51 protein-coding genes are annotated in these 57258 nt (G+C 68.1%); 35 read left to right on the forward strand and 16 right to left on the reverse strand.

What is annotated here, in order from left to right; translation table 11 throughout:
* Window positions 1-165: 165 nt before the first annotated feature.
* Complete coding sequence (locus E3T61_RS01225; RefSeq protein ID WP_134639116.1) at window positions 166-1902, reverse strand: glycoside hydrolase family 3 protein; 1737 nt, start codon at window positions 1900-1902, stop codon at window positions 166-168.
* A gap of 192 nt (window positions 1903-2094) precedes the next feature.
* On the opposite strand from E3T61_RS01225, the gene E3T61_RS01230 reads away from it, so the two are divergent.
* From E3T61_RS01230 to E3T61_RS21795, 13 genes are all read left to right on the forward strand, one after another.
* Window positions 2095-2946: a sugar phosphate isomerase/epimerase family protein gene (locus E3T61_RS01230; protein WP_420898457.1), complete on the forward strand. Its 852-nt coding sequence runs from the start codon at window positions 2095-2097 to the stop codon at window positions 2944-2946.
* A 17-nt stretch (window positions 2947-2963) separates the two neighbouring features.
* The gene (locus tag E3T61_RS01235) at window positions 2964-4022 is read left to right on the forward strand and encodes a Gfo/Idh/MocA family protein (RefSeq protein ID WP_338145493.1); all 1059 of its coding nucleotides are present in this window, start codon (window positions 2964-2966) and stop codon (window positions 4020-4022) included.
* Window positions 4019-5230: a Gfo/Idh/MocA family protein gene (locus E3T61_RS01240; protein ID WP_241992329.1), complete on the forward strand. Its 1212-nt coding sequence runs from the start codon at window positions 4019-4021 to the stop codon at window positions 5228-5230. Before E3T61_RS01235 ends, E3T61_RS01240 begins: the two co-directional genes overlap by 4 nt.
* A gap of 254 nt (window positions 5231-5484) precedes the next feature.
* Window positions 5485-7026, forward strand: a complete 1542-nt coding sequence (locus tag E3T61_RS01245; RefSeq protein WP_134639119.1) for an ABC transporter substrate-binding protein — start codon at window positions 5485-5487, stop codon at window positions 7024-7026.
* Between the two features lie 83 nt (window positions 7027-7109).
* Window positions 7110-8051 carry an ABC transporter permease gene (locus E3T61_RS01250; RefSeq protein ID WP_134639120.1) on the forward strand — a complete coding sequence of 314 codons (942 nt, stop codon included), beginning with the start codon at window positions 7110-7112 and terminating at the stop codon, window positions 8049-8051.
* Window positions 8048-9871 (forward strand): dipeptide/oligopeptide/nickel ABC transporter permease/ATP-binding protein, encoded by a 1824-nt coding sequence (locus tag E3T61_RS01255; RefSeq protein WP_134639121.1) that lies wholly within the window; start codon window positions 8048-8050, stop codon window positions 9869-9871. Before E3T61_RS01250 ends, E3T61_RS01255 begins: the two co-directional genes overlap by 4 nt.
* On the forward strand, window positions 9868-10743 hold the full coding sequence (locus E3T61_RS01260) for an ATP-binding cassette domain-containing protein (protein WP_134639122.1): 876 nt from the start codon (window positions 9868-9870) through the stop codon (window positions 10741-10743). The genes E3T61_RS01255 and E3T61_RS01260 overlap by 4 nt, the downstream gene beginning before the upstream one ends.
* A gap of 96 nt (window positions 10744-10839) precedes the next feature.
* The gene (locus E3T61_RS01265; protein WP_241992330.1) at window positions 10840-11910 is read left to right on the forward strand and encodes a LacI family DNA-binding transcriptional regulator; all 1071 of its coding nucleotides are present in this window, start codon (window positions 10840-10842) and stop codon (window positions 11908-11910) included.
* A 100-nt stretch (window positions 11911-12010) separates the two neighbouring features.
* Complete coding sequence (gene uxaC / locus E3T61_RS01270; protein ID WP_134639123.1) at window positions 12011-13423, forward strand: glucuronate isomerase; 1413 nt, start codon at window positions 12011-12013, stop codon at window positions 13421-13423.
* On the forward strand, window positions 13420-14871 hold the full coding sequence (locus E3T61_RS01275) for a mannitol dehydrogenase family protein (protein ID WP_241992331.1): 1452 nt from the start codon (window positions 13420-13422) through the stop codon (window positions 14869-14871). Before uxaC (E3T61_RS01270) ends, E3T61_RS01275 begins: the two co-directional genes overlap by 4 nt.
* A gap of 259 nt (window positions 14872-15130) precedes the next feature.
* Window positions 15131-16606 (forward strand): glucuronide transporter, encoded by a 1476-nt coding sequence (gene uidB / locus E3T61_RS01280; RefSeq protein WP_134639124.1) that lies wholly within the window; start codon window positions 15131-15133, stop codon window positions 16604-16606.
* A gap of 51 nt (window positions 16607-16657) precedes the next feature.
* Window positions 16658-17896 (forward strand): D-mannonate dehydratase ManD, encoded by a 1239-nt coding sequence (gene manD / locus E3T61_RS01285; protein ID WP_134639125.1) that lies wholly within the window; start codon window positions 16658-16660, stop codon window positions 17894-17896.
* Window positions 17893-19320, forward strand: a complete 1428-nt coding sequence (locus E3T61_RS21795; RefSeq protein ID WP_166793112.1) for a gluconokinase, GntK/IdnK-type — start codon at window positions 17893-17895, stop codon at window positions 19318-19320. Before manD ends, E3T61_RS21795 begins: the two co-directional genes overlap by 4 nt.
* An 11-nt stretch (window positions 19321-19331) precedes the next feature.
* Here E3T61_RS21795 and E3T61_RS21800 read toward each other — a convergent pair whose 3' ends face one another.
* From E3T61_RS21800 to E3T61_RS01315, 5 genes are all read right to left on the reverse strand, one after another.
* Entirely contained in the window at window positions 19332-19541 is a 210-nt protein-coding gene (locus E3T61_RS21800; protein WP_166793113.1) for an RNA polymerase sigma factor, read from the reverse strand.
* Window positions 19542-19826: 285 nt separating this feature from the next.
* Window positions 19827-20870, reverse strand: coding sequence for an NAD(P)-dependent alcohol dehydrogenase (locus E3T61_RS01300; RefSeq protein ID WP_134639127.1), 1044 nt, complete (start codon window positions 20868-20870; stop codon window positions 19827-19829).
* 162 nt (window positions 20871-21032) lie between these two features.
* Window positions 21033-21344: an AzlD domain-containing protein gene (locus E3T61_RS01305; protein WP_134639128.1), complete on the reverse strand. Its 312-nt coding sequence runs from the start codon at window positions 21342-21344 to the stop codon at window positions 21033-21035.
* On the reverse strand, window positions 21341-22084 hold the full coding sequence (locus tag E3T61_RS01310; protein ID WP_134639129.1) for an AzlC family ABC transporter permease: 744 nt from the start codon (window positions 22082-22084) through the stop codon (window positions 21341-21343). Before E3T61_RS01310 ends, E3T61_RS01305 begins: the two co-directional genes overlap by 4 nt.
* A gap of 22 nt (window positions 22085-22106) precedes the next feature.
* Window positions 22107-22547: an Lrp/AsnC family transcriptional regulator gene (locus tag E3T61_RS01315; RefSeq protein WP_134639130.1), complete on the reverse strand. Its 441-nt coding sequence runs from the start codon at window positions 22545-22547 to the stop codon at window positions 22107-22109.
* 68 nt (window positions 22548-22615) lie between these two features.
* On the opposite strand from E3T61_RS01315, the gene E3T61_RS01320 reads away from it, so the two are divergent.
* Window positions 22616-23254 carry a LysE family transporter gene (locus E3T61_RS01320; RefSeq protein WP_134639131.1) on the forward strand — a complete coding sequence of 213 codons (639 nt, stop codon included), beginning with the start codon at window positions 22616-22618 and terminating at the stop codon, window positions 23252-23254.
* Here the strand turns inward: E3T61_RS01320 and E3T61_RS01325 are convergent.
* The 3 genes from E3T61_RS01325 to E3T61_RS01335 form a co-directional block, all read right to left on the reverse strand.
* Window positions 23251-24036, reverse strand: coding sequence for a glucosamine-6-phosphate deaminase (locus tag E3T61_RS01325; protein ID WP_134639132.1), 786 nt, complete (start codon window positions 24034-24036; stop codon window positions 23251-23253). The genes E3T61_RS01320 and E3T61_RS01325 overlap by 4 nt on opposite strands.
* 115 nt (window positions 24037-24151) lie before the next feature.
* The gene (locus E3T61_RS01330; protein WP_134639133.1) at window positions 24152-25396 is read right to left on the reverse strand and encodes a PTS transporter subunit EIIC; all 1245 of its coding nucleotides are present in this window, start codon (window positions 25394-25396) and stop codon (window positions 24152-24154) included.
* A gap of 143 nt (window positions 25397-25539) precedes the next feature.
* Window positions 25540-26283 carry a GntR family transcriptional regulator gene (locus tag E3T61_RS01335; RefSeq protein ID WP_241992332.1) on the reverse strand — a complete coding sequence of 248 codons (744 nt, stop codon included), beginning with the start codon at window positions 26281-26283 and terminating at the stop codon, window positions 25540-25542.
* A 235-nt stretch (window positions 26284-26518) separates the two neighbouring features.
* On the opposite strand from E3T61_RS01335, the gene E3T61_RS01340 reads away from it, so the two are divergent.
* The 4 genes from E3T61_RS01340 to E3T61_RS01355 all read left to right on the forward strand — a co-directional run bounded on the left by E3T61_RS01340 (window position 26519) and on the right by E3T61_RS01355 (window position 29112).
* Window positions 26519-26752, forward strand: a complete 234-nt coding sequence (locus E3T61_RS01340; protein ID WP_134454153.1) for a PTS sugar transporter subunit IIB — start codon at window positions 26519-26521, stop codon at window positions 26750-26752.
* Window positions 26749-27222, forward strand: coding sequence for a PTS sugar transporter subunit IIA (locus E3T61_RS01345; protein WP_134639135.1), 474 nt, complete (start codon window positions 26749-26751; stop codon window positions 27220-27222). The genes E3T61_RS01340 and E3T61_RS01345 overlap by 4 nt, the downstream gene beginning before the upstream one ends.
* 33 nt (window positions 27223-27255) lie before the next feature.
* A complete protein-coding gene (nagA, locus tag E3T61_RS01350) occupies window positions 27256-28458 on the forward strand; it encodes an N-acetylglucosamine-6-phosphate deacetylase (protein ID WP_134639136.1) in 1203 nt (400 codons plus the stop codon).
* A 99-nt stretch (window positions 28459-28557) separates the two neighbouring features.
* Window positions 28558-29112, forward strand: a complete 555-nt coding sequence (locus E3T61_RS01355; protein ID WP_134639137.1) for a pyridoxine/pyridoxamine 5'-phosphate oxidase — start codon at window positions 28558-28560, stop codon at window positions 29110-29112.
* Window positions 29113-29216: 104 nt separating this feature from the next.
* Here E3T61_RS01355 and E3T61_RS01360 read toward each other — a convergent pair whose 3' ends face one another.
* The gene (locus E3T61_RS01360) at window positions 29217-29840 is read right to left on the reverse strand and encodes a superoxide dismutase (protein ID WP_134639138.1); all 624 of its coding nucleotides are present in this window, start codon (window positions 29838-29840) and stop codon (window positions 29217-29219) included.
* A 61-nt stretch (window positions 29841-29901) separates the two neighbouring features.
* Between E3T61_RS01360 and soxR the strand changes: the two genes are divergently transcribed.
* Window positions 29902-30366 carry a redox-sensitive transcriptional activator SoxR gene (soxR, locus tag E3T61_RS01365; RefSeq protein ID WP_134639139.1) on the forward strand — a complete coding sequence of 155 codons (465 nt, stop codon included), beginning with the start codon at window positions 29902-29904 and terminating at the stop codon, window positions 30364-30366.
* A gap of 48 nt (window positions 30367-30414) precedes the next feature.
* Window positions 30415-30537 carry a ribosomal protein bL36 gene (locus tag E3T61_RS01370; RefSeq protein ID WP_088457279.1) on the forward strand — a complete coding sequence of 41 codons (123 nt, stop codon included), beginning with the start codon at window positions 30415-30417 and terminating at the stop codon, window positions 30535-30537.
* A gap of 163 nt (window positions 30538-30700) precedes the next feature.
* Here E3T61_RS01370 and E3T61_RS01375 read toward each other — a convergent pair whose 3' ends face one another.
* Entirely contained in the window at window positions 30701-31507 is an 807-nt protein-coding gene (locus tag E3T61_RS01375; protein ID WP_134639140.1) for an IclR family transcriptional regulator, read from the reverse strand.
* Window positions 31508-31796: 289 nt separating this feature from the next.
* Between E3T61_RS01375 and E3T61_RS01380 the strand changes: the two genes are divergently transcribed.
* The 7 genes from E3T61_RS01380 (at window position 31797) to E3T61_RS01410 (ending at window position 42231) form a co-directional block, all read left to right on the forward strand.
* Entirely contained in the window at window positions 31797-34202 is a 2406-nt protein-coding gene (locus E3T61_RS01380; RefSeq protein ID WP_134639141.1) for a tagaturonate reductase, read from the forward strand.
* Between the two features lie 39 nt (window positions 34203-34241).
* The gene (gene uxaC, locus E3T61_RS01385; protein ID WP_134639142.1) at window positions 34242-35678 is read left to right on the forward strand and encodes a glucuronate isomerase; all 1437 of its coding nucleotides are present in this window, start codon (window positions 34242-34244) and stop codon (window positions 35676-35678) included.
* The gene (locus E3T61_RS01390) at window positions 35665-37209 is read left to right on the forward strand and encodes a UxaA family hydrolase (protein WP_134639143.1); all 1545 of its coding nucleotides are present in this window, start codon (window positions 35665-35667) and stop codon (window positions 37207-37209) included. The genes uxaC (E3T61_RS01385) and E3T61_RS01390 overlap by 14 nt, the downstream gene beginning before the upstream one ends.
* The gene (locus E3T61_RS01395) at window positions 37185-38219 is read left to right on the forward strand and encodes a sugar kinase (protein ID WP_241992333.1); all 1035 of its coding nucleotides are present in this window, start codon (window positions 37185-37187) and stop codon (window positions 38217-38219) included. The genes E3T61_RS01390 and E3T61_RS01395 overlap by 25 nt, the downstream gene beginning before the upstream one ends.
* A complete protein-coding gene (locus E3T61_RS01400; RefSeq protein ID WP_134639144.1) occupies window positions 38216-38863 on the forward strand; it encodes a bifunctional 4-hydroxy-2-oxoglutarate aldolase/2-dehydro-3-deoxy-phosphogluconate aldolase in 648 nt (215 codons plus the stop codon). Before E3T61_RS01395 ends, E3T61_RS01400 begins: the two co-directional genes overlap by 4 nt.
* 116 nt (window positions 38864-38979) lie before the next feature.
* Window positions 38980-41268 (forward strand): putative bifunctional diguanylate cyclase/phosphodiesterase, encoded by a 2289-nt coding sequence (locus E3T61_RS01405; protein WP_134639145.1) that lies wholly within the window; start codon window positions 38980-38982, stop codon window positions 41266-41268.
* An 84-nt stretch (window positions 41269-41352) separates the two neighbouring features.
* Window positions 41353-42231, forward strand: coding sequence for an SDR family oxidoreductase (locus tag E3T61_RS01410; protein WP_134639146.1), 879 nt, complete (start codon window positions 41353-41355; stop codon window positions 42229-42231).
* A 17-nt stretch (window positions 42232-42248) separates the two neighbouring features.
* On the opposite strand, the gene E3T61_RS01415 is transcribed toward E3T61_RS01410, so the two are convergent.
* Window positions 42249-42854: a TetR/AcrR family transcriptional regulator gene (locus tag E3T61_RS01415; RefSeq protein ID WP_134639147.1), complete on the reverse strand. Its 606-nt coding sequence runs from the start codon at window positions 42852-42854 to the stop codon at window positions 42249-42251.
* A gap of 94 nt (window positions 42855-42948) precedes the next feature.
* On the opposite strand from E3T61_RS01415, the gene E3T61_RS01420 reads away from it, so the two are divergent.
* The gene (locus tag E3T61_RS01420; protein ID WP_241992334.1) at window positions 42949-44163 is read left to right on the forward strand and encodes an MFS transporter; all 1215 of its coding nucleotides are present in this window, start codon (window positions 42949-42951) and stop codon (window positions 44161-44163) included.
* A 73-nt stretch (window positions 44164-44236) separates the two neighbouring features.
* Here E3T61_RS01420 and E3T61_RS01425 read toward each other — a convergent pair whose 3' ends face one another.
* Entirely contained in the window at window positions 44237-44650 is a 414-nt protein-coding gene (locus tag E3T61_RS01425; protein WP_134639148.1) for a PLD nuclease N-terminal domain-containing protein, read from the reverse strand.
* Between the two features lie 257 nt (window positions 44651-44907).
* On the opposite strand from E3T61_RS01425, the gene E3T61_RS01430 reads away from it, so the two are divergent.
* Window positions 44908-46458, forward strand: coding sequence for a GGDEF domain-containing protein (locus E3T61_RS01430; RefSeq protein ID WP_134639149.1), 1551 nt, complete (start codon window positions 44908-44910; stop codon window positions 46456-46458).
* Between the two features lie 92 nt (window positions 46459-46550).
* Here the strand turns inward: E3T61_RS01430 and araA are convergent, their stop codons facing one another.
* Together araA and E3T61_RS01440 are read right to left on the reverse strand one after the other, a co-directional pair.
* Entirely contained in the window at window positions 46551-48080 is a 1530-nt protein-coding gene (gene araA, locus E3T61_RS01435) for an L-arabinose isomerase (protein WP_134639150.1), read from the reverse strand.
* A complete protein-coding gene (locus E3T61_RS01440; RefSeq protein ID WP_134639151.1) occupies window positions 48080-48790 on the reverse strand; it encodes an L-ribulose-5-phosphate 4-epimerase in 711 nt (236 codons plus the stop codon). Before E3T61_RS01440 ends, araA begins: the two co-directional genes overlap by 1 nt.
* Window positions 48791-49030: 240 nt before the next feature.
* On the opposite strand from E3T61_RS01440, the gene E3T61_RS01445 reads away from it, so the two are divergent.
* The 3 genes from E3T61_RS01445 (at window position 49031) to E3T61_RS01455 (ending at window position 51978) form a co-directional block, all read left to right on the forward strand.
* Window positions 49031-50086, forward strand: a complete 1056-nt coding sequence (locus E3T61_RS01445) for a LacI family DNA-binding transcriptional regulator (protein WP_241992335.1) — start codon at window positions 49031-49033, stop codon at window positions 50084-50086.
* Between the two features lie 114 nt (window positions 50087-50200).
* On the forward strand, window positions 50201-51133 hold the full coding sequence (locus E3T61_RS01450) for an ABC transporter ATP-binding protein (protein ID WP_134639188.1): 933 nt from the start codon (window positions 50201-50203) through the stop codon (window positions 51131-51133).
* Window positions 51130-51978: an ABC transporter permease subunit gene (locus tag E3T61_RS01455; protein ID WP_134639152.1), complete on the forward strand. Its 849-nt coding sequence runs from the start codon at window positions 51130-51132 to the stop codon at window positions 51976-51978. The genes E3T61_RS01450 and E3T61_RS01455 overlap by 4 nt, the downstream gene beginning before the upstream one ends.
* Window positions 51979-51986: 8 nt before the next feature.
* On the opposite strand, the gene E3T61_RS01460 is transcribed toward E3T61_RS01455, so the two are convergent.
* On the reverse strand, window positions 51987-52484 hold the full coding sequence (locus E3T61_RS01460; protein WP_134639153.1) for a glutathione peroxidase: 498 nt from the start codon (window positions 52482-52484) through the stop codon (window positions 51987-51989).
* Window positions 52485-52598: 114 nt separating this feature from the next.
* Here E3T61_RS01460 and E3T61_RS01465 point away from each other — a divergent pair, with 114 nt between their 5' ends.
* The 3 genes from E3T61_RS01465 (at window position 52599) to E3T61_RS01475 (ending at window position 57216) form a co-directional block, all read left to right on the forward strand.
* Window positions 52599-54353, forward strand: a complete 1755-nt coding sequence (locus E3T61_RS01465; protein WP_134639154.1) for a pyruvate dehydrogenase — start codon at window positions 52599-52601, stop codon at window positions 54351-54353.
* Window positions 54354-54517: 164 nt separating this feature from the next.
* Window positions 54518-55684, forward strand: a complete 1167-nt coding sequence (locus E3T61_RS01470) for an AI-2E family transporter (RefSeq protein WP_241992336.1) — start codon at window positions 54518-54520, stop codon at window positions 55682-55684.
* A gap of 80 nt (window positions 55685-55764) precedes the next feature.
* Window positions 55765-57216: a dihydrolipoyl dehydrogenase family protein gene (locus tag E3T61_RS01475; RefSeq protein WP_134639156.1), complete on the forward strand. Its 1452-nt coding sequence runs from the start codon at window positions 55765-55767 to the stop codon at window positions 57214-57216.
* The last annotated feature ends 42 nt before the right edge of the window (window positions 57217-57258 follow it).

Consider the following 57258-nt stretch of genomic DNA (forward strand, 5'->3'; position numbering starts at 1 on the left):
AGAGGCGCTGCGGGAACTCTGAAATGTCCATGCGGACGTCCTTTTCCCCGCCCTGAGCCGGCCCATGATGAAACGATGATCTGTCTCACCACAGGCTGACACTCAGGGCGCACCGGCCGCACTTGTCCGCACCGGGAACAGTTGCGGGGCTGAGGCGGCGGGCGGCTAGAGGCGGGTGCCCCAGGTGTCGCACCAGACATTCTGATTGAAGGTGCCCTGGAACTCGGAGGCCCCGATGATCTTCTGCACGGCGGCGTGGATCGCCTCGCGGCTGGGGTTGTGGGCGTGCACCACGGTCTTCACCATAGGCACGTCGATGAGGTGGTTGGGCTGGTTCAGCGACACGAACACGGTGGGCACCTCGGTGACGTACCAGGGGATCTCGGCGGCCATCGGCGTCGACCACCTGATGCGCACGCTGGCCTCCTGGGCGAAGCCGGCCACGTTGGCGAACACGATCGCCGCGTCGTACTTGTCGGTGTAGCTGCCATTGGCCTCTTCCGACATCACGGTGTGGAAGTAGACGTGCTCCTCGCCCTCGGCCTTGCGCTGCGCTGCATCCTTGAACACGTGCACCTCGAAGCCAGCCTGCTCGAGTTCGTCACGAGCGATCTGCAGGTAGGAGTTCGGGTCGGTGCCGGTGAAGTCGGCCGCCCCCGACACGCCATACAGGCGGATGCGCCGGTGCGTCTCCGGACGCAGCGGCAGATTGCCCTGGGTGTCCTTGATCAGCGTCACGGTCTTGTCGGCGATGGCCGCGGCCACCGCGTGGTGTTCCGGCGACCCGATGACGTCCAGCGCCTCCGGTCCGGGCACGAGTTGGTCGCGGGGGGTGGTGTGCAGTCCGAGCGAGGCCTTGAGGCCCAGGATGCGCTCGAGCGCCTCCTGCAGGCGCTCGGCGGTGATCACCCCGGTGCGGATGCCTTCCCGCAGGTACTCGGTGTCTTCGGCGGGATCGCGGAAGAACAGGAACATGTCGCAGCCGGCGGCGACCGCGGCGGGCACCGCGTCGCGGCGGGGCATCGCCTGGGTCATGCCGACCATCATCGACGCATCCGTGAGGATCAGCCCGTTGAAGCCCAGCTCGCCGCGGAGCAGGTCCTGCAGCAGCTCGGGGGCGAGGGTGGCCGGCAGGATCTCGGCATCCGTGATGCCGGGCCGGAACTTGCGGGAGAGCTCGGGAGCGCCGATGTGGCCGATCATGATGGACTGCACGCCGTGGTCGATCAGCTCGCGGTAGACCCGCCCGTAGCCGGCCTCCCACTCGTCGACGCCGAGGGTGTTGTAGCTGGTGACCACGTGCTGGTCGCGCTCGTCGATGCCGTCGCCCGGGAAGTGCTTCATCGCGGCGGCCATGTTCGACTCGCTCAGGCCGTCGAAGTACTCCTTGGCCCGCTCGATCACGATCTCGGGCGTGTTGCCGAAGGCCCGGGTGCTGATCACGGTGTTGCGCCAGTTGTAGTGGATGTCCACGATCGGGGCGAACGCCCAGTTGCAGCCGAGCGCCGCGGTCTCGACCCCGCCGACCCGGCCCATCTCGCGGGCGATGGACTTGTCGGGGTGCGAGCCGGCCTGCAGGTGGGTGGAGACCAGGGTGCCGTCGTCGATGCTGCCGAAGCCGCCCATCTCGGGGTTGGACGCGATGAGCAGCGGTACCTTGGACCGGGACTGCGCGTACCGGATGTGCTCCTGCACGGTCCGGGAGTCCGAGCCCATGTAGCGCATGCCGCCCACGTGGTAGGTGTCCAGGACTCCGTCGAGGTACTCGGGGGCGAAGTTCGTGTTGAGGTTGATGAAGAGCTGCCCGATCTTCTCGTCGGGGCTCAGGGACAAGATGGTGGCATGTACCCATTCGATTGCGGCCGAACCAAGATTGAACGGCTTCGCGCTGAGGTCGACCATGCCACATCCTTGTGTGTGAGAAACGAGCAGTAGAGCGGGCACGGGAAAGTGCCTCATAGGCTATGTCACACCATGTCGCCTAGTTCTGTCAACCGGTTGCCAAAATCGAGCGGCTCAACGTAGAGTGTGCATACCTCGCGACGAATCTGTCGCGGCGTTCCCAATGAAGCGAACTACGACGGAGGTCGTCACATCGTGTCAGAATTGCAATCGGTTGCCTGGACCCTCTCCGGCTTCGGCGACGAGATCGACCCGGACCCGGCCGTTCAGGTCGCCGTCCTCAAGGCGCTCGGCGCCAGTCACATCGAGGTCCGCAGCGCGTGGGACACCAACGTGGTCGACCTCGACGACGACCAGCTGACTGCCCTCGCCGACCAGCTCGCCCGCGCCGGCATGGCGGTTTCGGCCGTCGCGTCGCCGATCGGAAAGGTCGACGTCGCCCTCGACGCGGATCTCGAGGTCGCTCGGCTGCGGCGCATCATCCACGTCGCCCAGGTGCTGCAGACACCCAACATCCGGGTCTTCTCGTTCTACCGCGCACCCGGCATAGCCGTGGAGAGCATCCGCGACGACGTGCTCACCCGCATGCGCCTGCTCGCCGATCTCGCGGAGAAGGAGGGCGGGGTCCTCCTGCACGAGAACGAGAAGGACATCTACGGGGACACCCCCGAGCGCGTGCTCGACCTCGTGGAGAGTGTCGGCTCGCCCGCCCTCCGCCTGGCCTGGGACAACGCGAACTTCGTGCAGGTCGGGGTCAAGCCGTTCACCGACGGCTACGCCCAGCTGCGCCCCTACCTCGACTACCTGCAGGTGAAGGATGCCGTGGCGGCCACCGGCGTCGTGGTGCCGGCCGGCGAGGGCGACGGCGAGCTCGTCGAAACCCTGACGGCACTCCGCGACGACGGCTACGTCGGTTTCGCCTCCCTCGAGCCGCACCTGGCCATCCAGCACGAGCTCGGCGGCTTCTCCGGCCCGGCCACCTTCGGCGAGGCGGCGCGCGCCTTCGCGGGTCTTCTCGCCGGCCTCGGCGTGCGCACCACATGAGCGCCGCCACTCCTGCCGTGATCCCGAGGCGCGTGGCCGTCATCGGCTGCGGCGACATCTCGAGCCTGCATTTCGACGCCATCGCTATCGTGTCCGACGCCGAATTGGTGGCCGTGTGCGACGTGCACCCCGAGCGCCTGGCGAGCGCTGTCGCCGCGCACGGCGTGCCCGGGTTCGACAGCCACACGGAGATGTTCGACACCGTGCACCCGGACGTCATCCATATCTGCACCCCACACCACCTGCACGCGTCCATCGCCATCGACGCGCTGGAGCGCGGCATCCACGTGGTGATGGAGAAGCCCCTGGCGCACACCCGGGCAGAGGGCGACCGCATTGTCGCCGCCGCCGAAGCGGGCACGGCCAAGATCGCGGTCTGCTTCCAGAACCGCTACAACGCCCCGGTGCAGGCCGCGGCGGCGCTGCTGGCCTCCGGCGAGCTCGGCAGGGTCGCCGGGGCGGCGGCCACGGTGATGTGGTTCCGCGGGCCCGAGTACTACCTCGACCGGCCATGGCGGGGTCGCTGGGCCACCGGCGGTGGCGGCCTGCTGATGAACCAGGCGATCCACACCCTCGACCTGCTGCAGTGGCTGGTCGGAGAGGTCAGCGAGGTGAGCGGCAACGCCAGTACCCGCGCTCTGGGCGACACCATCGAGGTGGAGGACACCGCCGAGATGGTCCTCGAGCACACCAACGGCGCGCGAAGCATCTTCTACGCCACCTTGGCCAACGCGGTCAACGCGCCGGTCACCATCGACATCGTCACCGAGAAGGCGACCCTCAACCTGCGTGGCAACCTCACGATCAGCTACCCGGATGGCCGGGTCGAGGTCGTCGAGGAGCGCGCGGTCGCCGAAGGCGCACGTTCCTACTGGGGCGTGTCCCACCGGCTCCTGATCGAGGATTTCTACGCGCGCCTGGACGAGCCGGAGGCCTTCTGGATCAGCCCGGTCGAGGCCCAGCGCACGCTGAACATCATCCAGGACGTCTACGACCAGACCTACCCCGAGCGCGCGCAGAGCAGCGCAGCGTGGCAGCACACAGAAGAGAATGACCGAAAGGCAGCAACACTATGACGAACACTGTGACGGCCAGCGACGTGCAGGCCAGCGACGTGATGACCAAGACCGTGCGGTTGGGCATCATCGGGCTCGGCGCCCAGGGCTCGATGTACGCGAAGTTCATCAAGGGCGGCCTGGTGCCGAACATGGTGGTCACCGCGATCGCCGACATCGACCCGGCCAAGGCCGATATCGCCGCGGCGGAATATCCGGGGGCGCGGTTTTTCACGGACCACCTGGACCTGCTCGACAGCGGCGAGGTCGACGCCGTCGTCACCTGCGTGCCGCACTACCTGCACCCGCAAATGGGCATCGACGCGCTGTCCCGCGACGTCCACGCCCTGGTGGAGAAGCCGGCCGGCGTCTACACCAAGCAGGTCGACGAACTGAATGCCTTCGCCGCGTCGAAGCCGCACCTGAGCTTCGGCATCATGTTCAACCAGCGCAACAACCCCCTCTACGTGCGGCTCAAGGAAATCGTCGACAACGGCGAGATCGGCAACATCCTGCGTTCGAACTGGATCATCACGAACTGGTGGCGGCCGCAGGGCTATTACGACCAGAGTGCCTGGCGGGCCACCTGGGGTGGTGAGGGCGGAGGGGTCCTGGTCAACCAGGCCCCGCACCAGCTGGATCTCTGGCAGTGGATCTGCGGTGTGCCCCAGTCGGTGTACTCGAAGGTGGCCTACGGCTTCCGTCGCAATATCGTCGTGGAAGACGAGGTGACGGCCCTCGCCGACTTCGGCAACGGCGTCACGGGCGTCTTCGTCACCGCCACCCACGACCTCATCGGCACCGACCGCTTCGAGATCCTCGGCGACCAGGGCAAGATCGTCGTCGAGAACTCCAAGACGGCCACGGTGTCCCGGCTGCGGAAGCCGGAGCGCGAGCTCAGCGAGAGCATGGACATGGGCGACGTCCTGAAGCTGTTCACGGGCCAGCTGAAAACCGATGAGTTCTACACCCAGGAGACCATCGAGTTCGATTCCGCGTGGGGTGGCCAGCATGCCGGCGTGCTCGAGAACTTCGCGGCCAACATCCTTGACGGCACCCCGCTTCTCGCACCAGGCTCCGATGGCATCAAGGGCGTGCGCCTCGCCAACGCCATCCACCTCTCCAGCTGGACCGGCCGGGAGGTCTCCCTGGACTTCGACCAGGACGAATTCCTCGCCGCGCTCAACGAGCGCATCCGCGCGGAGGGCACCTTCTCCGAGCGCGACTGACCACGCGCCCGGTCGCCGGCCTTCCCACCCTCGTCTCGAGTGGTGGGGAGGCCATTCCTCGTGTCCGCGAGCTGATGCGGAAAGACCTGAAAACACTTCAATAACAAGAGCGACAATCGGTTGCCAAAAGCCAGGCATCTGATATAGCGTTACCAATCAATCGATCCGGCTCACGTTTGACTAGAGTTGGCAACCGGTTGCACTCGGTGTCGAGAACTCAGTGTCGAGACCTCCCCCCAACCCAGGAGACAACAATGAAGTTTCACTCCATGGCGACAGCTGTCGCCATTCTCACCGTGACAGCCCTCGGGCTGTCGGGCTGTGCCGCGGGCGGCAGCAGCGATCCAGGCGCGTCATCCGGCGCCGGCGCCACCGGCGGGACCCTCACCCTGGGATCCCTGGCCGACATCAAGTCCTTCGACCCGGCCCAGGCTCACCTCGGCCACCAGATGCCGATCTACCAGGCCGCCTACGACACTCTCATCAAGCGCGACGCCGACGGCACCCTCAGCCCCATGCTGGCCACCGAATGGTCGTACAACGACGACAACACCGTACTCACGCTGACGCTCCGCGACGATGTCACCTTCTCCGACGGCACGACCTTCGATGCCGCCGCCGCCAAGGCCAACCTGGACCACTTCCTGGCCGACAACGGCCCGGATGCGCAGCAGATCGCCCTGGTCTCCGCGGTCGACGTGGTCGACGACAGCACGATCAGCATCACGCTGAGCGAGCCCGACCCTGCGTTGGAGTACTACCTCACCCAGGCGCCCGGCCTGATCGGCAGCCCGGCCGCGCTGGCCACCGCCGAGATCGACACGGCCCCGGTCGGCAGCGGCCCGTACGTCATGGACGCCGCGAACTCCGTGTCGGGGTCACAGTTCACCTTCACCGCCAACCCCGACTACTGGGACAAGGACGCGCAGAAGTACGACAAGGTCGTCTTCAAGGTGCTGACCGACATCACGGCGCGGACCAACGCCCTCGTGTCCGGCCAGATCGACGCCACCCTGCTCGACCCCAAGACCGGCGTGCAGGCGGAGGGTGCCGGTCTCACGCTCACCGAGTACAGCACCGACTGGATGGGCCTGTTCCTCTTCGACCGCGACGGGGCCATCACCCCTGAGCTCGCCGACGTGCGCGTGCGCCAGGCCATCAACCACGCCATCGACCGGGACACGATCCTCGAACAGCTGGCGCTCGGGCACGGTGAAGTCACCACCCAGATCTTCAACAAGGACACCGCCGCCTATGAGGCGGACCTCGACGACGCCTACCCGTACGACCCGAAGAAGGCCAAGTCGCTTCTCGCTGCGGCCGGCTACGAGGACGGCTTCACCCTCAAGCTGCCGCTGCTGCCCGGCACCGAAGCGATCCTCGCCGTGGTCACGCAGCAGCTGGCCGACATCGGCATCACCGTCGAGCAGGAAGCGGTTCCGCAAGCCAACTACGTCGCCGACATCTCCGGCGCCAAGTACTCCGCCGCCTGGTTCAGCGTCTTCCAGGGCGAGCCGTGGGTGGTCATCAAGCAGCAGATCGCGACCACCGCCGGCTACAACCCGTTCGACTCGACGTCCCCCGAGCTGGCGGCGGCGCTCCTGGCTGCCCAGACCGGCGGCGATCAGAGCGCCGAGCAGGCGGCAGCCGTCAACGAGTACGTCGTCGAGAACGCCTGGTTCGCGCCCTTCTTCCGCCCGAGCCAGATGTACTACAGCAACAGCAAGGTCGTCGAGGTCGTACCGCAGACCCAGCAGGCCGTGCCCAGCCTGTACAACTACTCGCCCGTCAACTAACCCAGCGGCCGGTCAGGGGTGCGGGCGTCACCGCCCGCACCCCGGACCCACCACCTGAGCAGAATGCGCAATGGAGCGATATCGTGCTTACTTTTCTCATGAAGCGGCTGGTAGCGGGTGTGGTCGTGCTTTTCGCGATCGCCTGCCTGACCTACGCCCTCCTCTACTTCTCCAGCGCGAACATCGCGCGGAACATCCTGGGCGAATACGCCACCCAGGAGCAACTCGACGCCAAGTCGGCCGAGCTCGGCCTCGACCAGCCCCTCATCGTCCGATTCCTCGGCTGGCTGGGTCAGGCCCTGACCGGTGACCTCGGCAGCTCCTGGTTCACCGGCCAGTCGGTGGCCGGCGCACTGGTCACCCGGCTCCCGGTGACCCTGGCTCTGATCGTCACCGCGATCATCGTCATCGCCATCGTCGCCACCCTGCTCGGCATGGCCGCAGCGGTCAAGCGCGGCTGGATCGACCGGGTCGTGCAGACGGCCGCGGTCGTCGGCGACGCCATCCCCGGCTTCGTCCTGGCCATCGTGCTGGTCACCTTCCTGGCCATCCAGCTCAGGTTGTTCCCCGCCACCTCCTCGATCTCACCGGACTCGCCCTCATCGGCCTGGACAGCGTCGCTGACCCTGCCCGTGATCGCCCTCGTCATCAACGGCGTCACCGGTGCCGCCCAGCAGGTGCGCAGCGCCGTCATCAAGCAGCTCGAAAAGGACTACGTGCGCACCCTGCGCAGCCGGGGGATCAGCGAACGGGTCATCCTGTTCAAACACGTGCTCCGCAGCGCCGCCCCCGCCGGCTTGACCGTGCTCAGCCTGCAATTCATCGGCATGCTCGGTGGCGTCGTCATCATCGAGCAGATCTTCGCGCTTCCCGGCATGGGCGCCCTCGCGGTCAGCTCCACAACCCTCGGTGACATCCCGCTGGTCATGGGCGTCGTGCTCTACACCGTCGTCATCGTCATCATCGTCAACCTGCTCGTGGACCTCGCCAACGGGTGGCTCAACCCCAAGGTGCGTGTCTCATGACCCTCCCCATTGCCTCCATCGCCCCTACCGGCCAGAGCGGCGTTGTCGTGCGGGCCAACACCGTCAAGCGCATTCTGACCAACCCGATGGGCATCATCGCGGTCGTCATCCTGACGATCATGGCGGTGGTCGCGATCTTCGCCGACGCGATCGCGCCTTTCGGGGAGAACTTCGCCAACATCGCCAAGACCCTGGCCGCGCCGGACGCGGTCAACCTCCTGGGCACCGACAGTGCCGGCCGTGACACCTTCAGCCGGCTCGTCTTCGGCACCCGGATCACGCTGCTCTCCGCGATCCTCTGTGCCGCGGTGGCCATCGCCATCGGGCTGCCGGCCGGCCTGATCGGCGGCTACTACGCGGGCAAGTTCGATTCGGTGGCCAACTGGGTCACCAACGTGCTCATGGCACTGCCCGGCATCATCGTGCTCCTCACCATCCGGGCCGCATTCGGTCCGTCGGTCTGGGTGTCCATGATCGCGTTCGGAATCCTGATCAGCCCCGGCTATTTCAGGCTCACCCGAACCGCGGTGCGCTCGGTGCGCAATGAACTGTACGTGGATGCCGCCAGGGTGTCCGGCCTGAGCGACAGCCGGATCATCGCCAGGCACATCTTCTCGGTGGTGCGAGCGCCGATCATCATCCAGACCGCCATGGTCTGCGGTGTGGCGATCAGCATCCAGTCCGGACTGGAGTTCCTCGGCCTGGGCGATCCCACCACGGCCACCTGGGGAGTGATGCTCAGCGAGGGGTTCAAGAACGTCTACCTGACCCCCACCCTGCTGCTCTGGCCCGGCCTGGCCATCGGTCTGGCCATCGGCGCGCTCGTGCTGCTCGGCAACGCCGTGCGGGACGCGCTGGAGGACGCCGAGACCATCAAGCCGGTCAAGAAGAATGTCGAAGCGGATGCGCCGGCGCGGGAGTCCAGGGAGAGCCGCAAGACCCCGGCCGCCGTTGCCGCCGGCACCGAACACCACCTGCTGCGCGTGAACCATCTCGGGGTCGGCTACCCGCAGGCGGACGGCAGCATCAAGAAGGTCGTCGACGACGTGTCCTTCCACGTCGACCGCGGTGAGGTCCTCGGCATCGTGGGGGAGTCCGGCTCGGGCAAGTCCCAGACCGCCTTCTCGATCCTCGGGCTGTTGCCCGACAACGCCCGTATCGTGGCCGGCAGCATCCAGTTCGACGGCAAATACACCGTGGCACCGGGCGACGACACCGTCGTCCAGAGCCGCCTCACCCCGCTTCGCGGCGCCCGGATCTCCTACATCCCGCAGGAACCGATGAGCAACCTCGACCCGGCCTTCACCATCGGATCCCAGCTCGTGGCGCCCATGGTCAAGGTGCTGGGCATCTCCAAGAAGGAGGCCACGGCTCGGGCGCTCAAGCTGCTCGCCGACGTGGGCATCGTCACCCCGACCCGCACCTTCGCGGCCTACCCCCACGAGGTGTCCGGCGGCATGGCCCAGCGGGTGCTCATCGCCGGCGCGATCAGCTGCGAGCCCGACCTCATCATCGCCGACGAGCCGACAACGGCCCTCGACGTCACGGTGCAGGCCGAGGTGCTCGACCTGCTGCGCGATCTGCAACAACGCCTCGGCGTGGGCGTCATCCTCGTCACCCACAACTTCGGCGTTGTCGCGGACCTCTGCGACCGGGTCGTCGTCATGAAGAACGGCCGGCTGGTCGAGGAAGGGCCGGTCCGCGAGATCCTGCGTACGCCGCGGGACCCGTACACGATCACCCTGTTGTCGTCGATGCTCGAAGACAAGGAACCGATGACGATGCTCGTTTCAAGCGCCAAGGGAAGTGCCTCAGCATGATCGATTCAGCCGCCCCCACCCTGCTCTCCGTGAACGACCTCATCGTCGAGTACCCGGGCAAGGGCTTCCGCGCCAAGCCGTTCCGCGCCCTGACCGACATCAACATCAGCATTGCCGCCGGGGAGACTCTCGGCCTGGTGGGCGAGTCGGGATCGGGCAAGACCACCCTGGGGCGGGCGGTCCTGGGCCTGGCCCCGGTGACGAAGGGCACCATCACCTTCGAGGGTGATGACATCTCCCACGCCAGCCGCCGGGAGCGCCAGCGGCTCAGCCGCCACCTGCAGGTCGTCTTCCAGGACCCCTACACCTCGCTCAACCCGGCCATGCAGGTCGGCGACATCCTGGCGGAGCCGCTCGGCATCCAGGGGATCGGGCAGAAGGCATCCCGGGTGCGGGTGAAGGAACTGCTCGACCAGGTCGGCCTGCCCGGGGATGCCATCGGCCGGCTGCCCCGGGAGTTCAGCGGCGGACAGCGGCAACGGGTGGCGATCGCCCGGGCACTGGCGCTGTCGCCCAAGCTCATCGTCTGCGACGAGCCGGTGAGCGCCCTGGACCTGACCACGCAGGCGCGGGTGCTCGACCTGTTCCTTCAGATCCAGCGCGACACCGGCGTCTCCTACCTCTTCGTCTCGCACGACCTCGACGTCGTACGCCACATCAGCCACCGCGTGGCCGTGATGTACCGGGGCGAGATCGTGGAGCAAGGACCGGCCGCCGTGGTGACGAGCGAGCCGGAACACCCGTACACCCAACGACTGCTGCTGGCCTCCCCGGTGCCGGACCCGGACCGCCAGGAGGTGCGCCGGGCCAACCGGCTGCGCCTGGTCGAAACTCAGAGGGAACAGGATGTCCAGGCCGGCGTCGCGGTGTGAGCGGGCACGCACGCGTTGCGGCTGGACCTGTGGCACCATGAACTCGGAGCGACGCGCGGCATCCACGCAACCGGTTGCTCCAGGGATGAGTAGATCGTGATTGAAGCCGACTCCACACCGGACGCGGAGTCCACCCTGCCGGTGTCGACCCGTGGTGCCCGCCGGGGACGACCGGCGGCGACGATCTACGACATTGCCAAGCTCGCCGGCGTGAACCCGTCCACGGTGTCGCGCGCTCTGAGCAAGCCCGGTCGGATCAACGTCAAGACCGAGGAGCGCATCCATGCTGCGGCCAAGGAGCTCAACTACCGCCTGAACCCGATGGCCAGGGCGCTGCCGACCGGTCGCACCAACTCGCTCGGCCTGCTGCTGGCCGACATCACGAACCCGATGTTCTTCAACGTGGTCCGTGGCGCGGAGTCCGCAGCCTCGAAGCGCGGGTACACCCTGTTGCTCGCGGAGTCGCAGGAGTCGTCCGAGCGGGAGGCCGCGGCGGCGGAGCGGTTGTCACCCTCCGTCGACGGCCTGGTGCTGGTGACGTCGCGGTTGTCCGACGAGGAGATCGTTGAGCTCGCCGACCAGCGCCCGCTCGTGGTGATCAACCGCAAGGTGCACGGTATCCCGGGCATCGTGCCCGAGATCGGACCCGGCATCGAGCAGGCCCTGGCGCACCTCGGTGCTCTGGGGCACACCGCGATCGGCTTCGTGTCCGGGCCGGTGAACTCCTGGATGAACCGGGCCCGCTGGGCGGAACTTCTCGAGCGAGCTCCGGCCCTCGGCATGACCATCGTCGAGATCGGGCCGGGCAAACCCACCCTCGACGGTGGCGCCGCCACCCTGGCACGCGTCGTGGCCTCCGGTGTGACCGCAGTGCTGGCCTACAACGACCTCATGGCCATCGGCCTGATGCGGGCCGCGCAGGAGAGCGGCATCGACGTGCCGGGGAAGTTGAGCATCATCGGCTTCGACGACATCTTCGGCTCCGACTTCACCTCGCCGCAGCTGAGCACTGTGCGCACCCCGCTGGGCGCGATCGGCGACCGCGCCGTGCGGCTGATGATGCAGCTCCTCGACGAGGACGCCGGCGCACCGCCGCACCGCGACGCAGAGGTGGCCCTGGTCACCGAACTCGTGGTGCGCGGCTCGACCGGTCCTGCCGCCCACTAGGTCCGAGTCGTTCCCGGCCCATCCGGGTTCAGACTGTTCACACCGGTTTTGGCAACCGGTTGACAAAATCAGCATCTCCGTGTTCCATGAAGGAGTGACCATGAAACTTGACCTCGATCCAGACCGACTGTTCCCCGTCGATCCTGCGACGCGCGAGGTGGCCAGAGCGCTCTACACAGAAGTGGCCGCGCTCCCCATCCTCTCGCCGCACGGACATGTCGATCCCGCCATCCTGCTCGGCAACGTCCCGTTCCCCGACCCTGCAGAGCTGCTCATCCGGTACGACCACTACGTCACCCGCCTGATGCACGCCGCCGGGGTGCGGCTTTGCGACCTGGGCATCCCCGACCGGGTCTCGGGCACGCCGGTGGCCCCGCCCCGCGAGGTGTGGCGCACCTTCTGCGCGCACTGGCACCTCTACGCGGGCACGGCATCCGGCTACTGGCTGCAGCACGAGTTCAGCGAACTCTTCGGCATCGACCAGCATCCGGATGCGCAGAACGCGGATGCGCTCTTCGACACGATTCAGGCCGCCCTGGCCACGGATTCCTTCCGGCCGCGTGCGCTGTTCGACCAGTTCGGCATCGAGGTCCTCGCCACCACCGATGATCCGATGGACGACCTCGCCGTGCACCGGGCGCTGGCCGACGACCCCACCTTCTCGGGCCGGGTGCTGCCCACCTTCCGCCCCGACGCCTACCTGAACCCCGCCGCGGCCGGTTTCGCCGGGAACGTGGACCGCCTGGCCGACTGGAACGGTACGGAGCCGTCCAGCTACCAGGGCTACATCGACGCGCTCGCCGGGCGCCGGCGCTACTTCGCGGACCACGGAGCCGTGTCCGCAGATCACGGCGTCCTCCAGCCGCTCGCGGTCGACCTGTCCACCTCTGAAGCAGCGAGCCTCTTCGAAGGCGCTCGGGCCGGCACGCTGTCGGCCGCAGAGTCGCGGGCCTTCGGCGGGCACATGCTGCTCGAGATGGCGCGCATGAGCGTGGCCGACGGCCTCGTCATGACCGTGCACCCCGGCGTCTTCCGCAACCACAACACCGACACCTTCACCCGGTTCGGAGCCGACACGGGCCACGACATCCCGGTCACGACGACCTACGTCGACCCGCTCCGCCCCCTGCTGGAGAAGTACGGCAACCTGCCCGACTTCCACCTCGTGCTCTTCGCCGTCGACGAGACGGCTTACTCGAGGGAAATCGCCCCGCTCGCCGGCTTCTACCCGAGCGTCTACATCGGCGCGCCGTGGTGGTTCCTGGATGCCCCGGACGCCGTGTTGCGGTTCCGGGCGTCAGTGACCGAGACCGCGGGATTCTACCGAGGTTCCGGGTTCATCGACGACACCCGCGCCTTCCTTTCTATCCCGGCGCGGCACGAAATGGCCCGGCGCCTGGATGCGGCCTTCCTGGCCCGTCTCGTGCGGGAGGGGCGCACCGACATCCGCTCGGCCGAACGCATCATCGTCGACCTCGTCGACACCATCCCGCGAAAGGTCTTCAAACTGTGAGTACCGCCACCACCGACGCCGCCGAGGTCGACACCATGCACGCGCTGGGCCGCGCCGCCTACGCGGCACGCACCCGACAGCCGCAGAAGACCGCCCCGGTGCGCATCGTGCACCTCGGCCTGGGCGCGTTCCACCGGGCGCACCAGGCCTGGTTCACCGCCCAGGTCGATGAGGACGCCGAATGGGGCATCGCCGCCTTCACCGGCCGCAATTCCCAGGCCGCCCGGGAGCTCGCGCCGCAGGACGGCCTCTTCACTCTCATCGAGCGCTCGGAGGCCGGGGACTCGGCGACCATCGTGACCAGCATCGTGGAGGCCGTTGACGGAGCCGACCTCACCCGGCTGCGCGAGCTTCTCGCAGCGCCCGCCACGAGCATCGTGACCCTGACGATCACCGAGGCCGGTTACCGGCTGACGTCCGACGGCCGGCTCAACCTGGCCGACCCCGCCGTGGCGGCCGACGTGGCCTGGCTGCGCGAAGCACTGGCTGCGGATGCCGTGCCGGAGACGGTGCGGGACGGCCCGACCACCACCCTGGGGCGGTTGCTGCTCGGGCTCGATGCCAGACGCCGCTCCGACTCCGGCCCACTGGCGATCGTGTCCTGCGACAACATCCCCGACAACGGGGACTTCCTCGCCGGCGGGCTCGGTGACCTGGCCCGCCTGACCAGCCCCGCCCTGGCCGACTGGATCGACACCGAGCTGTCGTTCGTCTCGACGTCGGTGGACCGGATCACCCCGCGCACGACCCCGGCCGACCTTGCCGCTGCCGCCACCCTCACGGGCTGGCACGACGCTGCGGCCGTGGTCACCGAGCCCTTCCGGGACTGGGTGCTCAGCGGATCCTTCCCGGCCGGACGCCCGGCCTGGGAACGAGCCGGTGCCCGGTTCGTCGACCACATCGAGCCATTCGAGCAGCGCAAACTGTGGCTGCTCAACGGCGCCCACAGCCTGCTGGCCTACGCCGGCCTGGTGCGCGGTCACGAGACTGTGGCCCAGGCCATGGCCGACCCGGACTGCCGCCGCTGGGTGAACGACTGGTGGGACAGTGTCGTTCGGCACCTGGCCGCCGAGGGCCTCGAGCTCGACGCCTACCGGGCCGCCCTGCTCACGCGCTTCGACAACGCCCGCATCGAGCATCGGCTCGGCCAGATTTCCGGCGAAGCCGTGACCAAGCTGCGCGTGCGAATCGTGCCGACGGTGCTCGCCGAGCGTGCCGCCGGCCGGCAGTCGAGTGCCGGCATCCGGGCCATCGGCTCCTGGGTGGCGCTGGTCCGGTCGGGGTATCCGCTCGTGGACCAGGACTCCGCGGCCGTGGCCGCTGCCGTGGCGGCGGGGGAGGACGGCCTCATCGAGAGACTCGTCACCCTGGTCGACCCGCGCCTGGCGACGGATGCAACAGTGCTCGCCGCCATCCGCGCCGTCGCCACGGAGCCCCACGCCGGCTGAAACCGGCCCAAGCTCTGGCGAAACAGAAGACCCCCGTGGCGCTGCCGCGGGGGTCTTCTGTTGCCGTTTCGGACAACTGCGTCCGGCGCACCGGGCCCAGATGCCCGCGGCGGCAACAGTGAGGTCGCGAGGGTCCGAAGCCGGATATTGGCAACCGCTTGCCAATAAGAGTCGAGCGTGTTCTACTGAATGCACGGCACCGAGGTGCCAACGGTCTCGCACAGTCGCGAATGGGCCGTACAACGGGTAAAGGAGCCCCATGTCAACCTCAGTCATCGTGAACGCGGACACCCCCGCACGCACGACCGCCCCCGCCACGTTGAGCAGGCTCAGCATCGTCGGCTACGGCGCCGGCGACGCCGCGAACAATCTGGCCTTCACCACAGCGACCATGTTCCTGTTGGTCTACTACACGGATGTCGCGGGAATCTCCGCCGCCGCGGCCGGCACCCTCCTCCTCGTGGTGCGCATCTTCGACGCCTTCGCCGATGTGTTCGCCGGCCGCATCGTGGACCGGGCCTATAGCAAGCGGTTCGGCAAGTTCCGCCCGTTCATCATGTTCGGGTCCATCCCGCTGCTTCTGCTCTCCGCGGCCACCTTCTCGGTGCCCCAGATCGGCGAGAGCGGAATGCTCATCTACGCCTACTGCACCTACGCCGCGCTCGGGCTGGCCTACAGCCTGGTGAACATCCCGTTCGGCTCGATGGCCGGCGCGATGACCCAGAGCCCCACCGGCCGGGCGAAACTGGCCAGCGCGCGCACCATCGGTGGCATGGTCGTCGGTGCCGGACTCGGCATCTTCGTGGCGCCGCTTATCGTTCCCGGCGCCGACCTGCAGGCCACGTTCACCATCATGACGCTGAGCTTCGTGGTCATCGGAACGGCGCTGTACATGTTCACGGTTTTCACCGCCAAGGAACAGGTCGTTCGCACCGTCAACCAGCTGTCCCTGAAGCAGAGCCTGTCCACCCTCAAGGGCAACAAGCCCCTGTTCATGCTCTGCATCAGCTCGTTCGTCTTCCTCACCGGCTACCTCGCGCTCACCACTGTGCAGCTCTATTACCTGCGCGACGTGCTGAACGCCCTGCCCCTCTACGCCGCACTCTCTATTTTCCAGATCGTGGCCACCTTCGGCCTGGCCGTCTTCATTCCGGCCATCGTGCGCAAGTTCGGCAAGCGCGCGGCCTACATGGCCGGCTGCGGAATCATGGCCGCCGGCGGTCTCGTCGTCTTCTTCGCCCCCGCAACCATGGCCTGGTTGGGCTTCTCCGGACTCGCCGTCTGCATGGTCGGCATCATCCTCGTGAACATGCTGGTGTGGGCGCTGGAAGCCGACACCGTGGAATACGGCGAGTGGAAGACCGGGATCCGTGCCGAAGGCATGACCTACGCGCTGTTCTCCTTCACCCGCAAGACCGGACAGGCTGTGGGTGGCGCCCTGGCGGCGTTCTCCCTCGCCTGGGGTGGCTACGCCGCCGGCGAAACCGTGCAGTCGGCCTCTGCAGAACTCGGCATCCGCGCCGGCGCCGGATTGGTCCCGCTCGTGGCGTCACTGATCGCCGTCGCCGTGATGATCTTCTACCCGCTGACCGACAAACGTCACGCGATCATCGTCGCCGAGATCGCCGCACGCCGCGCCGGCACCGAAGACGGTGAACCGCCCATCGACCCGTCGCTCTCGACGGCGTCCTTCCGGGCGTACCGGCCGGGAAGTACCCCGCCATCGGTCGACTGACCTCCCCCCAACTAACCCATCACCCCGTAGTTCCAACAGAAGGAAGCACTCGTGAAGATCGACAAGGCTGAAGTAATCGTCACCAGCCCCGACCGCAACTTCGTCACCCTCAAGCTCACCACCGACGACGGCCTCACCGGCCTCGGCGATGCCACCCTCAACGGTCGCGAGCTGTCCGTGGTGGCCTATCTCACCGAGCACATCGTGCCGCTGCTGCTCGGCCGCGACGCGCACAACATCGAGGACACCTGGCAGTTCCTCTACCGCAGCGCCTACTGGCGCCGGGGCCCTGTCACCATGGCCGCGATCTCTGCAGTGGACGTGGCGCTGTGGGACATCAAGGCCAAGGCCGCCGGGATGCCGCTCTACCAGCTGCTCGGCGGCGCCTCGCGCACCGGCCTGCTCGCCTACGGTCACGCCTCGGGCAAATCTCTCAACGAGGTTTTCGACAGCGTCAACTCCCACCTGGAGCAGGGCTTCAAGGCCATCCGGGTGCAGACCGGGGTTCCCGGACTCGAATCGATTTACGGCATCGCCTCGAACAAGGGCCTGCCCGGCAACGAGGGCGTGCGTTACGACCATGAGCCCGCCCAGCGCGGGGCCCTGCCCGCCGAGGAGGACTGGGACACCCGTTCGTACCTCCGCCACGTGCCCACCGTGTTCGAGGCCGTGCGCAACGAGTTCGGCCCTGAGCTGCCGCTTCTGCACGACGGCCACCACCGGATGACGCCAATCCAGGCCGCCAAGCTCGGCAAGTCGCTCGAGCCGTACGACCTGTTCTGGCTCGAGGACTGCACGCCGGCCGAGAACCAGGAGGCACTGCGCCTGGTGCGTCAGCACACCACGACGCCGCTGGCGATCGGTGAGATCTTCAACTCGATCTGGGACTACCAGCAGATCATCCGCGAGCAGCTCATCGACTACGTGCGCAGCGCTGTGACCCACACCGGTGGCATCACGCACCTCAAGAAGATCCTCGAGTTCGCGGCGCAGTACCAGATCAAGTCGGGCATGCACGGACCGACCGACATCTCGCCCGTGGGCATGGCCGCGGCGATGCACCTCGGCCTGGCCATCCACAACTTCGGCATCCAGGAATACATGAAGCACGGCGACAAGACCAACGCGGTCTTCGAGCAGTCCTACAGCTGGAACAACGGCATGCTGCACCCCGGCAACAAGCCCGGACTCGGGGTGGAGCTGAACGTCGACGAGGCGGGCAAGTACCCGTACGCGACCGCCTACCTGCCCTACAACCGGCTGGCCGACGGAACGGTCCACGACTGGTGAGCGCGACGCTGCAGCGCCCCGCTGCCGACCAGAGGGGGACCAGGACCGGGGCGACGGTCCCGCTCCAGGTCGTCGTCATGGGGGTGTCCGGGTCGGGCAAGAGCACCATCGGCGCGCTCCTGGCGCACTCCCTGGGGGTCCCGTTCACCGACGCCGACGGGCTGCACCCGCAGGCGAACATCGTCAAGATGGCCGGTGGGGTGCCGCTGACGGATGACGACAGGTGGCCGTGGCTGGCGCTGGTGGGGGAGGCCCTCGCCGAGGCTGGGGCTGCCGGGACGGGGCTGGTCATCGCCTGTTCAGCACTCAAACGGGTCTACCGCGACGCGATCCTCAGCGCCGCACCCCACGTGCGGTTCGTGCACCTGGACGGCTCGCTCGAGGTGCTCGGCACCCGGCTCGAGGGCCGCAGCGAGCACTTCATGCCGCCGGCTCTCCTCCGGTCGCAACTGGCGACCCTGGAGGAACTGCACGACGATGAGCCGGGCTTCGCCGTCGACATCGACCAGCCGGTGCTCAACGTTGTCGCGGAATCCGTGGCGCGTCTGGCCGCACCGGCGCTGCCCGCATCCGTGACGATCGGAATCGGCCAGGGTGGCCTGCCCGTCGTCAGGGTCGACGGTGCCGCCGGCACGGCCGAGGTGTACCTGCACGGTGCGCACGTGACCAGCTGGGCACCGACGGGTCGACCGCCGGTGCTGTGGATGAGCGCACTCAGCGAGTTCGCACCCGACCGGCCGATCCGCGGCGGGGTGCCGCTCTGCTTCCCCTGGTTCGGGGCGCTGCCGGCCGATCCGACCGCGCCGGCGCACGGCTTCGCCCGGCTGGCCGAGTGGCAGCTGGTTGAGGCGGGGGAGGCGGGCGGAAACACCGTGCTGGTCTTCCGTCTCAGCGACACCGACGGCAGCCGGAATTCCGCGTGGCCGCATCGTTTCGAGGCGCTCTACACGGTGTCGGTCGGCGCCCAGCTGGGTCTGTCCCTGCAGGTGCGCAACCTCGACGTGACCCCGGTCAGATTCGCGGAAGCGTTCCACACCTATCTGAGCGTCCCCGACATCCGTGCCGTTGCGATCTCGGGATTCGAAGATCAGGAGTTTCTCGACCGTCTCGGCGACCCGCAGGCGCGAAGCAGTGAGGCTCGGCCGGTGCGGTTCAGCGGCGAAACCGACCGTATCTACCAGAGGACCACTGTCGCGGTGCGAGTCGCCGACGGCACCGGGCGCACGGTGGGGATCAGCACAGAGGGCTCACAGAGCCGGGTGATCTGGAATCCCTGGCACGCCAAGGCCGCGGCGATGGCCGACTTCGGCAACGACGAGTGGACCGGCATGGTGTGTGTCGAGGCAGCCAACGTCCTGGACGACGAGATCACCCTGGCGCCGGGTGCGGCGCACACGATGAGCGCGGTCATCGCCGCGATCTAAGGGGGCGGCGCTCAGGCGGCGACGCGGAGGGCTTCGCGCAGGTGCGTGAGGCCCTCGCTGAGGCGGCTGTCGGCGACGGCGGGGGTGACGCCGAGGAGATCGGCGACCTGGTCGTTGTTGAAGCCCGCGTAGTAGGCGAGGTGGATCGCCTGGCGGTGTTCGGGAGCCAGGGTCTCGATGGCTTCCGTGGCGTTGTCGAGGTTGATGGTGGGAGTGAACATGTAAATCGTACTTTTCGTATGGACGTGTGAAGGCGGCGCGCAGCATCGCGTGCGCCGGAATTCGAACAGCGTAGATGATCGACCGAAAGTCCCGGTCGAGTGTGTCCGGCCGGGTAGTGACCCGGTCGAGCGGTGTGCGGCTCCGGCCATGGATTGGGGCAGCGGAGGGGTCGGATCGTGATAAAGATCGACGCGCAACTATCCACACTAACACATCACGTCCCACGGCGTCGGGGCACCCGCGACTCCGAGGAGTCAGGGGTGCCCCGCGGGGGAATGAGACCCTCAGGCCATGGTGGCCACGTCGATCACGAAGCGGTACCGCACATCCGATGCCAGCACCCGCTCGTAGGCCTGGTTGATGTAGTCAGCGGCAACCAGCTCGGTCTCGGGGGCGATGCCATGCTCGGCGCAGAATTCGAGCATCTCCTGGGTCTCGCGGATGCTGCCGATACCGGAACCGGCGAACGACCGGCGGTTGCCGAACAGGCTGAACACCTGCACCGGCAGCGGCTCGGCGGGAGCGCCGACGCTCACCAGGGTGCCGTCCAGGCGCAGCAGCGACAGGTAGGCGTTGATGTCGATGAGTGCGCTGACGGAGTTGATGATGAGGTCGAAGGTGTTCGCGAGCGTCTCGAAGGTGGCCGGGTCGCTCGTGGCGTAGTAATGGTCGGCGCCCAGGCGCAGGCCGTCTTCCTGCTTGCTCAGGCTCTGCGAGAGCACCGTGACCTCGGCGCCCATGGCGTGGGCGATCTTCACGGCCATGTGGCCGAGGCCGCCCATACCGACCACGGCGACCTTCTTGCCTGGGCCGGCGTTCCAGTGTGAGAGCGGCGAGTACGTGGTGATGCCGGCGCACAGCAGGGGAGCGGCGGCCTCGAAGGGGATGCTCTCGGGCACCTTGAGCACGAAGTCCTCCACCACGACGATGTGGGTCGCGTAGCCGCCCTGCGTGATGGTGCCGTCCAGGTCGACGGCGGCGTAGGTGCCGGTGTTGCCCTTCAGGCAGTACTGCTCCTCGCCGGCGAGGCAGTTCTCGCACTCGCGGCAGGAGTTGACCATGCATCCCACACCGACGCGGTCGCCCACGTGGTGCAGGCTGACCTCTGAGCCGACCTCGGCGACGATGCCGACGATCTCATGACCGACAACCTGCGGGTACTGGATCGGTCCCCATTCGCCACGCACGGTGTGGATGTCGGAGTGGCAGATGCCGGAGTACCTGATCTCGATCAGGACATCGGCCGGGCCGAGGTCCCGTCGCTGGATGGTGGTCTTGACCAGGGGTTCGGTGGCAGAGGGGGCGGCGTAGGCGTTGACTGTGAGCATGGTTCTCCCGGGGATCTCGGATGGGTCGAACAATCCAAGCATGCGCCGAAGGTGCCGGGCGCTACGAAGCAGGTACAAACAGGGCACCCTTGGGCGGAATATCCGGCAGTGACCGCCACGTCGATCCGGCGCTTCTGCGCCAGACGATGGAAAAGCCGGAGGTTACGGCAGGCCAAGCAACCGCAGGCCGGCGGCCGCGGCCGCGCCCACGATGACCACGACGAGGAACGGTGCCTTCAACCACAGCGCCACGGCGGCCGCCGCGAGGGCGCCGAGCCTGGCGTCGACGGCGAGAGTTTGCCCGGACGCCATGGTGTTCGCGATCGTGAGCGAGGCCAGCAGGCCGATGGTGAGGGTACCGGCCACGCGGGCCACCCGGGGGTTCGTGAGCCACTTCTTGGGCACCAGGTAGCCGAGCAGTTTCGTGAGGAAACCCACGGCACAGGCCACGAGGATCCATCCCCACAGGCTCACGAGCTTGCCGCTCGACCGGGCTCGCCCGGGTACGGATCGATGTCAGGCTCCAGGCCCTCGCCATCCGGCCCGCTGCGATAACCGAACCAGCCGATCAGGCCCGCGACGACCGCGGCCACGAGGATCGGAATGCCGGGCGGCACGAACGGCACTGTGAGCACGGTGGCGAGGGCGCAGGCCACGGCGATCGCGCCGGCCTCCCGCGACCGCAGCCGGGGCCAGAGCAGCGCCAGGAATGCGGCGACGGCGGCGCCGTCCAGGCCCCAGCGCTTCGGGTCGCCCAGTGCGTCGCCGGCCAACGACCCGACCAGGGTGAACAGGTTCCACAGCACGAAGATGCCCACCCCGGCGACCCAGAAGCCGCGTTTCTGCTCGACGGGGTCGCTCTGGCCGGTGCTGGTGGCCAACGACTCGTCGATGGTCACGTGGGCGGCGGCGAAGCGCCGCCAGCCGCGCGGGTGCAGCAACACGTTCATCTGCATCCCGTACACCGCATTGCGGATGCCCAGCAGCGCTGCCGCGCTCGCGGCGGCCACCGGTGTGCCGCCGCCCGCGATGACCCCGATGAACGCGAACTGTGACCCGCCGGAGAACAACAGCAGGCTGAGCGCCTGGGTCTGCCAAACGGTCAAGCCGGACGCCACGGACAGGGCGCCGAACGAGACGCCGTACAACCCGGTCGCCACGGCGATGGACAAGCCGACCCGGGCACCGGGGGACTGGGCGAGGGACGTGTGCACCGCACGATCCTATCGGCGCGTGTCACTCCCTCGCGGTGGCGGGCGGGCGCAACGCGAGACGGGTCTGGGTCTGGCCGGCTCCGGCCTGCTTCTTCAGGCGGTGCAACAGCTCGTTCAGGTGGGTGGTGTCGCTGACCCACACGTGCAGCAGGTAGTCGTAGGGACCGGTCACGTGCGCGGCATCGCGCACCTCGGGCTCAGCCAGCGCGGCGAGGAGGAAGGTGTCGGAGTCCGCGTCGGCGCGGAGCCGCACGTCGATGAACGCCTCCAGCCCGAGCGGTCCCAACGGGGAATCATCGGCCAGCACGGCCCGGTAGCCCACGATGACCCCGGAGGCCTCGAGCTTCCGCACCCTGGCGGCTGCGGCATTCGTGCTGAGCCCCACCGCGGCCCCGAGCGCACTGAAGGAAATGCGCCCGTCGGTGCGCAAGATGCCGATGATTTCGCCGTCCAGATCGTCCATGCCGCGATTGTAACCGTGCCGCCGAGAAATACTAGGTGGGGCTGCAGCGGCGGGGCAGGATCGTGCTCATGGAGATCACCTGGGGACCGTTGTTCGTCGGCGGGCTGCTGGCGGGCTGGGGCGTGGCCGTGCCGCTCGGCGCGATCGGCCTGCTCGTGGTGCGGGAGGCCATGACCGGCGGATTCCGGGCCGGGGCCTCAGCCGCGCTGGCCGTGGCGATGGTCGACGGGCTCTACTGCGCCGCCGCGGTGCTGCTCGGCGCAGCGGTCGCTCCGGTGATCGCCTCGTGGGGAGCGGCGCCGGCGCTGTGTGCGGGGCTGGTCCTCGTGGCGCTGGGCGTCCGCGGGCTGATGCGCCGGACGGCCCCTGCCGCGCCGTCCGACCGGGTGCGCCGCCCGCCGGCATCCGGCCGGGTCTTCGCGACGTTCGCCGGGCTCACCCTTGTGAACCCGGCGACGCTGCTCTACTTCGCGGCGCTGACCGCGGCACTCCCGCCGTCTCTCGGCCTCGAGACGGCGCCGCTCGTCTTCGTGGCCGGCGCCGTGGCCGCCTCCATCTCCTGGCAACTGGTCCTGGTTGCGCTCGGAACGGTCGGGGGCGGCCGGATCGGGGTGCGCGGCGAGGCGATCCTGAGCGCCTGTGGTTACGGCCTGGTCGTTGTTCTCGGAGCGGCCGCGGTGATCGCCGCCCTGCGGGCGCTGGTCTAGACGATCTGCCAGGCCGGCTTGTTCGCGTACGCGTACCGGTAGTAGGCCAGGTTGGCCAGGCGGGAGGCGGCCGCCTCGTCGACGAGCACCGTGACGTGCGGGTGCAACTGGATGACGGAGCCGGGGCTGCTGGAGGTGACCGGTCCCTCGACCGCCGCGGCGATCGCTTCGGCCTTCTCTTCGCCGAAGGCCAGCAGGATCAGGTGGCGGGCCCGGCGGATGGTGCCCAGTCCCTGGGTGATGCAGTGGATGGGAACGTCGTCGGGGGAGTCGAAGAACCTGGCGTTGTCGGCCCTGGTCTTCTCGGTGAGGGTCTTCACCCTGGTCAGCGACGCGAATGAGGAGCCGGGCTCGTTGAAGCCGACGTGGCCGGTACGGCCGATGCCGAGAATCTGCACGTCGACACCGCCGGCTGCGCGAATGGCGGCCTCGTAGTCGGTGCCCGCGGTTTCGAGGGTGGCCAGGTCGCCGTTGGGCACCCGGATGTTGCCGGGGGTCAGGCCGAGGGGCAGGACCGCGTCGCGGGTGATGACGGCCCGGTAGCTCTCCGGGTGCCCGCTGGGCAGGCCGACGTATTCGTCGAGGGCGAAACCGCGCACCGCGGAGACGTCGAGCGGGTCGGTGCGAAACGATTCGGCGAGGGCCCGGTAGAGCGGCATCGGGGTTGAGCCGGTGGCCAAGCCGAGCACTGCCTCCGGTTTCTGGCTGATCAATCTTCTGATCGATGCGGCGGCGAGGACGCCGGCGTCGGTCTCGGATTCGAGGACGACTACTTCAGCCAAGGGATGCTCCAGGTGCGATTGGTGGGATGGTGCGGGTGATCTTGCGGGTGAGCCGGTGAGCCGGTGGTCGGGGAACGGGTCCACGACCACCGGCGAGCGGATGGCGCGGGTCAGGCTAAACGGTGGTGGTCGAGGGCACGTCGGGTGCGCCGGCCTCCGCGATCTCGTCGTCGCCGCGGCCCGGGGTCTTCAGGTTCCAGCGGCGGATGACGAACCGGAACAGGAAGTAATAGACGACCCCGTAAGCCAGTCCGATGGGGATCAGCAGCAGGGGCTTTTCGGCCAGGCCGAAGTTGAGGATGTAGTCGAAGGCGCCGGCGCTGAAGCTGAAGCCGTCCCGGATGCCCAGGAAGTTCACCAGGGCGAGCGAGGTGCCGGTGAGCACAGCGTGGATGGCGTAGAGCGGGAAGGCCACGAACATGAAGGAGAACTCGAGCGGCTCGGTGACGCCGGTGAGCATCGCGGTGAGGGCGCCGGTGAGCATGATGCCGCCGACGATCTTCTTCTGCGACTTCTTGGCTTCCTGCCAGATGGCCAGGGCGCCGGCCGGGAGGGCGAACATCATGATCGGGAAGAAGCCGGTCATGAACGAGCCGGCGGTGGGGTCCCCGGCGAAGAAGCGGTGCAGGTCGCCGGTGGCGCCGTTGTAGTCACCGATCACGAACCACATCATCGAGTTGAGGATGTGGTGCAGCCCCACGGGGATGAGCAGCCGGTTGGCGGTGCCATACAGGAAGCCGCCCCAGATGTCGTTGGAGCTGACGAACGAGCCGAACGAGGTGAGGCCGCTGCTGAACGCAGGGTAGACGAAGCTGAGCAGGACGCCCAGGACCAGGGCGACGACGGCGGTGACGATCGGCACGAAGCGACGGCCGCCGAAGAAGGCCAGATAGCTGGGCAGTTTGATCCGGTGGTACTTCTGCCACAGCACGGCGGAGACGACGCCCATGAGCACGCCGGCGAGAACGTTGTAGTTCACCAGCACCTGCTCGGCGCCCTTTTCCGGCAGCCCCATCACGAGCGGGGACATGGCTTTGCCGACGTTGCTGAACACCAGGTAGCCGACCACGGCGGCCAGGGCGGTCGACCCGTCGGCCTTCTTGGCGAAGCCGATCGCGACTCCGACGGCGAAGAGCAGCGCGAGGTTGTCGAACAGCGCACCACCGGCGGATGCGATCACCGCCGCCCCGGTCTCAAAGCCCGGGATGGCGCCCAGCAGGTCGGGCTGGCCCAGGCGCAGGAGGAGCCCGGCGGCGGGGAGTGCGGCGATCGGCAGCATGAGGCTGCGACCGATGCGTTGGAGCTGGGCGAGGCCCGGGATTTTTCGTCCCGTTCCGGCATCTACGGTGGTGCTGGACATGGATTCCTCCTGTGATGGTGCTCGGTTGTCTTGTGGACGGGTGAACGTGTCTGGTGCAGGTTGAGGGGTATTCGGCTGGAAGACGGCATGCTGGCGCTGCCGGTGGGTCCGGCGGCCACCCTTGTGGGGCTGGGCGGGCTGTCTTACAGGTCGTGGTTGAGGTCGAGGGTCATGTGGATCTGGTAGCGGTCGCCCCGGTACCAGGAGGTGACGTGCTCAACGGGGGTGGACCCCGCCGACGAGGTGCGGAGGAAAACGAGAAGGGGGCCACCCGGGGTGATTCCGAGAGTTTCGGCGAGGTCGGCATCCGCGGTCTCGGCCCAGGCGGTCTGCTCGGCGCGGTCGATGCGCAGGCCGTACTCGGTGGCGAAGGTGGCGTAGAGCGACCGGGTGAGGTCCTGGCTGCCGAGGTCGGGCAGCAGTCCGGCGGGGTAGTAGCCGCGTTCGAAGGCCATCGGGATGCCGCCGGCGAGCCGCAGACGGTCGACCCGCTGCACCTGCGCGCCGGCCTTCAGGCCCAACGCCGCACGCACATCGAGGGGTGCCTCGATCAACGTGGACGCCATCACGACGGTGGCGGGCACGAGGCCGCGCCTGCGCATGTCTTCGGTGAACGAAGCCAGGTGCAGGTCGCTCTGCACCCGCTCCCCGGCGACGAAGGTGCCTTTGCCCTGGATGCGATAGAGCACGCCCTCGTCGACCAGCTGGCGGATCGCCTCCCGCACCGTCGACCGGCTCACGCCGTACTTGGTCATGAGCTTGCGCTCCGGCGGGATCGCGGCGTGCGGCGCCAGGGTGGTCTCGACTCGTTCGAGCAGGATGGACCGCAACTGCACGTGCTTGGGCACGGCGCCGTTGGCGAGGACCGGGCTGTCGAGCTGTGTCACGACGGCACTACCTTTCCGGGGTATTGGCTTTCGGAAGCCGGGTTTTCTGTGATCCAGCTGACAACAGTTCGGACCACTTCCGCTTTGTGGTCCGTACTGGTACGGTCCAATTACTCGATAATGGAGGTGCGGCGGTCGGTTTGTCAAGGGCTGGCCCGCACAGGGCCCTCGTCGACGAGGGTCTCCCTCGACCGTTTCACCACATTGATCCCTACCAACTTCCGAGGAGTAACTGATGAGTAGCAAGGCAGAGCAGATCCTGGCCGGCCTCGGCGGCGCCGGCAACGTCGTCGACATCGAGGCGTGCATCACCCGGCTGCGCACCGAAGTGACCGACCCCGCGTTGGTCAACGAGCCCGCCCTCAAGGCCGCCGGCGCGCACGGTGTGTTCAGGTCCGGCACCATCGTGCAGGTCATCGTCGGCCCCGAGGCCGAGAACCTCGCCGACGACATCGAGGACCTCAGGTGACGGGCACCGCACTGATCGTGCTCGCGCCAGTACCCGGCCGGGCCGTAGCGCTCGGCCTGGTGCCCGACCCCACCTTCGCCCAGGCGATCGTCGGGCCCGGTGGGGCGATCGATCCTCCCCGCGAGGTCGTCGACGCGATCGCGCCGATCAGCGGGAAGCTGCTCAAGGTGTTCCCGCACGCCTATGTGATCGTGGCGCCGGAGGGTGTCGGGGTGCTCGTGCACCTCGGTATCGACACCGTGCAGCTCAAGGGTGCTGGGTTCACCCTGCGCGCCCAGCAGGGCGACACCGTCACCGCCGGTGATGTGATCGTCAGCTTTGACGTTCCCGCCATCGTGGCCAGCGGCCGCGACCCGATCGTGCCCGTGATCATTCTGGAACGCCAGGCCGAGGACATCACCCTGGCCGACGCCGTGGCCGCCGGCCTGCAGCTCGCCGCCGCCGACACCTTCCTCACCGTCCGCGGCTGACCCGCCGCCCTCTCGAATCCTGGAGACCCCGTCATGACACCGCTCATCACCCGACCTGACACGGAACCCGGGCACGCACCGGCGCTGCCGGGCGATGCCGGGCCGGGCACCGAGACGCCGCTGCTGCTCGCCGCAGGCACGGTGATCCTGCCCGATCGTGAGTACTCGCCCGGCTGGGTCGAGGTGAGCGGCGGTCTGATCGTCGCCTGCGGGGCCGGCGAACCACCTCGGCCGGCGGACCTCAGCCTCCCGGCCGGGATTCTCGCCCCCGGGTTCATCGACGCCCACAACCACGGCGGCGGCGGGGTCAGCTTCAACGACGCCGACACCGTCGCCGTGGCTTCGCGCATCATCCAGACGCACCTGGCCCACGGCACCACCACCATGATGGCCAGCCTGGTGACCGCGCCCATCGATGAGATGGAACGGCTGGTGCGGGCGCTGGCCGAACTTGTGCACGGCGGCCTGCTGGCCGGCATCCACCTGGAGGGCCCGTGGCTGAGCCCCGCGCACCGGGGCGCGCACGACGAGGACCTGCTGCTGCTGCCCGACCCGGACTGTGTCGACCGGCTGATGGGTGCCGGTGGTGGTGCTGTTCGCATGGTCACCATCGCTCCGGAGCTGGACGGTGGCCTGGCTGCCGTGGCACGCATCGCGGAGTACGGCGCCGTGGCCGCCGTCGGTCACACCGACGCAGACTACGACCTCACCCAGGCGGCGATCGCGGCCGGCGCCACCGCGGGCACCCATGTCTTCAACGCCATGCGGCCGATGCACCACCGGGCGCCGGGCGCCGCCTTGGCCCTATTGGACGATCCGACGGTGTTCGCCGAACTCGTGGCCGACGGGGTGCACCTACATCCGGCCGTGGTCCGCCTGATCACCGAGAGCCCGGCCCGCCCTGTGTTCGTGACGGATGCCATGGCTGCGGCCGGCGCCGCCGACGGCGACTACAAACTGGGCGCCCTGGATGTGCGGGTGGTCGACGGCCAGGCGCGACTGGAGGATGGCACGATCGCCGGCAGCGTTCTCACGCTCAGCCACGCGTTGCAGTACGCCGTGCTCACCGCCGGGGTGCCGTTGCCGCTCGCGATCCGGGCCGCCACCCAGAATCCGGCCGATCTGCTCACCATCACCGACCGCGGCCGCATCCAGCCGGGCCTCCGGGCCGACCTGGTCCTCCTCGACGCCGACCTGCACGTGCACGCGACCCTCCTCGAGGGCGCCTGGGTCTAGCGCCCCGCCCATCTCGCGAACCGTGAGTTAAGCACTGAAAATCTCGAGTTTTAGGTGCTTTACTCACGGTTCGCGGGGCGGATGGGTAGGCTCGCGAACGTGAGTGACACCTTGAGAGCACGGCTCCGCGCCCTGCCCGACTTTCCAGCCGACCTGCCCTCGTTCGACCCGGCGACCGCCCCGGCCGACCCGGTGGAACTGTTCCTCGACTGGCTCGAGGTGGCGCTCGCCGCCGGGGTGCGGCAGCCGCACGCGTTCAGCCTCGCGACCGTCGGCGCATCCGCCGCTGCCGCGCCCGGCGAGACGGGCGGGGCGCCGTCGTCGCGGATGCTCATCCTCAAGGACGTCGACGACGACGGCTGGCAGTTCGCCAGTGCGCGTACCTCGCGCAAGGGCCGTGAGCTGACGGCCAACCCGCAGGCCGCGATGAACTTCTATTGGTCGGAGCTCGGCCGTCAGGTGCGGCTGGTGGGCCCGGTCGTCGAGCTCTCGGCAGAGGCCTCCGCCCGGGATTGGGCCGAACGCCCCGCTGCCGACGGCACCCCGAATCCGGCCTGGCAGCTCTACGCGCTGCGCCCGACCGAACTGGAGTTCTGGCAGGCGCGAGCCGACCGCAACCACATCCGCCACCGCATCCAGGTTCGCGAACCGTGAGTTAAGCCCCGAAAACTCGAGTTTTTGGGTGCTTAGCTCACAGATCGCGAAACGCGAGAGGGGTGCCCGGGCCGAAGCCCGGGCACCCCTCTCGCTTGACGTGGTTAGAGCGTGATCAGGCCCGAGGTGGTGGCGCGCGCCTTCTCGAAGCGAGCGGAGACGTTGGCCCAGTCGGTGACGGTCCAGAACGCCTTGACGTAGTCGGCGCGCACGTTCTGGTAGTCGAGGTAGTAGGCGTGCTCCCAGACGTCGAGCATGAGCAGCGGTACGATGCCGGCGGGGAGGTTGCCCTGCTGGTCGTAGAGCTGCACGATGATGGGCTGCTGGCCCAGGGTGTCCCACGCGAGGATCGACCAGCCGGAGCCCTGGACGCCCATGGCGACGGCGGTAAAGTGCGCCTGGAACTTCTCGAACGAACCGAAGGTATCGTCGATCGCGGCAGCGAGCTCGCCGGTGGGCTTGTCGCCACCGTTCGGGGACATGTTGGTCCAGAAGATGGAGTGGTTGATGTGGCCGCCGAGGTTGAAGGAGAGGTCCTTCTGCAGCTTGTTGACGAAGGTGAGGTTGCCGGATTCGCGGGCCTCAGCAAGCTGGTCGAGGGCGGCGTTGGCGCCGGTCACATAGGCCTGGTGGTGCTTGCTGTGGTGGAGCTCCATAATGCGCCCGCTGATGGCGGGCTCAAGGGCGGCGTAGTCATAGGTCAGCTGAGGAAGCGTATATGCGGTCATTTGTTTACGATATCGTCTCAAGTGCACTTGAGATCAAGGAGACGGCCCACTGTCAGAGCACTTGTCCAGCAACGACCTCCTGCCGATCGGGCAGATTGCCGCCCGCGCCGGGGTGCCCGTCTCCACCGTGCGCTACTACGAGACGCAGGGCCTAATCCCGGCGACACGCTCGAACGGCAACGCGCGACTCTTCCCCCGCCACGTCCTGCGGCGCATCGCCCTCATCCAGGTCTCGGTGCGCTACGGGATCTCGCTCGCCGAGGTCGCCGAGATGCTGAAAGACCTGCCGGACAGCCGCCCGCCCAGCCGGGCCGAGTGGAGCACCATCTCCGCCAGCTGGGGCGAGCACCTCGCCCGGCAGCAGGCGGTGCTCGAGCGGATGCAGGCCGAGCTGACCGGCTGCATCGGCTGCGGCTGCCTGTCCCAGACCCGCTGCGCCGTGGTGAACTCCGACGACCGGCTGCGCACCGACGGCGCCGGCCCTCGCCGGGTGCTCGACGTGCCGGAGGCTGCCGGCGCGGAATAAATCCGGCCGCCCAACGTTGTTCTGAGTAACCGACGGAAGGGAGCCAGGATGAAGGTACGCAATTCACTGGGTTCGATGAAGAAGATGCAGGGTTCACAGACGGTGCGGCGCCACGGGCGCACATTCGTCATCAACAAGCTGAATCCCCGATTCAAGGCTCGCCAGGGTTAATCCCGTCGAAATGCGGCACGCGGGTCCGGCCGATCCGCCGCCGCTCGATAAACGAGTTGGCATTTCCAGCCCAAAGAGAATGACCCCGGCGGTTGCCGGGGTCATTCTGCGTTTCGGGCAGGTCGAGCGTGTCAGGCAGGCCGAGAGTGTCGGCCGTGTCGGACTACAGCAGCGTCATCACGTCGCGGGCAGCCGTCATGAGCAGCGGCGCGTAGGACTCGAGCTTCTCCCTGGGCACCAGCGGCGCGATCGTCGTGATGCCGATGCCGCCGATGAGGTGCTGCTGGGCATCGAAAACCGGAACCGCCATGCAGCGGATGTGCTCCTCGTTCTCCTGGTCGTCGATGGAGAAGCCGCGGTTGCGCACCAGTGCACCGTCGGCGAGCAGATCGGCGACAGAGGTGATGGTGTACTCGGTGCGGGTGCCCAGGCCCGTGCGGCTTGCGTAACTGCGCACCTCGCTCTCGGTGAGATGCGCCAGGATCGCCTTGCCGATCGCCGTCGAATGCAGCGGAATCTGGCCGCCGACTCGCGACGCGATCTGGATCGGCTGCGCGGTGTCCTCGATCTTCTCCACGTAGGTGGCGAAGTCCCCGGTGCGCAGAGCGAAGTGGATGGTGCTGTGCACGTCAGCCTGCAACCGCCGCAACCTGGCGCCCACCAGGTCGGAGTCGTTGGGTCCCGCGGTGAGCTTGAGTGCGAGCAAGCGCAGTGAGCGACCCGGCGCGTAGCTGCCGTCGGAGCGGCGGGTGACGTAGCCGCTGTCGATCAGCTCGCTGAGCAGGCGGAACACACTGGTCTTGGCCAGGCCGGTTTCTTTCACCAGGTCGCTGAGTCGGTGCGCGTCGCCGGGGTTCGACACGGCCTCGAGCACCCGCAGCAGCTTCTGCGCCGCATTATCTTTGCCCGGGGTGCCCAGGCCCTCCGGCTCGGGCGCGTTCGTGGCTTCGATCTCGCTCGCCATCGTCATGTGTCCTACCTCTGTCGTGAAGTTCTGTCCTATGGACCATTCAACCACGGCTGTGGAACCGCAAGGGCCCTAATCGGCCCGCGCCCGTCGATTCGATGTCGTCGGACCCTTGACAAACTCACAATGGGCTGGTTGTGGCTGTCGGTGCGGGTCTGACGCCCTGCACTGAACCCGTCGAGTTGCCAAAAGGATTCCCTCGGGGATAGGTTGAGTTCATGTGACGGACTTATGTTCTGTCACACGGAACGTCAGCAGGTCAATCCAGCTGATTCTCACAGTGGAGGAACTGATGCAGGACACGGTGCACGAACTCGGCTCGGCGTTCGAGAGCGCTCCCAGCCTTCCCGCCGGCATCCGGATGGTGACCGGTGCGGGTTCGCTGCCGGCCGTCGAAGTCTCCCTTCCCACCGCCACCGCGCTGGTCTATCTGCACGGCGCCCACGTTGCCCGGTGGACCCCCACCGGCCAGAAACCGGTGCTGTGGATGAGCGAACACGGCGCCTTCTCACCCGTCGCGGCCCTCCGCGGCGGCATCCCGGTCTGCTTCCCTTGGTTCGGGCCGAACCTCACCGACGACAGTGCGCCCAACCACGGCTGGGCCCGTATATCACCCTGGACCCTCACCGCGGCAGCACTCGTCGGCGCCAACGCCGTGCTCACCTTCGAGTTGACCGGCGCGCACCACGACGCGGCCGGCGTGGCCCAGCCGGTGTCGCTGCGGTACACCGTGACCATCGGCGCCCGCCTCACCCTCAACCTGGTCGCGCACAACGACGGCACCACCGCGGTCTCGGTGGAGACCGCCCTGCACACCTACTTCGCCGTCGGCGACGCCCGCACCACCCGGATCCTCGGCCTGGCCGGCCTGCCCTACCTCGACCGCAGCGTCAGCCCGCCCGTCACCGTGAGCTCGGACCTGCCCGTCGGCATCACCGGAACCGAAATCGACCGAGTCTACCCGATGCCCCGCACCGTCACCATCGACGACGTCACGAACTCCCGCACCATCACGATCGGTGACACGGATGCCGCCCAGACCGTCGTCTGGAACCCCGGCACGATCAAGGCCGCCGCGATGAGCGACTACGGCGACGACGAGTGGACCGAGACGGTCTGCGTCGAGGCCTGCAACGTCCGCGATCAGGCGGTCATCCTCGCCCCCGGCCAGAGCCACAGCATGAGCGTCGGCATCACCGTCGTGGACATCGACGTCGCACCCCACCCGCACCCCATCGAGAAGCACACCGAAGGACCGAACAAAATGGAACGACTCACCCGCGCCATCCACCCGACCGCGGACCTGCCCACCCGGGCCATCCAGTTCGGCGAGGGCAACTTCCTGCGCGCATTCGTGGACTGGCAGCTGCAGCAGATGAACACGCAGGGCCTGTTCAACGGCGGCGTGAAAATCGTGCAACCTCTGGCCGGCGGCCTCGTCGCCATGCTCGAGGAACAGGACAACCTCTACACGGTGCTGCTGGAGGGCAAGCAGAACGGCGAAGAGGTGCAGAGCCACGAGGTCCTCACCCTGGTGAACGGAACCGTCAATCCGTACACCGACTACGAGGCGTTCCTCGACCTCGCCGCCGACGACGACATCGAGTTCATCTTCTCCAACACCACGGAATCCGGCATCGTCTTCAACGCAGACGACCAGCTGGCCGACCGTCCACACGCCAGCTTCCCCGGCAAGCTCACGGCCCTGCTCTACCGCCGCTTCGAGCTCGGCAAGAAGGGCTTCACCCTCATCCCGTGCGAGCTCATCGAACACAATGGTGCGAAGCTCAAGGACACCGTGCTCGCCACCGCCGCGAACTGGAACCTCGGCGCCGCCTTCAGCTCCTGGATCACCACCGACAACACCTTCTGCTCGAGCCTGGTCGACCGGATCGTGCCGGGCTACCCCAAGGACCGCGCCGAGGAACTGTGTGCCCAGTTCGGCTACGACGACCGCCTGATCGTCAAGGCCGAGCCGTTCCTGCTTTGGGTCATCGAAGGCCCGCAGTCACTCACCGAGACCCTGCCGCTGGCCCAGGCCGGCCTGAACGTCACGGTGACCGACGACATGACCCCGTACCGTGAGCGCAAGGTGTTCCTGCTCAACGCGCCGCACACCACCCTGGCCTCCCTGGCCCGCCTCGCCGGCGTCGAGACGGTGCGCGACGTGATGCTCGACGACGACTTCGGCCCGCTCGTGCACTCCGTCATGTATGACGAGATCATGCCGGTGCTCGACCTGCCGCACGACGAGCTCGCCGCCTACGCCGAGTCGGTCAAGGAGCGCTTCGAGAACCCGTTCATGCACCACGAGCTCGCCGCGATCGCCCTCAACAGCGTCTCCAAGTTCACCAGCCGTCTGCTGCCGGTCCTCACCGGCTGCCATGCCGCCAACGGCACCTTCCCACCGCGGGTCACCCTCGCCCTCTCGGCGATCCTGCTCACCTACAGCGGCGACCCTGCCGTGTCGATCACCCCGGTCGACAGCACAGAGACCATCTCGACTTTCCACGCCGCCTACACCTCGGATGCCGCTCGGCCGGCGCGCTACGTCGCCAAAATCCTGGCCGACACCAGCCTCTGGGGCACCGACCTCACCGCCCTGGACGGCCTGGTCGATCAGGTCACCGCCGGGTTGGTCAGCCTGCGGGACAACGGCGTGCGCGCCACCCTCGCCGACCTCACCGTTCTCGCGTAGCCCGCGCTCACCCACCGACGACCAGAAGGACGCCACCTCATGCTCCTGAACGACGACTTCCTGCTCGGCACCGACATGGCCAAGAGACTCTTCCACAACCATGCCAAGAAGATGCCGATCATCGACTTCCACTGCCACCTGAACCCGCAGGAGATCTACGAAGACGAGAACTTCACCAGCCTCACCGAGGTGTGGCTGAAGGGCGACCACTACAAGTGGCGCCTGATGCGCGCCAACGGCGTGCCGGAGGCCCTGATCACCGGCGACGGCGACGACTTCGACAAGTTCTACGCCTGGGCGGGCACCGTGGAGAAGGCCCTCGGCAACCCGCTCTACGTCTGGACGCACTTGGAGCTTCGCCGGTTCTTCAACATCGACCTGGTGCTCAGCCGCGAGACCGCCCGCGAGGTCTACGACCGGGCCAACGCCCTGCTGGCCACCCCCGAGTTCTCCCGCCGCAGCCTCATCCGCTCCAGCAACGTCACCGCCATCTGCACGACGGATGACCCGGCCGACGACCTGCGCTTCCACGAACTACTGCAGAGCGAGAAGTCGTTCAGCGTGGTCCCGGCCTTCCGGCCAGACAAGGCCATCAACATCCACGCCGCCGGCTACGCCGAGTACCTTCTCACCCTCGGCACCGCCGCCGGCGTGAAGATCGGCACCTTCGCCGACATCGTCTCCGCGTTGAGCGCCCGGGTGGACTTCTTCCACTCGATGGGCGCCCGGCTTTCCGATCACGCCCTCGACACCGTGGTCTACGCGGAGTCGACCGAGGCCGAACTCGACGCCATCGTGGCCTCGGCCATCGGCGGCGGCGCCCTCACCGCACTGGAGAACGCCCAGTACCGCACCGCGGTGCTCAAGGCGCTGATGCGCATGTACGCGGCCAAGAACTGGACCATGCAGCTGCACCTGCACGCCCTGCGGAACACCAACCAGGTGATGCTCGGCAAGCTTGGCCCCGACACCGGCTACGACGGCATGAATGATCGCCCCGTCGCGGAGCCGCTCGCCGCGCTCTTCGACTCGATGGAGTCCGAGGACTCGATTCCCCGCACGATGCTGTACTCGCTGAACCCGAACGACTACCTGCCGTTGGTCACGCTGATGGGGTCCTACCAGAAGGGCACCGTGCAGAAGATGCAGCTGGGCAGCGCGTGGTGGCACAACGACACCCGCACCGGGATGCGCCTGCAATTGCAGACCTTCGCAGACGAGAGCCTGCTCTCGAACTTCGTGGGGATGCTCACGGACTCCCGCAGCTTCCTCTCCTACCCGCGGCACGAGTATTTCCGTCGCATCCTCTGCGAGCTCGTCGGCGAGTGGGCCGTACTCGGCGAGGTCCCCGACGACGAGGCCGTCCTCGGCCGGATGGTCGAAGACATCTCCTTCAACAACGCTCACCACTATTTCGGCCTCTCGGTCAGCCCCTCCCTCAGCAGCCAAGGAATCGATTCTCATGTCACACGTTGACAGCATCACCGCCGGCACCTCCGTGCTGGTCATGGCCGCGGGCGACGACGTCGCCGTCGCCCTCCGCGACCTGGCGCCGGGGGAGACCCTCCCCGTCGGCGACGGCGTCCTCACCGTCACCACGCTGATCCCGAGTGGTCACAAAGTGGCCCTCACCGACCTGGACGTCGGCGCCACCGTGCACAAGTATGGCCAGTCGATCGGCGTCGCCACGGCCCCGATCAGGCGGGGCGAGCAGGTGCACAGCCACAACATCGGAATGGACCTCGCCGCCCGCAGCCACGAATTCGGCACCGTGCACACCGACCTGCCCGTCCCGACCGAACGCCGCACCTTCGACGGCTACCGACGTGCCGACGGCCGGGCCGGCACCAGGAACTACATCGCCATCCTCACCACGGTGAACTGCTCCGGCACCACCGCGAAGCTCATCGCCGACAGATTCCGCGGCGGGGCGCTGGATGCGTTCGAGAACGTCGACGGGGTCATCGCCCTCACCCACCAGAGCGGCTGCGGCCTGGTCCTGGAGAGCGAAGGCGCCCAGGTGCTGCTGCGCACCCTCAACGGCTACGCCAGGCACCCCAACATCGCCGGTGTGCTGATGCTCAGCCTCGGCTGCGAAATGACCCCCACCAGCCTGGTCCTGGCCGAGGGCAGCGTGCCCAGCGACACCGTCGTGGAAAGCCTGTCGATCCAGGAGACCGGCGGCATGCGCAGCACCGTCGCCGCCGGCGTGGAGAAGATCCTCGCCCTGGCCGAGGCGATCAACACCCGCCACCGCGAACCGATCGACATCTCCGAACTCGTCCTGGGCCTGAACTGCGGCGGCTCCGACGGTTACTCCGGCATCACCGCCAACCCGGCGCTGGGCTGGGCGTCGGATGTGCTCGTGGCGCACGGCGGAACATCCGTTCTCGCCGAAACCCCCGAGATCTACGGCGCCGAACACCTGCTCACCGCCCGCGCCACCACCCCCGCGGTCGGCCACAAGCTGATCGACCGGATCGACTGGTGGGAGACCTACATCCACGCCAACGGCGGCACCATGGACAACAATCCCTCCCCCGGTAACAAGGCCGGCGGCATCAGCACCATCCTGGAGAAGTCGCTGGGCGCAGTGGCCAAGGCCGGCCACGCCGACCTCGCCGCGGTCTACGAATACGCCGAACCGATCGATACCCGGGGCCTCGGCTTCATGGACACCCCCGGCTACGACCCGGTGTCGGTCACCGGCTTGGTCGCCGGCGGCGCCACTGTCGTGGTCTTCACCACCGGCCGCGGCTCCGTCTTCGGCTGCAAGCCCACCCCGAGCATCAAGGTGGGTACCAACACCGAGCTGTTCCTGCGCCAGGGTGACGACATCGACATCGACGCCGGCCGGATCGCCGACGGCACCGCCACCGTCGACGAGGTCGGCGCCGAGATCCTCGACATGATCATCGCCGTCGCCAGCGGCACCCAGACCGTGAGCGAAGAATTCGACGTGGGCCAGGAAGAGTTCGTGCCGTGGCACATCGGGGCCGTGACCTGATGGGCGGCCAGCACAGCACACGCGAGCAACCCACCGTGGTGTGCTTCGGCGAGACGATGGGCATGTTCACGCCCACCAGTTCGGTGCCGTTGAACACCGCGACCGGTTTCACCCTGGGCACCGGCGGCGCCGAGTCGAACGTGGCCATGCACCTGGCCGAACTCGGCCACGCCGTGGCCTGGGCCAGCGCCGTGGGCACCGACCCGGTCGGCACCAAGATCATCGACGCCCTCGGCGCAGCCGGTGTCGACACCCGGTGGGTCGGACGGTCCGCCGACGCACCGACCGGGCTCTACCTCAAAGAACCCGACACCGGTAGTGGAGCACACGTGTTCTACTACCGCCAAGGCTCGGCGGCATCCACGCTGAAGATCGCGGATGCCGCCGGCTGGCCCCTGGCCGGCGCCCGGTGGATCCACACCACCGGGATCACCCCCGCATTGTCGGGCACCTGCTCCGCCCTCGTGGAACACGTACTCGACCACGCCGCGGAGTGGGGGGCGTCGGTCTCGTTCGACATCAACTTCCGACCCGGCATCTGGTCGGTGCAGGATGCCGCGCCGCGGTTGCTCGCGCTGGCCCAGAAGGCCACCGTGGTGCTCGTCGGACTCGACGAAGCGGCCACCCTCTGGGGCTGTGTCACCGCCGACGACGTGCGCGCCCTGCTGCCTCGGCTCCCGTACCTGGTGGTCAAGGACTCCTCGATCGACGCCACCGAATTCGCCCTCGCCGCCGACGGCACCGACACCGTTACCGTGGTGCCGGCCCGCAAGGTCGACGTCGTCGAGCCCGTCGGCGCCGGCGACGCCTTCGCCGCCGGCTACCTGTCCAGCCTGCTCGCCGCGGAGACCTCCGCCGAGCGCCTCGAACGAGGCCATTCCCGCGCCGCCTGGGCGCTGGGCAGCCGGCAGGACTTCCGCCCGGGACTCGGCCAGCGTATGTCGGCCGACGAACCGTCCGCGACCGAGATCCACGACCGCACGCTCGAGCTCAGGAGAGAACCCGCATGACCACGACCACCAGCACCACCGCCCAGCCGCTTTCCGCCACGCAGTGGTTCCCCGGCGACTTCTTCCGAGTCCCCGTCATCGCGGTCTTCCGCGGCCTGTCGGCCGCCGAGGCCGTTCGCCTGTCGACGCGCGCCTGGGACGCCGGGGTCGAACACGTCGAAATCCCGATCCAGACCCTCGACGCCGTCCCCGTGCTGCAGGCCGTCGCCGACGCTGCCGCCGAACGCGGCCTCGTCATCGGTGCCGGCACCGTGACCACGATCGAGCAGCTCGACGCCGCGACGAACGTGGGCGTGGCGTTCACGGTCTCGCCCGGCCTCGATCCGGCCATCGTGGCCGAGAGCGTGCGCCGCGGCATCCCGCACCTGCCGGGCATCGCCACTGCCACCGAAATCCTGCAGGCCCGCGCCCTCGGCCTCACCTGGGTCAAGGCATTCCCCGCGTCCCTGCTCGGCGCCGCCTGGGTCAAGGCCCAGAAGGGGCCGTACCCGAACACCAACTTCATCGCCACCGGCGGCGTCACCGCCCTGAACGCGCCGGAATTCCTGGCCGCGGGCACCAGTGTGGTCGGTCTCTCCGGCGCCTTCGCCGACGACGCGCAGCTCGATCTGGTGCGCGCCCTGATCATCGGCGCCCGCGGGTGACAACCCGCATCGCCGGGCCCTGCGACCGCACGGTTGCGGGCCCCGTCCGGTCGGTCTAGGACCAAAGGCACCACCGCCTGGGCGCTAGGCTGAGCCGAGACCTGAGGGAGAGTCACGTGTGGGTGAACTGGCGTGACAGGACGATCCGTGGAGCCGGAGATCGCTGGCTGATGTGGACGGTTTTCGCCCTCGTGGCGGCGTACACGGTCGGCCTGCTGCTGCACGGTGCGGGGCCGAACCCCCTCGTGGACATCTGGCTGGGCGAACTCACCCAGTGGGTTCCCGTCGCGGTCTTCTGGCTGGCCGCCGTGCGCACCCGCTTCACGCGCGGCGACGTGCTGTTCGCCACGCTCGCAGTGACGTTCAACGCCGCCGCTGACACCTACTACGTGACCGCGATGGATGCCGGGGGCGAGTTGCCGTTCCCGTCCCCGGCCGATGTCGGCTATCTGCTCTTCTACCCGCTGATGCTCGCCGCCCTGGTGGCCCTGGTGCGCAGCCAGATGCGCGGACTGGCCTGGTCGGTCCTGCTCGACAGCGCCGTCGGCGCCTTGGGCGCCGCCGCGGTCCTCGCCGCCGTCCTCGCCCCGGTGCTCACCGTGGCCGTTGACGAGTCCGCGGTCCTGGCCACGGTCGTCGCCGTGGCCTACCCCGTCTTCGACCTGCTCCTGGTCGCCGTGATCGCGGGCATCGCCGCCGCGCCTGGCCTGCGCATCGGAGAGCGCTGGGCCTTCCTGGTCGGCGGCCTCGTGGTCTTCGCCGCGGCCGACGTGGTCTATGCGCTGCTCGAGGTGAGCGGCACCTACATCGTCGGCCTGCCGCTCGACGCGGCGTGGGCGCTCGGTCTCGCCCTGATGGTCGTCTGGGTCGACGCCGCCGGCCGGCCGCACCGCGGCCCCTATTCCGGCGACCGCAAGACCCCGGCCCTCTTTGTTCCCGCCGTGTCCGTTGCCGCCGCACTGGGCGTGCTGATCGTCGGCACGCAGATCGTCCAACCCGCCACCGCGGTCATCCTGGCCAGCCTCACCGTGTCCCTGGCCGCGATCCCGCTGGTGTTCCGGCAGCGACTGCTGCGCCGGCAAGCCCGAACCGACGACCTCACCGGCCTGCCCAACCGGCGGGCGCTCTACGCGGATGCGCCGGCACTGCTCACGATCAGCCGGGCCGCAGCGCGGCAACAACACAGTGCTCTCCTACTGCTCGACCTCGACAGGTTCAAGGAGGTCAACGACAGCCTCGGCCACGACGTCGGCGACAGACTGTTGGTGCAGGTGAGCGGCCGTCTGGCTACGGCCCTGCCGCCAGACGCGAGGCTGGCTCGTCTCGGTGGCGACGAGTTCGCCATCCTGCTGGTGAATGCCGGCGAGGCAGAGGCGACCACCGTGGCGCTGAGTCTGCGAGACGCCCTCGCGCAGACCTTCAGCCTCGAGGGGCTGGCCGTGCAGACCAGCGCCAGTATCGGCATAGCCCTCTTCCCCGAGCAGGGCCACGACCTCAGCGACCTGCTGCGCCGGGCCGATATGGCGATGTACAAGGCCAAGTCCAGCCGGGGTGGTCACCACGTGTACCGGTCCGAAGATGACAGCCACGGCGACACCAGGTTGCGCACCCTGCAAGAACTGCGCCTGGCCGTGACCGACGACCAGCTCGTGGTGTACTACCAACCCAAGATCAACCTGCGAACCGGCGAGGTGACCGGGGTCGAGGCTCTGGTGCGCTGGCAGCACCCCACCCGCGGCCTGTTGCTGCCGGAGGACTTCCTCGACCTTGTCGAGGAATCGGGGCTGATGCACGCGCTCACCCGGATCGTGCTGGGCAAGGCACTCGATCAGGCCGTGCTCTGGCAGCACGCCGGGCACGCCCTGACCATCGCGGTCAACATGTCGGCCAGCTCGCTGGTGAACGTCGAGTTCCCCGAGGAGATCGTGCGGATGGTCACCGCACGCAGGCTGCCGGCGTCGGCGCTGATGCTGGAGATCACCGAAGACTTCCTGATGAGCGACAGGGACCGGGCCAGGGACGTGCTCAGCCGGCTGAGGGAAGCCGGGATCCAGATCGCCGTCGACGACTTCGGCACCGGCTACAGCTCGCTGTCCTACCTGCGGGACCTCCCCATCGACGAACTCAAGCTGGACCGCTCTTTCGTCTCGCCAATGGCCGACGATGCCCGCGCCGCGTCCCTGGTGGCGTCCACCATCGACCTAGCGCACAGCCTGGGCCTGCGGATGGTCGCCGAGGGTGTGGAAAGCAGTGTCGCCTACGACGAGCTGGCCCGGTACGGCTGCGATCACGCGCAGGGCTTCTTCATGTCGCAGCCGATTCCGGCCCTGGAGCTGGAGCGATGGTTGGCGGCTCGCCACGCTCTGGAACCGGGGTCAGCGGACGAAATCCGGCTGCTGCCGTGACGTTTGGGTCCCGGTTCACGTCTCAGTACTGAACCCGGCAGGCCGTCTAGCGGCCGTCGACCCCTCGTTCCGGCTAGGAGCCACATGACTGACCTCCAGAACCCCACCACCGCCTTCCATACCGGCGGTTTCCCCCTGCAGCAGCAGGAGCAGCCCGGCCTGACCGGGGCCACAGTGCCTCGCCCCGACCACGGCGAAGACACCTATGTCGGCACCGGCAAGCTCCAGGGCAAGCGGGCGCTGGTCACCGGCGGCGATTCCGGAATCGGCCGTGCCGTCGCCATCGCCTTCGCGCGGGAGGGCGCCGACGTGGCCATCTCGTACCTGCCCGAAGAGCATGACGACGCTGAAGACACCGCGGCCCTGGTGCGCGCCGCCGGGCGGAGCGCCGTGCTGTTGGCCGGCGACATCCGCAGCGAACAGCACTGCATCGACATTGTCGAGCACACGACGGCCCAGCTGGGCGGCCTGGACATCCTGGTGCTGAACGCGGCCTACCAGGAGAACCGGAACGGTCTGGAGACGCTCGAGACCAAGGAATTCGACAGGGTCTTCAAGACCAACCTCTATGCGACGTTGTGGATCGCCCGGGCCGCGATCCCGCATCTCACGCCGGGCTCCTCGATCATCACCACCACCTCGATCCAGGCGTCCAGCCCGTCACCGGAACTGATCGACTACGCGATGACCAAGGCTGCGCTGGTGGCGTTCACCCAGGCGCTCGCCCAGCAGCTGGGATCCACCGGGGTGCGGGTCAACGCCGTCGCTCCCGGACCGATCTGGACGCCGCTGATCCCCGCGACATCGTGGCCGGACAAGCTGCCCACCTTCGGTCAGGACACCCCGTTGGGCCGGGCGGGTCAGCCCGCCGAACTGGCGTCTGCCTACGTCTACTTGGCTTCGACGGACTCGTCGTACACCTCGGGCGCCGTGCTGCCGGTCACGGGCGGGCGCGGCTTCTAGACCACCCGCACAGGGGCTCAGGACGGACGACGCAGGCCGTCGAGGAGGAGGTCGGCAGCGGCGTGCAGCCCGGCGGGCGGCACGCCGTCGAGCAGTTGCGTGGAGATGCCCAGCACAAAGGAGTGCACCAGGATCGCCGAGACCGCAGGATCAAGGTCGGCAGGGATCGCGCCGGCATCAACACCTCGACGGATGCACGCCTCGATGCCGGCGCGATCCTCCGCCCGACGTGCGGCGACGACACTACGCGCCGCGACGTCATCGTCGCCGCCCGCACCGACGGTCGCTGAGAGCGTCACGAGACACCCGCCCGGATGCGCGGGGTCGGACTGCATCTCGATCGTCCCGTGAATCATCAGGCCGAGCGCGTCGACCGGGCCGAGCGTCAGGTCGCCGACGAGTTCGCTCACCCGTCCCGGACCGGCGATGTAGTGCGAGATCGCACTCTCGAACAGGCCTTCCTTCGACCCGAAGGCGCCGTAGAGGCTCGCCGACGAGAGCCCGGTCGCCGCACGCAGCTGCGCGATCGACGACGCCTCGTACCCGTGCCGCCAGAACACCTGCATCGCGGCATCGAGAACCTCGTGCTCGACGAAGGTCCTCGGTCGTCCCTGCTGTGCCATCTCATTCCTTTCGGATCGTTCGTTCCAGTTTGACACACCGCGGGGAGTTCGTCACTATGGGAACGTTCGTTCCATAAATCGAGAAGGGTCATCAGTGTCCTCACCAGCATCCGAAACCACCGCCACGAAGCCGCGGGAGAGCGAGCGCCGCCTGCCCGTCCTCGCCCTTGTCCTGATGGCTCTCAGCGGGTTCATCATCATCATGACCGAGACGCTACCGGCCGGGCTGCTTCCCCAACTCGCCGCCGATTTCCAGGTCAGCGACGGCACCGTCGGCCAACTCATAACCGTCTACGCCCTCGGCACCGTCGTCGCCGCGATCCCCACGATCGCGATGACGCGGGGCGCGTCCCGCAAGCCGTTGCTTGTCATCGGGCTGCTTGGCTTTCTCGTCGCGAACACCCTCACAGCGATGGCGCCGACACTCGTGATCGCGCTCGTGGTGCGGTTCATCGCCGGGGCATTTTCCGGCCTCATTTGGGGCATGCTCGCGGGCTATGCGCGTCGCATCGCCGCCCCCGAGCATGCGGGCCGCGCCCTGGCGATCGCGATGGCCGGCACTCCGGTCGCGCTCTCGATCGGCACGCCGCTTGGCGCGTGGCTCGGCTCGATGGTGGGCTGGCGATGGTCCTTCGCCGGAGTCTCCGTGCTGACCGTGGTCGTCGTGCTGTTGGTGCTTGCGTGTGTGCCCAACGCCCCAGGGCAGCGATCAGACACCCGACTTTCCCTCGGCCGGGTCGTTTTGATCCCGGGCGTGGCCGTCGTGCTCGGCGTGGTGTTCGCCTGGATGCTCGCGCACAATCTGCTCTACTCGTACATCGCGCCGTACCTTGACGGCGCGGGAGTGGGGCTGCGCCCCGACGTTGCCCTGTTCGCCTTCGGTGTCGCCGCGCTCGTCGGTATCTGGATCACGGGCACCCTCATCGACCGATCGCTGCGACGCCTTGCTCTCGCGAGCACGGCGGCCTTCATCATCGCCGGCGCACTGTTGCTCGCCTTCCCGGCTTCCCTGCCGGTGACGATCGTGGCGATCGCACTGTGGGGCGTAGCCTTCGGCGGCGCCGCCACACAACTGCAGAAAGCGATCGGCGATGCGGCCGGGGAGAGCGTCGACGTTGCCAACGCGATGCTCACGACGGCCTTCAACCTCGCCATCTTCGGCGGCGGGGCGTTCGGCGCGCTCCTCGTTGACGGCAGCGGGCCGGCAGCGCTTCCCCTCGCGATGATCGCACTCTCCGCGGTCGCCCTGGTGACCGTCATCCTCGGCCGCAAGCAGGCCTTCCCGTCACGTCGGACGGTTGCCATGTAGCGAACACAATCACACCGGCGCACAGCAGCAGCGGGCGGCGGCATCCGGGATGCGCCGCCCGCTGATGTTCGGGTCAGACCACGTCGGAACGGGCCTGGGTGTTGCCCAGCGCGCGGTCCTTGAGAACCGCGTACTCGCCCTGACTGATCGCTCCGGAATCGAGGAGTTGCTTGGCCTGGGCGATGTCCTGCGCCGGAGTGCTGCCGGCGACCGACCGGATGTACTCGTCGGTGCTCGCCTTCTCCTGCATGCCGGCGTTGACCTGGCGCTCTGCCATGCCCCGTCCGCGTGCAATGACGTAGACCAGCACCGTCAGGATGGGTACGAAGACCATGAAGAGCAGCCATGCCGCCTTCGCCCAGCCGTTCATGGTGCGATCCCGGAATACGTCGATGATCACAGCGAAGAGTGCGAACAGGTAGGACACGAACACGAATGTCCAAAAGAAGAATCCAATGAAATCCCAGAAACTTGACCAGAAGCTCATGGTCGGCACCTTTCTCTGTAACGTCTGGCCGAGGCCCTGCCGCCGCAGTGAGGGCAGCGTGTCACAGTCCTTGGCTGGTATTCACGGTAATCACCCAGGGCAGTTCTGGATCACCCGAATCGGGTGAGAAAAGAGTGGGCGGACACTAGGCTGAGCGCAACAGTGCGTCCTCTCTCATGAGACGGCCTCCGGAAGGATGAGAAGGCCTCCGGAAGGAAGCCGACGCTGGAACCGACCGGGGGGAGTGGGGCGCAGCGATGGTGGTCGAGCAGCAGACGGTCGATGAGCGCCTGGCCTGGGTCGAGCGTCAGTACTGGATTGACAAGGATGTCGCACTCGCTGCAGCCCAGGACTGGTTGGTGGAGCTGGGGCCCGGCGAGCACGGCGCACTGAGCCGCCGCCTCGAGGTGCAGGTGGCTTCGATCATGACCCGCAGGGGCGACCCGCGGCAGGGCGCGGCCGAGGTGCAGCACATCCTCCGCTGGGCCGAGCGGCACGGCGAACTCGCCCTGCAGTCCCGCGCCCACGACGTGCTCGGCTCGATCTTCGAACTCGTCGGTGATCGCGCGCTCTCGCTCGAGCACGCCGTCGCCACGAACGACCTGATCGACGAGTCCGAGCTGCCGCTGATGCGATCCGCCGCCCGGCTGACCCTGGCCGACGCCCTCGGCTCGGCAGGGTCGTTCGATGAGGCGCGCCGCCGGTACAACGAGGCGCTGCGGATGGTGATCGACGACCCGGAAACCAGCATCCGCTACCAGATACTGAACAACCTCGCCTACACCGAGTACCTGGCCGGGAACCACGAGGAAGCCCTGGCCGCCGTCGAGAGCCTCATCTCGTTGTCCGCGCTCAACGAGCGTCCGATCGGGATGTACGCCCGCGACACCATCGCCAGGGTGTACCTCACCGCGGGACGCCTGGACGATGCCGCGGCCACCCTGGTGGCGGCGTTGGAGGCCAAGCCCGTCGACTACCACCCGGACAGCATCGCGTGCGCCCTGGTGACGCTGGCAGAGACCTACCGGCGGCAGGGCCGCTTCGATGCGGCCCAGGCCGTGATCGACCGGTGCAAGGAGCTCACCACGGAGCACACCCTGGTGCGCTGGGCGACGGAGGCGACGAGAGAACAGGCCGAGATCCACGCCGAGACTGACGATTACAAGGCCGCGTTCGAGGCCTACCGCAGCTACCACGAACAGTCCATCGCGCTCGGTGCCAGCGAGAACGAGGCGCGGGGGCGCATCCTCGAGGCCATGTTCCAGACCGCGGAATCCCGGCGGGAGAGCGAGCACTACCGCGAGATGGCCGAACGCGACCCGTTGACGGAGCTGCCGAACCGGCGGTTCGTCGACGAGCACCTCAACGTGCTGCTGGCCCTGCTCCGTGAGGGCGGCGCACCCGTTGCCATCGCGATGCTCGACGTTGACCACTTCAAGCGCATCAACGACACCCTCTCGCACGAGGTCGGCGACCAGGCGCTCCGGGAGCTCGGCCGGATCCTGGCCGAGGCGATGGCGCTCGTTCCGGGTGCCGTCGCGGCGCGTCTGGGCGGTGAGGAGTTCCTCCTGATCATGCCGGGCCTGGATGCGAACGCCGTGCGGGTGCTCTGCGAGACCGTGCGGCGTGCTGTCATGGAGCACGATTGGTCACCGGTCGCTCCCGGGCTGCGGGTGACCGCCAGCCTGGGTGTCGCCCGGGCGCCCGACGACGCCGACACCAGTTCCGCGCTGCTGCGGGCCGCGGATGTGCGCATGTATGTGGCCAAGCGCGACGGCCGCAACCGGGTCGTCCACGCCGGCGACTGAGCCCTAACACCGTCTGCCCCCTCACGGACCGGTTGCCCCGGTGTGCGGGGGCAACTCGTCCGGAAGGGGGCAGGTGGCCGGCTGTCGGCGCGCTACAGGCCCTGCGCCAGACGGTAGTACGCCTGGTTCCATCGCACCTCGCGGGTGAAATCCCGCAGGGTGGTGCTGTCGTCGATGACGAGAAGCTCGGTCTGAGCGATCTCGGCGAAATCGTGGAACACCTCGATGCCGACGGCTGTCGACATGACGGTGTGGTGGGCGGCGCCGGCGGTGAGCCAGGCTGCGGCGGAGGTGGCGAAGTCGGGTGCGGGCTTCCAGACGGCGCGGCCGACCGGGAGCTTCGGCAGTGCTTCGGAGGGTTCGACGACCTCGACGACGTTGGCGACCAGGCGGAACCTGTCGCGCATGTCGCTCATCGCGACGACCACGGCCGGGCCGGGCGCGGCGTTGAAGACCAGGCGCACCGGGTCGTCCTTGCCGCCGATGCCCAACGGGTGGATCTCCAGGGTCGGCTTGGTGGTCGCTAGTGACGGGCTGACCTCGAGCATGTGGGCGCCGAGGATGAGTTCGGAGCCGGGGGTGAGGTCGTAGGTGTAGTCCTCCATCAGGCTCGCCCCGCCGGGCAGGCCCGATCCCATCACGTTGGCCACCCGCACCAGGATCGACGTCTTCCAGTCGCCCTCGGCACCGAAGCCGTAGCCTTGGGCCATCAGGCGTTGCACGGCCAGGCCGGGCAGTTGCTTGAGCGCACCGAGGTCTTCGAAGTTGGTCGTGAAAGCACTGAAACCGCCGGCTTCGAGGAACGACTTGAGGCCCAGCTCGATCGCGGCGCCGTAGCGCAGCGACTCGTGCCGGGCGCCGCCCACGCGCAGTTCGGGGACCACGTCGTAGAGCTCCTCGTATTCGGCCACGAGAGCGTCGATGTCGGCATCGGTTTGGGCGTGCACGGCGTCGGCGAGCTCGTTGACCGACCAGGTGTTCACCTGCACGCCGAAACGCAATTCGGCTTCGGTCTTATCGCCCTCGGTCACGGCCACGTAACGCATGTTGTCGCCGAACCGGGCCAGTTTCATGCTGTTCGAGGCCGCCCAACCGGCCGCAGCACGAGTCCACGTGCCGATCGACTGGGAGACGACGGGGTTGGAGACGTGGCCCACGACGGTCTTCCGGGAGACGCCCAGGCGGGTCTGGATGTAGCCGAACTCGCGGTCGCCGTGGGCGGCCTGGTTCAGGTTCATGAAGTCGAAGTCGATCTCCGCCCAGGGCAGTTCGACGTTGGCTTGGGTGTGCAGGTGCAGCAACGGCTTCGTCAGCGCGTTCAGGCCACCGATCCACATCTTCGCCGGCGAGAACGTGTGCATCCACGCGATCAAACCGATGACGGTGTCGTCACTGTTCGCATCCAGCGCGGCCCGACGGATGGACTCGGCATCCTTGAGCACCGGCTTCCACACCACTGTGACCGGTACGTCACTGGACGCGTTCAACGCGTCGGAGATCGCCTTGGACTGCTCGGCGACCTGACGCAGGGTCTCTTCGCCGTAGAGGTTCTGGCTGCCGGTGAGGAACCAGACCTCGTAGCCGTCGAGGCTCGTGGAGAGGGTGTTCGCGGGTGATGTCATTATTTGAGTGCTCCTTGCGGTGCTTGTCCGTAGACGTTCTGGTAGCGGTTGAAGAGGGAATCGATCGCGTCCTGCGGGATCGGGATGAGCGGGCCGCCCTGGCGGGCGAGGTGGACGGTGCGGGCGACGTCTTCGACCATCACGGCGGCCTTGACCGCGTCGCGGGCATCCTTACCGATCGTGAACGGGCCATGGTTCTGCATCAACACGGCCCGGGACCGGTGCCCGGTCAACGCCTCGACAATGCCCTGGCCGATGGTGTCGTCCCCGATGATCGCGAACCGGCCCACCGGAATGGGACCGCCGAACTCATCGGCCATCGCCGTGATCACACACGGGATCTCCTCACCACGAGCCGCCCAGGCGGTGGCATAGGTGGAGTGCGTGTGCACGACCCCGCCGACCTCGCTCATGTGCCGGTAGACATACGCGTGCGCAGCCGTATCGGACGACGGCGAACGGTCCGAACCCGGCGTCTCCGGGATAACGTTGCCGTCCAGATCGCACAGGATCATGTTCTCCGGCGCCAGATCCGCGTAATCCACCCCGGACGGCTTGATCACGAACAAGTCAGCACCCGGCACCCGACCAGACACATTCCCACCGGTCCACACCACCAGGCCATTCGCGGTCAACTCACCGTGCAACCGGGCAATAACCGCGCGCACTCGCGCGATCGCCACCTCGAGCTCGGGTTCGAAAGAACTCATTCGGCATTCCACCTTCGTTGTGTTGCGCTTCCAGATTCCGAGCACGCGGTTGAATGTTAGCGCACTATCAACCGGAAATGTTAGCGCACTATCACGATGCTCGGCAGGGGTGACTAGGCTCTCGGAGTGCTGTTTTGCCCGATAAGAGGGTCAATATTGCCCGGTTTGCGCCCTTCGCGTGGGGTCAAGAACGGCCCCTGATAGTGCGCTCCCGCGACCACGGTGGAGTAGATTGGACCAATGTCGACTCCTCCTGTGCTCCCGGCGGGCGAAAGCCTCAAGCCGGCCGGCCGCAACGTGCGGATGATCGACGTGGCCAGGCTCGCCGGAGTGTCCCAGCAGACCGTGTCGCGGGTCGTGAACGGCCACAGCAACGTGGGCCCCGATGTGCGGGAGCGGGTGGAGCGGGCGATCAGCCAGCTGCGTTACAACCGGAACTCGGCGGCGCGCGCACTCGCGACAAACCGGTCGATGAACCTCGGTGTGCTCAGCTACTCCCTGCCGGTGCACGGCTCGACCATGGTGCTGTTCGGAGTGGCTGAAGAGGCGCGCCGAAACGGCTACGCCACCAGCCTCGTCAGCATCTCGGACGTCGACCCCGGCAGTATCCGGGCAGCCCTCGACACCCTGCTGGGCGACTCGGTCGACGGCATCGTGGTGCTGGCGCCCATGTCCGCAGCCGCCCCGGTGCTCAACGGGCTGGACCTGGCGGTGCCCATCGTATGCTTCGAACAGGGTGCCCCGGCCAGTTCGCACGCGGTGACGATGGATGACGGGCTCGGCGCCCGGCTGGCCACCCGGCACCTGCTCGATCTCGGCCACCGGACCGTCTGGCACGTGGCCGGCCCGCGCGGCTGGATGGCCTCGGACGCGCGTCGCGCCGGCTGGTTGGCCGAACTGGCTGCAGCCCAGCGCCCTGCCCACCCCGAGTTCACCACAACGGACTGGACGGTCGAATCCGGTTACCGCGCCGGCCTGCACATCAACGACGACCCGTCCATCACCGCGGTGCTCGCCGCGAACGACTCCATGGCCCTCGGCATCATGAAGGCCCTCTCCGAGCGGGGCCGGTCGGTGCCCGGCGACGTGAGCGTCGTGGGTTTCGACGACATGAGCGAGGCCGCGTACTTCCAGCCGGGGCTCACCACCGTCCGGCTGGACTTCGACCAGGTCGGCCGCCTCGCCGTCGACCACCTGCTCCAGCTGATCGGCGGCGAGCCGGCGGAAATGATTCCAGCCATCGCACCCGGCTTGATCGTGCGCGGCAGCACCAGCGCCCCGCGGCCACACGACTGACGTCTGCCCCGCGGTCAAGCCCGGCTCGGGCCCGCCCCTGCACACCGGTGCAGGCCGCATCCGGACCGCTTGTGGCCCGGCACCGGCCTGCCTAGGCTCAGCACTGTGACGACAATGCGAACGTCCTCCGATAACGCCATCGAGGCAATCCAGCTGGCCAAGAGCTTCGGCAGCACACTCGCCCTCGACGGGGTGAGTTTCACCGTGCCCCGCGGCAGCGTCTTCGGAGTGATCGGGCCCAACGGTGCCGGTAAGACCACCATCATGCGGGCGCTGCTCGACCTGATCCGGCTTACCTCCGGCCGGGCGACCCTGCTCGGCACCGATTCCCGCAACGCAGGCCCCGAGCTCCGCCGGAGAATCGGCTTCCTGCCCGGTGAGTTGAACCTCAAGGGCCGGGTCACCGGCCGGCGGCTCCTCCGCCACTACGCCAACATCTCCGGTCCGGTGCGTAGCGGCCGGGTCGACGAGCTAGCCGAGAGGTTCGGCCTCGACCTGGACCGCACGGTGCGCACCCTCTCCAAAGGCAACAAACAGAAACTGGGCATCGTGCAGGCGTTCATGCACCAGCCGGACCTGCTGGTGCTCGACGAGCCGACCAGCGGCCTGGACCCGCTCATGCAACAGGAGTTCTTGGCGCTGGTGAGCGAGGCCAGGGCTGCCGGCCAGACCGTGTTCCTCTCCTCGCATGTGGTCAGCGAGATCCAGCAGGCCGCCGACGAGGTCGCGATTCTGCGCGACGGCCGCATCATCACGGTGGCGGGGGTCGAAGCGCTGCGGGACACGGCCATCCGTCACCTCCGGCTGAGCGCAACCGACCTGACCAGTGCCGACCTGGAGGGCCGGCTGGCCAACCTGGCCGGCATGGACGAGCTGGACTGCCGCCCGACGGAGACCGGCGCCGAGGCCACCGCCGTCTTCAGCGGTGCGATCACCCCGTTCGTGCAGGCCATCGCCACCCTCAGCCTCATCGACCTGGTGATCGAGGAACCGGATCTCGAGGAAGCGGTGTTGCGCCTGTACTCGGCGCCGGAGGCCCGGTCATGACCGCGACCCGGGTCCGGCTCGCCGTGGACCGGCTCCCGCTGGTGCGGCGCACCGCACTGCCGATCTTCACCAAGTCCCTCGTCGACGGCTGGCGCTCCCTGGTCGGCTGGTCGGTCGGCTTCACCGCGGCCTTGAGCCTGTACCTGCCGATCTTCCCGAGCATGAGCGGCAACTCGCAGATGCAGGACCTGATCGACAGCCTGCCGAGCGAGTTGACCAGCACCCTCAACTATCAGCAGATCGACACCGGCGCCGGATACACCCAATCCACCTTCTTCGGCCTGATGGGATTCCTGCTCATCAGCATCGCCGCCATCAGCTGGGGCGCGGCCGCGATCGGCGGTGACGAGGAATCGGGCCAGCTGGAGCTCACCCTCGCGCACGCCGTGACCCGGGTGGAGGTTGTCGCCCAACGCTTCGCCGCGCTGACGGTCAAGATCCTGGTGCTGGCGCTCGTCGCGTTCGTGGTGATCCTGCTCTGGAACGGCCCGGCCGAACTCGACATCGACGTGGCCAATCTGGTCGAAACCTGCCTGCTCTTCGGCGGCCTCGCACTCGTCTGCGGCAGCACCGCCCTGCTCTGCGGGGCCATCACCGGGCGCCGGATCTGGGGAATCGGCGGCGGCGCGGCCGTGGCCGTGCTCGGCTACGTGTTCAACGCCATCGCAAACCAGAGCGCCGACCTCGAATGGCTGCACGATCTCTCGCCCTACTACGCGGCGTTCGGCAACAACCCGCTGACCAACGGCACGGATGGCTGGACGCTGGCCCTGTTCTACCTCGCCGCGCTCGTGCTGGGCGCTCTGGCGGCGCTCACCCTGCGGCAGCGTGACGTGGGGGTCTGAGCGGGAGGCTACGCCGGAGCCGAAACGGGCAGCCCCGACTCGATCACACTGATGATCTCCGGCGCATCGGGCACCGTCGCCGGGCGGAACCTGTGCACGGCTCCGGCGGGGGTGACCACGAACTTCTCGAAGTTCCAGCCGACATCGCCGGCGACACCGTCCGCATCCGCCGTCTCGGTCAACGCTGCGTAGAGCGGATGCCGGTCGGCGCCGTTGACCTCGATCTTGTCGAACAGCGGGAAGGTGACGCCGTACGTGGTGGAACAGAAGTCAAGGATCGCCTCCATGCTGCCCGGCTCCTGGCCCTTGAACTGGTTGCAGGGAAAACCGAGCACGGTGAAGCCGCGGTCGCCGTAGGTCTTCTGCAGCTCCTCGAGAGCCGCGTATTGCAGGGTGAGACCGCACTTCGAGGCCACGTTCACGATGAGTACAACCTGGTCGGCGTAGTCGGCGAGGGTCACGGTGCGACCGGCTGCGGTGGTCAAGGGGATATCGCGAAGGTTCATGCCTGAAGCTTAGGGACCCGAGTAGGAACACGCCCGGCTACGGGGCCCTGTGAGTTCCCTGATTGTGCGCAATCGCGATATGTCGGCCTCGGGTCGGCGAGGTTTACTGGACCGATGGCTCAGACCGTCGCAGACCAGCTCATCGCCCAACTCATCGACGCCGGGGTGCGTCGCATCTACGGCATCGTGGGGGACAGCCTCAACCCCGTCGTCGACGCCGTACGTCGTACCGGCGGGGCCGCCAAGGGCGGCATCGATTGGGTGCACGTGCGCAACGAGGAGGCCGCGGCTTTCGCGGCCGGCGCCGAGGCCCAGCTCACCGGGCGCCTGGCGGTGTGTGCGGGCAGCTGCGGTCCGGGCAACCTGCACCTGATCAACGGGCTCTACGACGCGCACCGCAGCGGAGCGCCGGTGCTGGCCATCGCCAGCCACATCCCGACCGGGCAGATCGGCAGCAGCTTCTTCCAGGAGACCCACCCCGACCGGCTCTTTGTGGAGTGTTCCAACTACCGGGAGCTGATCTCCTCCGCCGAGCAGTCGCCCAAGGTGGTCAACGCCGCCATGCGGCACGCCGTCGCCCTCGGCGGTGTCGCGGTGGTCACCCTGCCCGGCGACGTCGCCGAACTCGACGCCGCGGGCCCGGTGCCCAGGTTCGTGCTGCCGGGCCGGCCCACCGTGCTGCCCGCCCCGGCCGATGTGCGCGCCCTGGCCGACGCGATCAACCGGGCGAAGACCGTCGCGATCTTCGCCGGGGCCGGGGTGGCCGGCGCCCACGATGACGTCGTCGCCTTCGCCGACCTCGTCGCTGCTCCCGTGGGACACAGCCTGCGTGGCAAGGAATGGATCCAGTACGACAACCCGTTCGACGTGGGAATGACCGGGCTCCTCGGCTACGGTGCCGCGCACGCCGGCATCCACGACGCCGACCTGGTGCTGCTGCTCGGCACCGACTTCCCCTATGAGCAGTTCCTGCCAGACGGCGACAAGGTGATCATCGCGCAGGTCGATACAGACCCATCGCACCTGGGCCGTCGGGCCAGCGTCACGCATCCGGTGCACGGCGACGTGGCGGCCACTCTCGGGGCCCTCACCGAACTGGTGACGAAGAAGACCGACCGGTCATTTCTCGAGCGCACCCTCAAGAAGCACGACAAGCTGCTCACCTCGGTTGTGGGCACCTACACGGATGTCGACCACGGTCGGCCGATCCACCCGGAGTTCGCCGCCGCGATGCTCGACGAACTCGTCGCCGACGACGCGATCGTCACCGCGGACACCGGGATGGGCAACGTCTGGCAGGCCAGGTACCTCACCCCCAACGGCCGCCGCCGCCTGATCGGCTCGTTCCTGCATGGCTCGATGGCGAACGCTGTGCCGCAGGCGATCGGCGCCCAGAGCGCCTACCCCGACCGCCAGGTCGTCACCATCAGCGGCGACGGCGGCCTGGCCATGCTGCTCGGCGAGCTCATCACCATAGCCGCGCAGAAACTGCCGGTGAAGGTGGTGGTGTTCAATAACTCCACCCTGGGGCTGGTGAAGCTGGAGATGTTCGTCGACGGCTACCCCGACTTCGGCGTGGACGTGCCCGCCGTCGACTACGCCGCCGTGGCGAAGGCTCTCGGGTTCTTCGCGGTGCGGGTCGAGGACCCCGGTGCGCTCCGGGCGGCCCTCTCGGAGGCCTTGGCCCATGAGGGGCCGGCCCTGGTGGACATCGTCACCGACCCGCTGGCCCTCTCGCTGCCGCCGAACGTGACCGCCAAGCAGGTGAAGGGCTTCGCCCTTGCATTGTCGAAGACCGTGCTGAACGGCGGGGTCGGCGAGGCCGTGCAGATGGCGCGCTCGAACATCCGTCACCTGCCCGGGCTCTGACGGCAGACGCACGCCTCACCCGAAACGGGTGACGCCGCGGCGGGCTGCGGGGGAGGACACTGTGCCTGACGCTGACCGACGCAGAGCAGGGAGTCCTCATGTGGCGACGCCGATCCAGAACCCGATCACGTGCCCAGGACGCCCCGCAATCGCCTCCAGCCGACATGGGTACGGAGTCTGTGGTGATCCCCGCCCCGCCGGTGATCTCGTACCGCAACACCGCGATCCTCATCGGGCTCGGCGGTGCCACCGTCACGGTGTTCGGTGTGGCCGCGATCGCCGGCATCGCGGCGCCGATCCTCCTGGCCCTGGTGCTCACCATCTGCGCTCACCCGGTGCGACGCGGCCTCGAGCGGCGTGGTGTTCCACGGGGCCTGGCCACAGGGTCGGTCGTGGCGACTGTTTTCATCGTGCTCGCCGCATTCGTGGCCGCGTTCGGGCTCGCCCTCGGCCAGTTCGCGGCCCTGCTGCCCCAGTTCTCCAGCCAGCTCAGTGACATCGGCGCCTCCGTGGCCACCTGGCTGGACGGCATCGGCTTCGGCACTGCGCAGGTGCAGGCCGTTGAAGCGAGCTTCGACCCCAGCAACCTGGTTCCGGTGGTCTCCGGGCTCTTCGGCAGCATCACCAACATCACTGTCGCGCTGGTGATCGTGCTCACCATGCTGATCCTGATGGCGGCGGATGCGGGCTACCTGCCCACCCTGCTCACGCAGCTGCGGCCGGCCCGGCCGACCCTGGTGGAGGCCCTGACCAACTTCGCCTCCAGCGTGCGCCGGTACATGGTGGCCACCACGCTGCTGGGCATCGCGCAGGGCGCGCTGAACGCGTTGGCGCTGGTCCTGCTCGGGGTGCCGGGCGCGTTCCTCTGGGGGTTGCTCTCGTTCCTGTGCAGCTTCATCCCCAACGTGGGCTACTTCATCGCCATCATCCCGCCCACGGTCTTCGCATTCCTCACCGGAGGCTGGGAGCTCGCGCTGCCCGTGATCGTGATCTACGCGATCGTCAACGCGGTCGTGCAATCGATCGTGCAACCGAGGGTGGTCGGCAACGCAGTGGCGCTGAGCCAGTCGCTCACCTTCGCCTCCGTGCTGTTCTGGGCGATCGTGCTGGGCGCCATCGGGGCGATCCTCGCCATCCCGCTCACCCTGCTGGTGCGCACGATCCTGGTGGATGCCGACCCCGCCGCCGCCTGGTGGCGGCCGTTGATCGGCGACCTGGACGAAACCCGCACACTGATGAAGGTGGAGGACGCCAGGCAGCGGGCACTGCGCAAGGCCGGCCGGGCGGCCAAGTCCGGATCCGGCCGGGCGGCCAAGAAAGCTGAGGAGTAGCACTGGCCGGTGCTGGTCAGGGCCATTTCCCAGGACCCGCTGGCAGGATCGGTGATCCGATCTGCTGCCAGGAGGCTCCCATGACCGCTCGCCCCGACCTCTCGACCGAGCCGCGTGCGCACTACGACGTGCTCGTGATCGGCGCCGGCCCGGCCGGCACCGCCGCGGCCCTCCGCGCGGCCGAGCTGGGCGCCGGGGTTGTGGTGGTCGAGGCCGATCGCACCGGCGGCACCTGCGTGAACACCGGCTGCGTGCCCACCCGGGCGCTCGCCAAAGCGGCCCGGTTGATGCGCGAGGTGCGCACGGCCGAAACCTACGGTATCGAGGCCGCCGTGACCCGGTTCGACTGGCGCACCACGGCCGCCCGGGTCACCGAGTCCGTCGATCGGGTACGGGCGATCAAGCGGGAGGCCGAGCGGTTCAGCGACGCCGGGGTCGACCTGGTGCTCGAGGGCCGCGCCCGGTTCGTCGACCCGCACACGGTGCTGCTGGAGAGCGGACGCCGCATCAGCGCCGACAACATCCTGATCTGCGTCGGCGGTCACTCTCGCCGGCTGCCGATCCCCGGAGCCGACCTGGCCACGGTGCCGGAGCACGTGCTGAACCTGCCCGCCCTGCCCGAACGCCTCGCTGTGATCGGCGGCGGCAACACCGGCGCGCAGCTGGTGACGATCTTCAGCTCCTTCGGCTCGCGGGTGACCCTGCTCGATGTGGCGCCGCGGATCCTGATGGCGTCGGACGCCGCCGTCTCTGCGGGCGTGACCACCGCCTTCCGCGAGCAGGGCACCCGGGTGCACACCGGCATCGACACCGTCGAATCGCTCGAGAAGCAGCCGGATGGCTCGATTACCCTCACCTGGCGTGTCGCCGGTGAGCCGGTGGCCGGGCAGTTCGACGCCGTGATCATGGCCACGGGATGGCCGGCGGATGTCGACGACCTGGGCTTGGCCAGCGCCGGCGTGACCACCGAGCGCTCCGCGATCCCCGTCGACCAGTACTTCCGCAGCGAGGTGTCGCACATCTTCGCCGTGGGCGACGCGAACGGCCGGGACATGCTCGTGCAGGCTGCCCAGTTCGAGGGCGAGGCAGCGGCCGAGAACGCGGTGCTCGGCACCAACCGCCGCACCCCGCACCACCTGCTGCCCGCCGGCGGGTTCACCGACCCCGACTACGCCGGGGTGGGGCTCACCGAGGAGCAGGCGCGCGCCAGGGACCCGCTCTGCGTCGTCGCGACGGTGCCGTACGCGAGCCTGGACCGGGCCGTGATCGACGACCGGGAACGCGGCTTCCTGATGCTGATCTCCGACCGGCGCCGGGAACTGATCCTCGGCGCCCACGCGGTGGGCGAGAACGCGATCGAGGTGGTGCAATCGGTGACCACAGCCATCGCCGCCGGCGTGGACGTGGCCACCCTCGCCCACGTGCGGTTCGCCTACCCCACCTACAGCGCCATCATCGGCCTCGCCGCCCGCACCCTCCTGGCCGAGGCCGCCCCCGCCGCCGCCCCGGCCGCTTCCGCTGCCCAGCCCTAACTGTTCCCGCTGCGGACAATTTCGCCCGGTACGCCGGGCGCG

The sequence above is a fragment of the Cryobacterium lactosi genome (assembly GCF_004403945.1).
Classification (GTDB): Bacteria; Actinomycetota; Actinomycetes; order Actinomycetales; family Microbacteriaceae; genus Cryobacterium; species Cryobacterium lactosi.

Excerpts from the sequence above, each read along its gene's own strand:
- E3T61_RS01445 (WP_241992335.1), top strand. The coding sequence starts at position 49,031 with ATGTCGACTCCTCCTGTGCTCCCGGCGGGCGAAAGCCTCAAGCCGGCC.
- E3T61_RS01225 (WP_134639116.1), bottom strand. The coding sequence starts at position 1,902 with ATGGTCGACCTCAGCGCGAAGCCGTTCAATCTTGGTTCGGCCGCAATC.
- E3T61_RS01460 (WP_134639153.1), bottom strand. The coding sequence starts at position 52,484 with ATGAACCTTCGCGATATCCCCTTGACCACCGCAGCCGGTCGCACCGTG.
- E3T61_RS01415 (WP_134639147.1), bottom strand. The coding sequence starts at position 42,854 with ATGGCACAGCAGGGACGACCGAGGACCTTCGTCGAGCACGAGGTTCTC.
- E3T61_RS01450 (WP_134639188.1), top strand. The coding sequence starts at position 50,201 with ATGCGAACGTCCTCCGATAACGCCATCGAGGCAATCCAGCTGGCCAAG.
- E3T61_RS01360 (WP_134639138.1), bottom strand. The coding sequence starts at position 29,840 with ATGACCGCATATACGCTTCCTCAGCTGACCTATGACTACGCCGCCCTT.
- uxaC (WP_134639142.1), top strand. The coding sequence starts at position 34,242 with ATGCTCCTGAACGACGACTTCCTGCTCGGCACCGACATGGCCAAGAGA.
- E3T61_RS01375 (WP_134639140.1), bottom strand. The coding sequence starts at position 31,507 with ATGACGATGGCGAGCGAGATCGAAGCCACGAACGCGCCCGAGCCGGAG.
- E3T61_RS01380 (WP_134639141.1), top strand. The coding sequence starts at position 31,797 with ATGCAGGACACGGTGCACGAACTCGGCTCGGCGTTCGAGAGCGCTCCC.
- E3T61_RS01240 (WP_241992329.1), top strand. The coding sequence starts at position 4,019 with ATGACGAACACTGTGACGGCCAGCGACGTGCAGGCCAGCGACGTGATG.
- E3T61_RS01440 (WP_134639151.1), bottom strand. The coding sequence starts at position 48,790 with ATGAGTTCTTTCGAACCCGAGCTCGAGGTGGCGATCGCGCGAGTGCGC.
- E3T61_RS01370 (WP_088457279.1), top strand. The coding sequence starts at position 30,415 with ATGAAGGTACGCAATTCACTGGGTTCGATGAAGAAGATGCAGGGTTCA.
- E3T61_RS01245 (WP_134639119.1), top strand. The coding sequence starts at position 5,485 with ATGAAGTTTCACTCCATGGCGACAGCTGTCGCCATTCTCACCGTGACA.
- E3T61_RS01425 (WP_134639148.1), bottom strand. The coding sequence starts at position 44,650 with ATGAGCTTCTGGTCAAGTTTCTGGGATTTCATTGGATTCTTCTTTTGG.
- E3T61_RS01255 (WP_134639121.1), top strand. The coding sequence starts at position 8,048 with ATGACCCTCCCCATTGCCTCCATCGCCCCTACCGGCCAGAGCGGCGTT.
- E3T61_RS01470 (WP_241992336.1), top strand. The coding sequence starts at position 54,518 with ATGGGTACGGAGTCTGTGGTGATCCCCGCCCCGCCGGTGATCTCGTAC.
- uxaC (WP_134639123.1), top strand. The coding sequence starts at position 12,011 with ATGAAACTTGACCTCGATCCAGACCGACTGTTCCCCGTCGATCCTGCG.
- E3T61_RS01330 (WP_134639133.1), bottom strand. The coding sequence starts at position 25,396 with ATGTCCAGCACCACCGTAGATGCCGGAACGGGACGAAAAATCCCGGGC.
- araA (WP_134639150.1), bottom strand. The coding sequence starts at position 48,080 with ATGACATCACCCGCGAACACCCTCTCCACGAGCCTCGACGGCTACGAG.
- nagA (WP_134639136.1), top strand. The coding sequence starts at position 27,256 with ATGACACCGCTCATCACCCGACCTGACACGGAACCCGGGCACGCACCG.
- E3T61_RS01260 (WP_134639122.1), top strand. The coding sequence starts at position 9,868 with ATGATCGATTCAGCCGCCCCCACCCTGCTCTCCGTGAACGACCTCATC.
- E3T61_RS01315 (WP_134639130.1), bottom strand. The coding sequence starts at position 22,547 with ATGGACGATCTGGACGGCGAAATCATCGGCATCTTGCGCACCGACGGG.
- E3T61_RS01430 (WP_134639149.1), top strand. The coding sequence starts at position 44,908 with ATGGTGGTCGAGCAGCAGACGGTCGATGAGCGCCTGGCCTGGGTCGAG.
- E3T61_RS01300 (WP_134639127.1), bottom strand. The coding sequence starts at position 20,870 with ATGCTCACAGTCAACGCCTACGCCGCCCCCTCTGCCACCGAACCCCTG.
- uidB (WP_134639124.1), top strand. The coding sequence starts at position 15,131 with ATGTCAACCTCAGTCATCGTGAACGCGGACACCCCCGCACGCACGACC.
- E3T61_RS01455 (WP_134639152.1), top strand. The coding sequence starts at position 51,130 with ATGACCGCGACCCGGGTCCGGCTCGCCGTGGACCGGCTCCCGCTGGTG.
- E3T61_RS01390 (WP_134639143.1), top strand. The coding sequence starts at position 35,665 with ATGTCACACGTTGACAGCATCACCGCCGGCACCTCCGTGCTGGTCATG.
- E3T61_RS01400 (WP_134639144.1), top strand. The coding sequence starts at position 38,216 with ATGACCACGACCACCAGCACCACCGCCCAGCCGCTTTCCGCCACGCAG.
- E3T61_RS01410 (WP_134639146.1), top strand. The coding sequence starts at position 41,353 with ATGACTGACCTCCAGAACCCCACCACCGCCTTCCATACCGGCGGTTTC.
- E3T61_RS01320 (WP_134639131.1), top strand. The coding sequence starts at position 22,616 with ATGGAGATCACCTGGGGACCGTTGTTCGTCGGCGGGCTGCTGGCGGGC.
- E3T61_RS21800 (WP_166793113.1), bottom strand. The coding sequence starts at position 19,541 with ATGTTCACTCCCACCATCAACCTCGACAACGCCACGGAAGCCATCGAG.
- E3T61_RS01465 (WP_134639154.1), top strand. The coding sequence starts at position 52,599 with ATGGCTCAGACCGTCGCAGACCAGCTCATCGCCCAACTCATCGACGCC.
- E3T61_RS01475 (WP_134639156.1), top strand. The coding sequence starts at position 55,765 with ATGACCGCTCGCCCCGACCTCTCGACCGAGCCGCGTGCGCACTACGAC.
- E3T61_RS01340 (WP_134454153.1), top strand. The coding sequence starts at position 26,519 with ATGAGTAGCAAGGCAGAGCAGATCCTGGCCGGCCTCGGCGGCGCCGGC.